The 56,155-nt window shown below is 65.5% G+C and carries 52 protein-coding genes, 4 tRNA genes and 1 pseudogene; 28 read left to right on the top strand and 29 right to left on the bottom strand.

Features of this window, described 5'->3' with window-relative positions:
* Positions 1 to 21 precede the first annotated feature (21 nt).
* Both E2K76_RS13615 and E2K76_RS13610 read left to right on the top strand, forming a co-directional pair.
* Positions 22 to 1,665, top strand: a complete 1,644-nt coding sequence (locus tag E2K76_RS13615) for a CTP synthase (protein ID WP_136684902.1) — start codon at positions 22 to 24, stop codon at positions 1,663 to 1,665.
* Between the two features lie 47 nt (positions 1,666 to 1,712).
* Positions 1,713 to 2,519, top strand: coding sequence for a glycosyl transferase (locus tag E2K76_RS13610; protein WP_136684901.1), 807 nt, complete (start codon positions 1,713 to 1,715; stop codon positions 2,517 to 2,519).
* 31 nt (positions 2,520 to 2,550) lie between these two features.
* Here E2K76_RS13610 and E2K76_RS13605 read toward each other — a convergent pair whose 3' ends face one another.
* Entirely contained in the window at positions 2,551 to 3,855 is a 1,305-nt protein-coding gene (locus E2K76_RS13605; RefSeq protein ID WP_136684900.1) for an MFS transporter, read from the bottom strand.
* Between the two features lie 117 nt (positions 3,856 to 3,972).
* On the opposite strand from E2K76_RS13605, the gene rlmJ reads away from it, so the two are divergent.
* The 11 genes from rlmJ to E2K76_RS13550 all read left to right on the top strand — a co-directional run bounded on the left by rlmJ (position 3,973) and on the right by E2K76_RS13550 (position 14,674).
* Positions 3,973 to 4,743 (top strand): 23S rRNA (adenine(2030)-N(6))-methyltransferase RlmJ, encoded by a 771-nt coding sequence (gene rlmJ / locus E2K76_RS13600; protein ID WP_136684899.1) that lies wholly within the window; start codon positions 3,973 to 3,975, stop codon positions 4,741 to 4,743.
* A 33-nt stretch (positions 4,744 to 4,776) separates the two neighbouring features.
* The gene (locus tag E2K76_RS13595) at positions 4,777 to 5,211 is read left to right on the top strand and encodes a tellurite resistance TerB family protein (protein ID WP_136684898.1); all 435 of its coding nucleotides are present in this window, start codon (positions 4,777 to 4,779) and stop codon (positions 5,209 to 5,211) included.
* 107 nt (positions 5,212 to 5,318) lie between these two features.
* Complete coding sequence (locus E2K76_RS13590) at positions 5,319 to 6,095, top strand: ABC transporter ATP-binding protein (RefSeq protein ID WP_169053311.1); 777 nt, start codon at positions 5,319 to 5,321, stop codon at positions 6,093 to 6,095.
* Between the two features lie 19 nt (positions 6,096 to 6,114).
* Positions 6,115 to 6,837, top strand: coding sequence for a transporter substrate-binding domain-containing protein (locus tag E2K76_RS13585; RefSeq protein ID WP_136684896.1), 723 nt, complete (start codon positions 6,115 to 6,117; stop codon positions 6,835 to 6,837).
* Between the two features lie 13 nt (positions 6,838 to 6,850).
* Positions 6,851 to 7,735: an ABC transporter permease gene (locus E2K76_RS13580; protein WP_136684895.1), complete on the top strand. Its 885-nt coding sequence runs from the start codon at positions 6,851 to 6,853 to the stop codon at positions 7,733 to 7,735.
* Positions 7,732 to 8,574, top strand: a complete 843-nt coding sequence (locus E2K76_RS13575; protein WP_136684894.1) for an ABC transporter permease — start codon at positions 7,732 to 7,734, stop codon at positions 8,572 to 8,574. The genes E2K76_RS13580 and E2K76_RS13575 overlap by 4 nt, the downstream gene beginning before the upstream one ends.
* 3 nt (positions 8,575 to 8,577) lie before the next feature.
* Positions 8,578 to 9,915: a glutamine synthetase family protein gene (locus E2K76_RS13570; protein WP_136684893.1), complete on the top strand. Its 1,338-nt coding sequence runs from the start codon at positions 8,578 to 8,580 to the stop codon at positions 9,913 to 9,915.
* Between the two features lie 42 nt (positions 9,916 to 9,957).
* Complete coding sequence (locus tag E2K76_RS13565; protein WP_136684892.1) at positions 9,958 to 10,635, top strand: type 1 glutamine amidotransferase; 678 nt, start codon at positions 9,958 to 9,960, stop codon at positions 10,633 to 10,635.
* Between the two features lie 3 nt (positions 10,636 to 10,638).
* The gene (locus E2K76_RS13560) at positions 10,639 to 11,994 is read left to right on the top strand and encodes a glutamine synthetase family protein (protein ID WP_136684891.1); all 1,356 of its coding nucleotides are present in this window, start codon (positions 10,639 to 10,641) and stop codon (positions 11,992 to 11,994) included.
* Complete coding sequence (locus tag E2K76_RS13555) at positions 11,991 to 13,268, top strand: NAD(P)/FAD-dependent oxidoreductase (RefSeq protein ID WP_136684890.1); 1,278 nt, start codon at positions 11,991 to 11,993, stop codon at positions 13,266 to 13,268. The genes E2K76_RS13560 and E2K76_RS13555 overlap by 4 nt, the downstream gene beginning before the upstream one ends.
* A 53-nt stretch (positions 13,269 to 13,321) precedes the next feature.
* Entirely contained in the window at positions 13,322 to 14,674 is a 1,353-nt protein-coding gene (locus E2K76_RS13550) for an aminotransferase (RefSeq protein WP_136684889.1), read from the top strand.
* On the opposite strand, the gene recN is transcribed toward E2K76_RS13550, so the two are convergent.
* The 13 genes from recN to murD form a co-directional block, all read right to left on the bottom strand.
* Positions 14,671 to 16,305, bottom strand: a complete 1,635-nt coding sequence (recN, locus tag E2K76_RS13545) for a DNA repair protein RecN (protein ID WP_136684888.1) — start codon at positions 16,303 to 16,305, stop codon at positions 14,671 to 14,673. The genes E2K76_RS13550 and recN overlap by 4 nt on opposite strands.
* Positions 16,306 to 17,145, bottom strand: a complete 840-nt coding sequence (locus tag E2K76_RS13540; protein ID WP_136684887.1) for an outer membrane protein assembly factor BamD — start codon at positions 17,143 to 17,145, stop codon at positions 16,306 to 16,308. It abuts the gene before it with no gap.
* Between the two features lie 95 nt (positions 17,146 to 17,240).
* Entirely contained in the window at positions 17,241 to 18,161 is a 921-nt protein-coding gene (lpxC, locus tag E2K76_RS13535; RefSeq protein WP_136684886.1) for a UDP-3-O-acyl-N-acetylglucosamine deacetylase, read from the bottom strand.
* Positions 18,162 to 18,351: 190 nt separating this feature from the next.
* Positions 18,352 to 19,935 (bottom strand): cell division protein FtsZ, encoded by a 1,584-nt coding sequence (gene ftsZ / locus E2K76_RS13530; RefSeq protein WP_136684885.1) that lies wholly within the window; start codon positions 19,933 to 19,935, stop codon positions 18,352 to 18,354.
* A gap of 181 nt (positions 19,936 to 20,116) precedes the next feature.
* Positions 20,117 to 21,448: a cell division protein FtsA gene (gene ftsA, locus E2K76_RS13525; RefSeq protein WP_136684884.1), complete on the bottom strand. Its 1,332-nt coding sequence runs from the start codon at positions 21,446 to 21,448 to the stop codon at positions 20,117 to 20,119.
* Complete coding sequence (locus tag E2K76_RS13520) at positions 21,445 to 22,320, bottom strand: cell division protein FtsQ/DivIB (protein WP_136684883.1); 876 nt, start codon at positions 22,318 to 22,320, stop codon at positions 21,445 to 21,447. The genes ftsA and E2K76_RS13520 overlap by 4 nt, the downstream gene beginning before the upstream one ends.
* Positions 22,308 to 23,231, bottom strand: coding sequence for a D-alanine--D-alanine ligase (locus tag E2K76_RS13515; RefSeq protein WP_136684882.1), 924 nt, complete (start codon positions 23,229 to 23,231; stop codon positions 22,308 to 22,310). Before E2K76_RS13515 ends, E2K76_RS13520 begins: the two co-directional genes overlap by 13 nt.
* A 40-nt stretch (positions 23,232 to 23,271) precedes the next feature.
* Positions 23,272 to 24,192, bottom strand: coding sequence for a UDP-N-acetylmuramate dehydrogenase (gene murB, locus E2K76_RS13510; protein WP_136684881.1), 921 nt, complete (start codon positions 24,190 to 24,192; stop codon positions 23,272 to 23,274).
* On the bottom strand, positions 24,189 to 24,413 hold the full coding sequence (locus E2K76_RS13505; RefSeq protein WP_136684880.1) for a DUF2484 family protein: 225 nt from the start codon (positions 24,411 to 24,413) through the stop codon (positions 24,189 to 24,191). The genes murB and E2K76_RS13505 overlap by 4 nt, the downstream gene beginning before the upstream one ends.
* Entirely contained in the window at positions 24,410 to 25,807 is a 1,398-nt protein-coding gene (gene murC, locus E2K76_RS13500; RefSeq protein ID WP_136684879.1) for a UDP-N-acetylmuramate--L-alanine ligase, read from the bottom strand. The genes E2K76_RS13505 and murC overlap by 4 nt, the downstream gene beginning before the upstream one ends.
* Complete coding sequence (locus tag E2K76_RS13495) at positions 25,804 to 26,874, bottom strand: UDP-N-acetylglucosamine--N-acetylmuramyl-(pentapeptide) pyrophosphoryl-undecaprenol N-acetylglucosamine transferase (protein WP_136684878.1); 1,071 nt, start codon at positions 26,872 to 26,874, stop codon at positions 25,804 to 25,806. The genes murC and E2K76_RS13495 overlap by 4 nt, the downstream gene beginning before the upstream one ends.
* On the bottom strand, positions 26,871 to 28,037 hold the full coding sequence (locus tag E2K76_RS13490; RefSeq protein ID WP_136684877.1) for a peptidoglycan glycosyltransferase FtsW: 1,167 nt from the start codon (positions 28,035 to 28,037) through the stop codon (positions 26,871 to 26,873). The genes E2K76_RS13495 and E2K76_RS13490 overlap by 4 nt, the downstream gene beginning before the upstream one ends.
* 100 nt (positions 28,038 to 28,137) lie before the next feature.
* On the bottom strand, positions 28,138 to 29,541 hold the full coding sequence (murD, locus tag E2K76_RS13485) for a UDP-N-acetylmuramoyl-L-alanine--D-glutamate ligase (RefSeq protein ID WP_136684876.1): 1,404 nt from the start codon (positions 29,539 to 29,541) through the stop codon (positions 28,138 to 28,140).
* A gap of 359 nt (positions 29,542 to 29,900) precedes the next feature.
* On the opposite strand from murD, the gene E2K76_RS13480 reads away from it, so the two are divergent.
* Positions 29,901 to 30,398 (top strand): hypothetical protein, encoded by a 498-nt coding sequence (locus E2K76_RS13480; protein ID WP_136684875.1) that lies wholly within the window; start codon positions 29,901 to 29,903, stop codon positions 30,396 to 30,398.
* A gap of 48 nt (positions 30,399 to 30,446) precedes the next feature.
* Here the strand turns inward: E2K76_RS13480 and mraY are convergent, their stop codons facing one another.
* From mraY to E2K76_RS13440, 8 genes are all read right to left on the bottom strand, one after another.
* Entirely contained in the window at positions 30,447 to 31,529 is a 1,083-nt protein-coding gene (mraY, locus tag E2K76_RS13475) for a phospho-N-acetylmuramoyl-pentapeptide-transferase (RefSeq protein ID WP_136684874.1), read from the bottom strand.
* Positions 31,530 to 32,966 (bottom strand): UDP-N-acetylmuramoyl-tripeptide--D-alanyl-D-alanine ligase, encoded by a 1,437-nt coding sequence (locus E2K76_RS13470; RefSeq protein WP_136684873.1) that lies wholly within the window; start codon positions 32,964 to 32,966, stop codon positions 31,530 to 31,532.
* Positions 32,963 to 34,423, bottom strand: coding sequence for a UDP-N-acetylmuramoyl-L-alanyl-D-glutamate--2,6-diaminopimelate ligase (locus E2K76_RS13465; RefSeq protein ID WP_136684872.1), 1,461 nt, complete (start codon positions 34,421 to 34,423; stop codon positions 32,963 to 32,965). Before E2K76_RS13465 ends, E2K76_RS13470 begins: the two co-directional genes overlap by 4 nt.
* 10 nt (positions 34,424 to 34,433) lie before the next feature.
* Entirely contained in the window at positions 34,434 to 36,215 is a 1,782-nt protein-coding gene (locus tag E2K76_RS13460) for a peptidoglycan D,D-transpeptidase FtsI family protein (protein ID WP_136684871.1), read from the bottom strand.
* Positions 36,212 to 36,556, bottom strand: coding sequence for a cell division protein FtsL (gene ftsL / locus E2K76_RS13455; protein ID WP_136684870.1), 345 nt, complete (start codon positions 36,554 to 36,556; stop codon positions 36,212 to 36,214). Before ftsL ends, E2K76_RS13460 begins: the two co-directional genes overlap by 4 nt.
* Positions 36,557 to 37,528, bottom strand: coding sequence for a 16S rRNA (cytosine(1402)-N(4))-methyltransferase RsmH (gene rsmH / locus E2K76_RS13450; RefSeq protein ID WP_136684869.1), 972 nt, complete (start codon positions 37,526 to 37,528; stop codon positions 36,557 to 36,559). It lies immediately after the preceding gene.
* A gap of 2 nt (positions 37,529 to 37,530) precedes the next feature.
* The gene (gene mraZ / locus E2K76_RS13445; protein WP_136684957.1) at positions 37,531 to 38,037 is read right to left on the bottom strand and encodes a division/cell wall cluster transcriptional repressor MraZ; all 507 of its coding nucleotides are present in this window, start codon (positions 38,035 to 38,037) and stop codon (positions 37,531 to 37,533) included.
* 597 nt (positions 38,038 to 38,634) lie between these two features.
* Complete coding sequence (locus E2K76_RS13440) at positions 38,635 to 39,696, bottom strand: Mrp/NBP35 family ATP-binding protein (RefSeq protein WP_136684868.1); 1,062 nt, start codon at positions 39,694 to 39,696, stop codon at positions 38,635 to 38,637.
* 260 nt (positions 39,697 to 39,956) lie between these two features.
* Between E2K76_RS13440 and E2K76_RS13435 the strand changes: the two genes are divergently transcribed.
* Positions 39,957 to 40,166 (top strand): DUF1127 domain-containing protein, encoded by a 210-nt coding sequence (locus tag E2K76_RS13435; protein WP_136684867.1) that lies wholly within the window; start codon positions 39,957 to 39,959, stop codon positions 40,164 to 40,166.
* A 627-nt stretch (positions 40,167 to 40,793) separates the two neighbouring features.
* Here E2K76_RS13435 and E2K76_RS13430 read toward each other — a convergent pair.
* Positions 40,794 to 43,136 (bottom strand): ATP-dependent helicase, encoded by a 2,343-nt coding sequence (locus E2K76_RS13430; RefSeq protein ID WP_136684866.1) that lies wholly within the window; start codon positions 43,134 to 43,136, stop codon positions 40,794 to 40,796.
* A 148-nt stretch (positions 43,137 to 43,284) separates the two neighbouring features.
* Between E2K76_RS13430 and E2K76_RS13425 the strand changes: the two genes are divergently transcribed.
* The 7 genes from E2K76_RS13425 (at position 43,285) to hisH (ending at position 48,810) form a co-directional block, all read left to right on the top strand.
* A complete protein-coding gene (locus tag E2K76_RS13425) occupies positions 43,285 to 46,734 on the top strand; it encodes a pyruvate carboxylase (RefSeq protein WP_136684865.1) in 3,450 nt (1,149 codons plus the stop codon).
* A gap of 179 nt (positions 46,735 to 46,913) precedes the next feature.
* Positions 46,914 to 47,114, top strand: coding sequence for a hypothetical protein (locus tag E2K76_RS13420; protein ID WP_136684864.1), 201 nt, complete (start codon positions 46,914 to 46,916; stop codon positions 47,112 to 47,114).
* Between the two features lie 163 nt (positions 47,115 to 47,277).
* A tRNA-Gly gene (locus E2K76_RS13415) sits at positions 47,278 to 47,352 on the top strand.
* Between the two features lie 14 nt (positions 47,353 to 47,366).
* Positions 47,367 to 47,441, top strand: a tRNA-Gly gene (locus tag E2K76_RS13410).
* Positions 47,442 to 47,455: 14 nt separating this feature from the next.
* Positions 47,456 to 47,530 (top strand) — tRNA-Gly (locus E2K76_RS13405).
* 66 nt (positions 47,531 to 47,596) lie between these two features.
* Entirely contained in the window at positions 47,597 to 48,181 is a 585-nt protein-coding gene (hisB, locus tag E2K76_RS13400; protein WP_136684863.1) for an imidazoleglycerol-phosphate dehydratase HisB, read from the top strand.
* A complete protein-coding gene (gene hisH, locus E2K76_RS13395) occupies positions 48,181 to 48,810 on the top strand; it encodes an imidazole glycerol phosphate synthase subunit HisH (RefSeq protein WP_136684862.1) in 630 nt (209 codons plus the stop codon). The genes hisB and hisH overlap by 1 nt, the downstream gene beginning before the upstream one ends.
* Here the strand turns inward: hisH and E2K76_RS13390 are convergent.
* Positions 48,807 to 49,187, bottom strand: coding sequence for a DUF2147 domain-containing protein (locus E2K76_RS13390; protein WP_246032964.1), 381 nt, complete (start codon positions 49,185 to 49,187; stop codon positions 48,807 to 48,809). The two genes, hisH and E2K76_RS13390, sit on opposite strands and share 4 nt — an antisense overlap.
* Positions 49,188 to 49,297: 110 nt before the next feature.
* Between E2K76_RS13390 and hisA the strand changes: the two genes are divergently transcribed.
* From hisA to E2K76_RS13375, 3 genes are read left to right on the top strand one after another with little or no spacing between them, the layout of a single operon-like run.
* Positions 49,298 to 50,017: a 1-(5-phosphoribosyl)-5-[(5-phosphoribosylamino)methylideneamino]imidazole-4-carboxamide isomerase gene (hisA, locus tag E2K76_RS13385; RefSeq protein WP_136684860.1), complete on the top strand. Its 720-nt coding sequence runs from the start codon at positions 49,298 to 49,300 to the stop codon at positions 50,015 to 50,017.
* Positions 50,011 to 50,769, top strand: coding sequence for an imidazole glycerol phosphate synthase subunit HisF (gene hisF, locus E2K76_RS13380; RefSeq protein WP_136684859.1), 759 nt, complete (start codon positions 50,011 to 50,013; stop codon positions 50,767 to 50,769). Before hisA ends, hisF begins: the two co-directional genes overlap by 7 nt.
* On the top strand, positions 50,766 to 51,074 hold the full coding sequence (locus E2K76_RS13375) for a phosphoribosyl-ATP diphosphatase (protein ID WP_136684858.1): 309 nt from the start codon (positions 50,766 to 50,768) through the stop codon (positions 51,072 to 51,074). Before hisF ends, E2K76_RS13375 begins: the two co-directional genes overlap by 4 nt.
* Here the strand turns inward: E2K76_RS13375 and E2K76_RS13370 are convergent.
* Together E2K76_RS13370 and rlmB are read right to left on the bottom strand one after the other, a co-directional pair.
* Entirely contained in the window at positions 51,064 to 51,477 is a 414-nt protein-coding gene (locus E2K76_RS13370) for a CoA-binding protein (RefSeq protein ID WP_136684857.1), read from the bottom strand. The two genes, E2K76_RS13375 and E2K76_RS13370, sit on opposite strands and share 11 nt — an antisense overlap.
* A gap of 237 nt (positions 51,478 to 51,714) precedes the next feature.
* Positions 51,715 to 52,497 carry a 23S rRNA (guanosine(2251)-2'-O)-methyltransferase RlmB gene (gene rlmB / locus E2K76_RS13365; protein WP_136684856.1) on the bottom strand — a complete coding sequence of 261 codons (783 nt, stop codon included), beginning with the start codon at positions 52,495 to 52,497 and terminating at the stop codon, positions 51,715 to 51,717.
* A gap of 109 nt (positions 52,498 to 52,606) precedes the next feature.
* Here rlmB and E2K76_RS13360 point away from each other — a divergent pair.
* A tRNA-Tyr gene (locus E2K76_RS13360) sits at positions 52,607 to 52,690 on the top strand.
* Between the two features lie 63 nt (positions 52,691 to 52,753).
* On the opposite strand, the gene E2K76_RS13355 is transcribed toward E2K76_RS13360, so the two are convergent.
* Positions 52,754 to 53,203: an Hsp20 family protein gene (locus E2K76_RS13355; protein WP_136684956.1), complete on the bottom strand. Its 450-nt coding sequence runs from the start codon at positions 53,201 to 53,203 to the stop codon at positions 52,754 to 52,756.
* Positions 53,204 to 53,597: 394 nt separating this feature from the next.
* Here E2K76_RS13355 and E2K76_RS13350 point away from each other — a divergent pair.
* Positions 53,598 to 54,380, top strand: a pseudogene (locus E2K76_RS13350) (IS5 family transposase).
* A gap of 194 nt (positions 54,381 to 54,574) precedes the next feature.
* Positions 54,575 to 54,871, top strand: a complete 297-nt coding sequence (locus E2K76_RS13345) for a hypothetical protein (RefSeq protein WP_136684855.1) — start codon at positions 54,575 to 54,577, stop codon at positions 54,869 to 54,871.
* Positions 54,872 to 54,897: 26 nt separating this feature from the next.
* Here the strand turns inward: E2K76_RS13345 and E2K76_RS13340 are convergent, their stop codons facing one another.
* Positions 54,898 to 55,083, bottom strand: a complete 186-nt coding sequence (locus E2K76_RS13340; protein WP_136684955.1) for a tautomerase family protein — start codon at positions 55,081 to 55,083, stop codon at positions 54,898 to 54,900.
* A complete protein-coding gene (locus E2K76_RS13335) occupies positions 55,083 to 56,120 on the bottom strand; it encodes a trans-3-hydroxy-L-proline dehydratase (RefSeq protein WP_136684854.1) in 1,038 nt (345 codons plus the stop codon). Before E2K76_RS13335 ends, E2K76_RS13340 begins: the two co-directional genes overlap by 1 nt.
* Between the last annotated feature and the right edge of the window lie 35 nt (positions 56,121 to 56,155).

The following is a 56,155-nucleotide window of genomic DNA, read 5'->3' as shown; positions in this document are numbered from 1 at the left end:
TTCTCACGGGAGCAACCACGCATGGCGCGATACGTATTCATCACCGGCGGCGTGGTGTCCTCTTTGGGCAAGGGCCTTGCCTCGGCTGCCTTGGGCGCGCTTTTGCAGGCCCGCGGCTATACCGTCCGTCTGCGCAAGCTGGACCCCTACCTCAACGTCGATCCCGGCACGATGAGCCCGTTCGAACATGGCGAGGTTTTCGTGACCGATGACGGGGCGGAGACCGACCTCGACCTTGGCCATTACGAACGCTTTACCGGCGTTGCCGCGCGCAAGACCGACAGCGTGTCCTCGGGCCGCATCTATTCCACGGTGCTGGAGAAGGAACGCCGCGGCGATTACCTTGGCAAGACGATTCAGGTGATTCCCCACGTCACGAACGAGATCAAGGACTTCCTTGCCGTGGGCGAGGATGAGGTCGATTTCATGCTGTGCGAGATCGGCGGCACTGTCGGCGACATCGAAGGGCTGCCCTTCTTCGAGGCGATCCGCCAGTTCGCGCAGGACAAGCCGCGCGGCCAGTGCATCTTCGCCCACCTGACGCTGCTGCCTTATGTCACCGCCTCGGGCGAGTTGAAGACGAAACCGACCCAGCACTCGGTCAAGGAACTGCGGTCGATCGGCATCGCGCCCGACGTGCTGCTGCTGCGGTCCGAACATCCGATCCCGGAGAAGGAGCGCGAGAAGATCGCGCTGTTCTGCAACGTCCGCAAGGAAGCCGTGATCGCCGCGCCGGATCTGAAGACGATCTATGAGGCCCCACTCGCCTATCACCGCGAAGGCTTCGATCAGGCTGTGCTGGACGCGTTCGGGATTTCCCCCGCGCCGAAACCCAACCTCGACCGCTGGACCGACGTGATGGACCGGCTGGAGAATGCCGAGGGCGAGGTCCGCGTCGCCATCGTCGGCAAATACACCCAGCTTGAGGATGCGTATAAGTCGATCGCCGAGGCGCTGACTCATGGCGGCATGGCCAACCGCACCCGCGTGAAGGCCGAATGGATCGACGCCGAACTGTTCGAGAATGACGATCCCACGCCGTTCCTGTCCAATTTCAACGCGATCCTCGTCCCCGGCGGCTTTGGCGAGCGTGGGACTGAGGGCAAGATCAAGGCGGCGCAATTCGCCCGCGAAAAGAACATCCCCTATCTTGGCATCTGTCTGGGCATGCAGATGGCCGTGATCGAAGCGGCGCGCAACCTTGCCAAGGTGACGGATGCAGGGTCGGAGGAGTTCGACCATGAACACGGCAAGAAGCGTTTCACCCCGGTCGTCTATCACCTGAAGGAATGGGTGCAGGGCAACCACGTCGTTGCACGCAAGGTCGGCGATGACAAGGGCGGCACCATGCGTCTGGGCGCCTATACCGCCGCGCTGAAGGAAGGCTCGCTGGTGTCCAAGGTCTATGGCGCGACCGAGATCGAGGAGCGTCATCGCCACCGCTACGAGGTGGACATCGCCTATCGCGACCAGCTCGAGGCTTGCGGTCTGACCTTCTCGGGGATGTCGCCTGATGGCCGCCTGCCCGAGATCGTGGAACTGAAGGACCACCCGTGGTTCATCGGCGTGCAATTCCATCCGGAGCTGAAATCCAAGCCCTTCGCGCCGCACCCGCTGTTCTCGGGCTTCGTGCGCGCTGCGATGGACGCAAGCCGCCTTGTTTGACTTCCGCGCTCCTTGCCGTCATTTCGGGTGATGGCAAGGAGACCACGATGAAGAAACAGATCATCTGCATCAACTGGGGCACCAAATACGGCCCCCCCTTCATCAACCGCCTTTATGCGATGGTGGCGCGCAACATCACGCCGCCCTTCAGCTTCACCTGTTTCTGCGATGATCCGACCGGCATCCGCCCCGAGGTCGATTGCCAGCCTTTGCCGGAAATCGACTATAAACTGCCGGTCACGAAAAAGGGCATCTGGCCGAAGTCGCGGCTGTGGGGGGAACGCCTCGGCACGCTGGAAGGTCCGGTCCTGTTCATGGATCTGGATCTGGTCATCACCGGCAGCCTTGACGATTTCTTCACCTATGGCGATCCCGATCAGGTGATCCTGTCGCGCAACCCCGCCAAACCGTTCGAGCGGCTGGGCCAGACATCCGTCTTCCGCTTTCCTGTCGGCAAGCTGGCCCCGATGCAGGCGAAATTCGCCGCGAACGCCCAAGCCATCGCCGAGGAATATGTCTGGGAGCAGCGCTTCGTCACCCGCAACGCGCCGGGCGGGGTGGACCTGTTCCCCAAGGCATGGGTGCGGCACTTCCGGTATCAGTGCATCCCGCCCTTCCCGCTGAACTTCGCCCTGACGCCGCGGCTGCCGAAGGATGCGCGGATCGTGATCTTTCCCGGCGGCGTCTTTCCCGAACAGGCGATCAAGGGCGGCTGGCTGGAGCGCGAGGGGTGGAGCCTTGGCAAGCACCTGTCGCATACGTTCAAAGGGCCGCATCACGACGGGTCCACGTGGCGCTATCTGCGGCACTGGATGAAGCCGACACCATGGGTCGGCGACGCCTGGCGCGAATGAAAAAGGCCGCCCCGAGGGGCGGCCTTCGTTTTCAGACTTCGCCCTTCCGGGACCCCCAGATGCACAGCAGCGTGATCAACGCCGCGGCACAGAGGTAATACCCGACCGCGTGCAACCCATAATTCGCGTTCAGATAGGTCGCGGCATAGGGCGCCAGCGACGCGCCGAAGATGCCCGCGAAGTTGAAGGTCAGAGACGACCCGGTATAGCGGACCCGCGTGGGGAAGGGAGCCGCCAGCGCAGCGCCGATCACGCCATAGGTCATCCCCATCAGCGCCAGACCGATCACCACGAAGACCAGCGTTCCGCCCAGACCCGCCTGCAACAGCGGCGCAAGCGCGAACGAGAACACGGCGATCAGGATCGTCGTCACCGTCAGAACCTCGCGCCGACCATAGCGGTCGGCCAGCAGCGCCGAAACCGGGATGGTCAGACCGAACACGACCGAACCCAGCACCTGGATCTCCAGCGCGCGAACCAGCGGCATCCCGACGATGCGCGTGTTGTAGGACAGAAGATAAGCCGAGCCGATGTAGAACAGCACGAAGGTCGCCAGCGCGACGAAGGTGCCGAGGATCAGACTGCGCTTGTGGCTCTTGAACACCTCGGCCACCGGAACGGCGACGCGTTCGTCCCGCTCGATCGCCTTCTGGAAGTCCGGCGTTTCGGTGATCGACAGACGCACCCAAAGCCCGATGAAGATCAACAGCGACGAGGCGAGGAACGGCGCACGCCACACGCCGCTTTGGGCGATCCATTCGTTCGCACCCTCGTTCGGCGCGAAATACAGGATGAACAGGAACACCAACGAGGCCAGGAACAGCCCGACCGGCGCACCCAGTTGCGGGAACATGCCATACCAGCTTTTCTTGCCCGGAGGTGCGTTCTCCGTCGCCATCAGCACCGCCCCGCCCCATTCACCGCCAAGGCCGAAGCCCTGACCGAACCGGCACAGCGCCAGGAACAGCGGTGCCCAGACGCCGATGGTGGCGTGGGTCGGCAGCAGCCCGATGATGACGGTGGAAATACCCATCGTCAGAAGCGCCGCCACCAGCGTCGCCTTGCGTCCGATCCGGTCGCCGAAATGGCCGAACACGATCGCGCCGAAGGGCCGCGCAAAGAACGCGATGGAGAAGGTGGCAAAGGATGCCAGCAGCGCCGTCATGTCATCCGTGCCGGGGAAGAACAGCGCCGGGAACACCAGCACCGCCGCAATGGCATAGATGTAGAAGTCATAGAATTCGATGGTCGTGCCGATCAGGCTTGCCGCCAGCACGCGCGAAGGCTTGTTCAGCGGCTGCGTGGCCGTCGGCCCCGGCGAGGTGATATCGGTCATAGGATTGATCCGGTGTTGTTAGACAGGCCGCGTTAGCGCAATCTTGCACCGATTCCAACCCCAATCGCATTACGATTGTTACTTTCCTTTGCGCGCGCCAGCCGGTAGGCACGGCTCATGCTGTCCTATCAACACATCTATCACGCCGGAAATCTTGCAGACGTGCAGAAACATGCACTGCTTTGCTTCATGCTGGATTACATGGCGCAGAAGGACAAGCCGATCAGCTATATCGAGACGCATTCTGGCCGCGCGCTCTATCACCTCGACGCTGCCGAGGCCGTGAAGACCGGCGAGGCTGAAAAGGGGATCGCGGCGCTGGCCAAGGCATTCCCCAAGGATCACCCCTATATCCGGCATCTTGCAACGGTGCGCGAGCTGCATGGCAAGACCGCCTATCCCGGATCGCCGCTGCTGGCCGCGCTGTGCCTGCGCGACGGCGACGCGCTGCATCTGGCGGAACTGCACCCGCAGGAACATGCCGCGCTGACCGATGTGATGGGACGTTGGGGCGCGAATATCCACAAGCGCGACGGCTATGAATTCGCCATCGCGGCGACGCCCCCGACCCCGCGCCGGGGGTTCATGCTGATCGACCCCTCGTATGAGGTGAAGGCCGATTACGACGCAATCCCGAAGCACATCGCCGCCGTGGCAAGGAAATGGAACGTGGGCACCATCGCTCTTTGGTATCCGCTGCTGGCCAATGCCGCCCATATCGGAATGCTGGCGGAACTGTCCGAACGCTTCCCCGACGCCCTGCGGCACGAGGTCCGTTTCCCCCCCGTGCGCGAGGGACACAAGATGATCGGATCGGGCATGTTCGTCATCAATCCGCCCTATGGCACGGCGGATGAGGCAAAACGCCTCTCACGCCTTTTTGCCTAGATTTCCGGGGCGGTTTGCGCCACATACGCTGCCATGTTCGAAGCCCTGATCCGCAGCCTTACCGCCCCGTCGCCGCGCCGTCTGCCGGAACCTGACAGCCGCCTTGCGCTGGCTGCCCTTCTGGTGCGCATCGCCCGTGCCGACGGAAACTACTCGCAGGCCGAAGTTGCGCGGATCGACAGGGTGCTGGCCCACCGCCACGGGCTGACGCCCACGGACGCGCAGGCCCTGCGCAGCCAGGCCGAGGCGCTGGAGGCCGAGGCCCCCGACACCGTCCGCTTCACCCGCGCGCTGAAGGATGCCGTCGCGGTCGAGGATCGCGACAGCCTGATGCAGGCGCTGTGGGCGGTCGCGCTGGCCGATGGGCGCGACGACAACGAGGATCAGTTGCTGCGCCTCGTCTCGTCGCTTCTGGGGATCAGCGATCAGGACAGCGCCATCGCCAGACGCCGCGCCGAAGGGCAATAAACGCAGCCCTTCGCGGATTTGACCCGACGGCAATGCCTTACGCGTTGCATTGTGGCCAATTCTGCGCCCTACTTTCCCCATAAGCCCAGCGCGACGAGCGAGTGAACGTGACCAACGCCCCTGCCCCGGTTATCGAAATCCGGAACCTGCACAAATCCTACGGCAATCTGGAGGTGCTGAAGGGCGTCGATCTGACGGCCCCGCGCGGGCATGTCATCTCGCTCATCGGATCGTCCGGGTCGGGGAAATCGACGCTTCTGCGCTGCTGCAACCTCTTGGAAGACAGCCAGCAGGGCGAGATCCGGTTCGAGGGCGAGCCAGTCCGCTGGCGCGGAGACGGCGCTTTGCGCCAGCCCGCCGACCGGGCGCAGGTCATGCGCATCCGCACGAACCTGTCGATGGTGTTCCAGCAATTCAACCTGTGGTCCCATATGACCATCCTTCAGAACGTGATGGAAGCGCCCGTCACCGTCCTTGGCCGCCCGAAGGCGGAGGTGGAGGAAAAGGCGCGCATGTATCTGGCGAAGGTGGGCATTGGCGATAAGGCCGATGCATGGCCCGCCCAGCTTTCGGGCGGCCAGCAACAGCGCGCCGCCATCGCCCGCGCCCTGTGCATGGAACCCCGTGCGCTTCTGTTCGATGAACCGACCTCCGCACTGGACCCGGAATTGGAGCAGGAGGTGATCCGCGTCATCAAGGCGCTGGCCGACGAAGGGCGCACGATGGTCATCGTCACCCATGACATGAAACTTGCCGCCGACGTGTCCGACCATACGATCTTCCTTCACCAAGGCCGGATCGAGGAGGAGGGCGCCCCCGAGGCCGTCTTCGGCAATCCGCAATCCACCCGCCTGCGCGGTTTCCTCTCCGCCGGCGGCCACTGATCTCTACAGGGAGCTAAAAATGAAGAAACTGATCCTTTCCGCCGCCTTTGCCGCTCTGGCTGCCGGCGGTGCCCTTGCACAGGACACCGTGCGCATCGCGACCGAGGGGGCCTACCCTCCCTTCAACTTCATCAACGACGCGGGCAAGCCCGACGGGTTCGAGGTGGAGCTGTTCACCTCGCTGTGCGAAGCGGCCGAGCTGACCTGTGAATGGGTCACGACCGATTGGGACAGCATTATCCCCAACCTGCAATCGGGCAACTATGACGCCATCGCCGCGGGCATGAGCATCACCGAAGAGCGCAAGGCCGTCATCGACTTCACGCAGGCCTATTACCCGGCGACCTTCTCGGCCTATGCCGCGCCGTCGGCGGATGCGGACCTGTCGGGCGTCGTCGCCGCGCAGGTGAACACGATCCAGGCCGCCCATGTGGCCGAGACCGACGCGACGCTGCTGGAATTCGCGACCCCGGACGAAGCCGTCGCCGCCGTCCGCAACGGCGAGGCGGATGCCGTCTTTGCCGACAACGACTTCCTGAAGCCGGTGGTGGACGAATCGAACGGCGAATTCGTCTGGGCGGGCGAACAGATCCAGCTTGGCGAGGGCATCGGCCTCGGCATCCGCAAATCCGACACCGAACTGAAGGCCAAGTTCGATGCCGCCATCCAGACGGTCAAGGATGACGGCACGCTGAACGAGCTGCTGAAGAAGTGGTTCGGCGCCGACAGCGTGACCTTCTGATCCAAGGAACACGATGTTCGCCTATTGCGCCGATCCAAAGACCCTCGAAGGGTTTCAGTGGCTGTCATGCTATCTGACGACGGGAACGCATTTCTCGTTCTATGGATCGTTCCTGGTCGTGCTGGTGCTGCTGTTCGTCACGGCACCCGTGGCGCTGGCCTTCGGGTTCGGCGGGGCGATGGCGGCACGTTCGCCCGCCGCCCCGCTGCGCTGGCTGGGCAAGGGCTATATGGCCATGGTCCGGGGCGTGCCGGACATCGTGTTCTTTCTTTTCTTCATCATCGCGCTGGATCAGGGGTTCGAATGGCTGATGCATCAGGTGCGCTGCCCCGACTGGACCGATCCGATCCGTCAGGGGCTTGAGTTCCGCGTCTGCCCGCAGGCCAAGATCCCGCCCAACGCCGCGCCGCAGATGATCCACCAGATCTACAACTTCGGACTGGCGGTTGTGACCTTCGCCATCGTCTTCGGCGCATTCGCCGCGAATGTGCTGGCGGGTGCGATGTCCGCCGTTCCCCGCGCGCAGTTGGAGACCGGCGAGGCCTACGGCATGACCCAAGGCCAGGTCTTCCGCCGCATCATGGTGCCGCAGATGTGGATCTATGCGCTGCCGGGCCTGTCGAACCTGTGGCTGATCCTGATCAAGGCGACGCCGCTCTTGTTCATCCTTGGGATTCAGGACGCCGTCTATTGGGCGCGCGAGCTGGGCGGGTTCAAGTCGCAGACCTACAGCTATCCCCATCCCGACTGGCGGCTTTGGTATTTCCTTGGGCTGCTGATCTTCTATCTGCTGATGACCCGCGTTTCGGAAATCGTGCTGGGCCGCATCACGCGCCGCCTGACCCACGGTCAGGCCACGGCGGCGGGCGAGGCGCAGCGCAAGGGGGCGCTGGCATGACCTGCTGGGAAACCGTTCAGGCTTACGGCCTCCGCTCGCTCGGCTATGGCGAAAGGCTTCTCCCGCGCGAGGGGTATGACCTGTGCCAGCAATTCACGCTGATCGGCTCGGGCCTGATCTGGAACATCTATTTCGGGGTGCTGGCGCTGGCGGCGGGGTTCTTTCTTGCCATCGGGCTGGCGCTGGCGAAGGGTTCGTCCCGGCTCTGGCTGCGCAAACCGGCGGACTGGTTCGTCTTCGTCTTCCGCGGATCGCCCCTGTTCATTCAGTTCTTCCTTGCCTACCAGCTTCTGGTGCTGCTGCCGCGCGATGGCATCCAGCTTCCCTTGGGCCTGTTCACGCTGACCATCGGCACCGACTGGGTGACGAAGGCATGGGCCGGGGCGCTGCTGGTGCTGTTCCTGAACACCGCCGCCTATAGTGCGGAAATCTTCCTCGGCGCGCTGCGGTCGATCCCCAAGGGAGATCTGGAGGCCGCGGATGCCTATGGCCTGACCGGGTGGAAGAAGTTCCGCCGCATCCAGTGGCCGACCATGCTGCGCCTCGCCTGGCCCGCCTATACCAACGAGGCGATCTTTCTGTTCCATGCCACGACGCTGGTGTTCTTCTCGGGCTTCCCGGCGTTCCAGCAGCGGGGGGACGCGCTTTATTACGCCAGCTTCTTCGCGGGCAAGACGTTCAACCCGTTCGTCTCCTATCCCATCGTCGCCTTCTATTTCATCTGCCTGACGCTGATCCTGATCTGGCTGTTCGGGCGGGTAAATGCGCGGCTGAACCGGCATGTGCCGTCCAACGCGCGGGTCCGCCGCGCAAGGCTTCTGCCCCAGATCGTAAGGTGAGTGATGAAAGACTGGCTGCGCAAACACCCCGAAGTTCGGACCATCCGCGTGGCAGCAGTCGATCTGAACGGACAGGCGCGGGGCAAGCGCGTTCCCGCCCGCTTTGCCGACAAGGTGGTGAAGGACGGCACGCGCTTTCCCTATTCCGCGCTGAACCTCGATATCTGGGGCGAGGATATCGACGACAGCCCGCTGGTATTCGAACAGGGCGATGCCGACGGCATCCTGCGCCCTACCGAACGCGGCTTCATGCCGATGCCGTGGCTGGAGGCGCCGACCGCCCTGCTGCCCATCTGGATGTTCCGAGAGGATGGCCGCCCCTATGACGGCGATCCGCGCCACGCCCTGCGCGCCGTGCTGGACCGTTACAAGGCGCGCGGCCTGACCCCGGTCTGCGCGGTGGAGCTGGAATTTTTCCTGATCGACGATTCCGGCAAGACGCTTCAGGTGCCGCCCTCCCCGCGTTCGGGCAAGCGGCGCAAGGCGGCGGAAACGCTGTCGATCCGCGCGCTGGATGCGTTCGACACCTTCTTCACCGACCTTTACGACGCGTGCGAGGCGATGGACATTCCCGCCGACACCGCCACCTCCGAAACGGGCCTCGGCCAGTTCGAGGTGAACCTGATGCATTGCGACGACGCCCTGCGCGCCGCCGACGATGCGTGGCTGTTCAAGCAACTGGTCAAGGGGCTGGCCCGCCGCCACGGCTTTGCCGCCAGCTTCATGGCGAAACCCTATCCCGAATATTCCGGGTCCGGGCTGCATGTGCATTTTTCCGTGCTGGACGCGCAGGGGCGCAACATCTTCGATGATGGCGGGGCGAAGGGCACGGATACGCTGCGCCACGCCGTTGCGGGCTGCCTGAACGCGATGCACGATTCTGCGCTGATCTTCGCGCCGCATTCCAACAGCTATGACCGGCTGGTGCCGGGCGCACATGCACCGACCGCGATCGCATGGGGATACGAGAACCGCACCGTCGCCATTCGCATCCCCTCGGGCAGCCCCGCCGCGCGGCGGATCGAACACCGGGTCGCGGGGGGCGACGTGAACCCCTATCTGCTGCTGGCCGCGATCCTCGGTGCCGCGCTGACGGGGATCGAGGATGCCGAGGAACCGCCCGCCCCCGTGACCGGCAACGCCTATGCGCTGGAGGATCTGGCCCAGATCCCGACCACATGGGAAGGCGCGATGCAGGCGTTCGAAACCAGCGCCGTCATGCCCCGCATCCTGCCGCGCGAATTGATCCGCAACTATACCCTGACCAAGCGGCAAGAGCTTCACTACATCGCCGAACTCTCGCCCGAGGAGCGGGTGGAGCTTTACCTCGACACGGTCTGAGCTTGCCAATAGGTTGGCGGCGAACAACCTTTGGACAATCACATGCTTATCGGCATCCTCCAGACCGGCTACGCCCCCGAAGACCTCCAGACCGCAAGCGGCGACTATCCCGACATGTTCGCGCGGATGCTGGCGGGTTACGGCTTCACCTTCCGCACATGGAAGGTGGTGGACATGGAGTTTCCCGCCTCGGTTCAGGACGCGGAGGGCTGGCTGATCACCGGCTCGCGCCACGGTGCCTACGAGGATCACGCCTTCATCCCGCCGCTGGAGGCGTTCATCCGCGACATCTATGCCGCGCATGTGCCGCTGGTCGGCATCTGCTTCGGCCACCAGATCATCGCGCAGGCGCTGGGCGGGCGGGTCGAGAAATTCGCGGGCGGCTGGTCGGTCGGCCCGTCCGATTATGATTTCGGCGGCGACACCGTTACGTTGAACGCATGGCATCAGGATCAGGTGGTCCAGCGTCCCGAAGGGGCCGAGGTTCTGGGAAGCTCCGGCTTTTGCGAGAACGCGGCGCTGGTCTATGATGACCGCGCGCTGACGGTGCAGGCCCATCCGGAATTCGACGACCGTTTCCTGCACGGGCTGATCGAAAAACGCGGACGCGGCACGGTGCCGGATGCGCTGATCGACCGCGCCGAAGGGCGGCTGGGCCAGCCGAATGGTGCGGGCACCATCGCGGCCCGCATCGCAGATTTCTTCAAACAGCCGAGGTGAGCCATGGCCGACTGGACCGAACAGCTTCCGCAGGCGGCGCGCAACTTCATCTCGGGCCGCCGATTGGACGAGGTCGAATGCATCGTGTCGGACATCGCCGGGGTCGCGCGCGGCAAGGCGATGCCCGCGTCCAAATTCGCGCGGCAGGCCAGTTTCTTCCTGCCGAACTCGATCTTTCTGCAAACCATCACCGGCGAATGGGCGGACAATCCCTCGGGCGCCTTCACTGAACCCGACATGATCCTGACGCCGGATTTTTCGACCGCCACCGCCGCGCCCTGGACCGCGGACGTGACAATTCAGGTCATCCACGATGCGCATGACCAATCCGGCAACCCCGTCCCCACCGCCCCGCGCAACGTGCTGAAACGGGTGGTGGAGCTTTACAACGCCGAAGGCTGGACCCCCATCGTCGCGCCCGAGATGGAATTCTTCCTTGTCGCGCGCAACATCGACCCGAACATGCCGATCATCCCGCCCATGGGCCGTTCGGGCCGCCGTGCCGCGGGCAAGCAGGCCTATTCCATGTCGGCGGTGGACGAATACGGCAAGGTCATCGACGACATCTACGATTTCGCCGAACTGCAAGGGTTCGAGATCGACGGCATCCTTCAGGAAGGCGGCGCGGGCCAGATCGAGATCAATCTTGCCCATGGCGACCCGGTGAAGCTGGCGGACGAGATCTTCTTCTTCAAACGCCTGATCCGCGAGGCCGCCCTGCGCCACGACTGTTTCGCCACCTTCATGGCCAAACCGATCGAGGGCGAGCCGGGGTCGGCCATGCATATCCACCATTCGGTCGTGGACAGCGCCACCGGGCAGAACATCTTTTCCGACGCCAAGGGGGCCGAGACCGAGGCCTTCCTGCATTTCATCGCCGGGATGCAGACCCACCTGCCCGCCGCCGTCGCGCTGCTGGCCCCTTACGTCAACAGCTACCGCCGCTACGTTCCCGACTTCGCCGCGCCGATCAACCTGGAATGGGGGCGCGACAACCGCACGACCGGGCTGCGCATCCCGATTTCCGGCCCCGACGCGCGGCGGCTGGAAAACCGTCTGGCGGGGATGGATTGCAACCCCTATCTCGGGATCGCGGCCTCGCTGGCCTGCGGCTATCTGGGGCTGAAGAACGGGCTGCTGCCGCGCCCCGAATGTATCGGCGACGCGTATAACGTGGAAACCGACCTGCCCTACAACCTTGGCGACGCGCTGGACCTTCTGGAGGAGAACGAGGCCCTGCGCGAGGTGCTGGGGCCAGAGTTCTGCGCCTATTACGACAGCGTCAAACGCAACGAATACAAAGAGTTCCTTCAGGTCATCAGCCCGTGGGAACGCGAACACCTGCTGCTGAACGTATGAACCTGCTGACCGCCAACGACCGTCCGGGGCAATACCCGCCGTCCTATTATGCGGCGACGGCCACGCCCCTTGCCCCGTTCGAGCGGGCAGAGGGTGATATGCGCGCCGATGTCTGCGTGATCGGCGGCGGCTATACCGGCCTGTCGGCGGCGCTGCATCTGGCGCAGCGCGGCTACGACGTGGTGTTGCTGGAGGCGCATCGCGTCGGCTTCGGCGCATCGGGGCGAAATGGCGGTCAGGTCGGTTCGGGCCAGCGTCTGGAACAGGACGCGCTGGAAAAGATGGTGGGCCTCGACGATGCCCGCAAGCTGTGGACGATGGGAGAGGATGCCAAGGCGCTGGTCCGCCGCCTGATCGCCGATCACGCGATGCCGGTCACCTTCCGCCCCGGCATCGCCCATGCCTGCCGCCATGACAGCGAAGTCGCCCATGCGCGCGCCTATGCCGAAAAGCTGTCGCGCGATTATGGCTACGATCAGGTGCAGCCGCTGGACCAGGTCGAACTGGCCGCGATGATCGGCACCGGCATCTACAAGGGCGGCGATATCGACCGGGGGGCGGGGCATATCCACCCGCTGAACTTCGCGCTGGGCCTTGCCCGGGCGGCAGCGGATGCAGGCGTCCGCATCCACGAGCGCAGCACCGTGACCGCGCGGACGGGGACGACCGTCGCCACCGACCGGGCGACCATCCGCGCCGATCACGTCATCCTCGCCTGCAACGCCTATCTTGGCGATCTTGAGCGACAGGTCGCGGCCAAGGTCATGCCGATCAACAATTTCATCATCGCGACCGAGCCGCTGCCGGGGCTGATGCAGCCGGTGGCGGTTGCCGATACCAAGTTCGTGGTGAATTACTGGCGCATGTCGGATGACGGGCGGCTGCTGTTCGGGGGCGGCGAGAGCTATGGCTACCGTTTCCCCGACATCGCCAAGACGGTCCGCAAACCGCTGCTGGAGGTCTACCCGCAGCTGAAGGACGCCCGGATCGACTACGCATGGGGCGGCACGCTGGGGATCACGATGAACCGGATGCCCTGCTTCACCCGGCCGGATGCGAACGTCTTCTCCGCCTCCGGCTATTCCGGGCATGGGGTGGCGATGGCGACGATGGCGGGCCGCGTGATCGCCGAAGCCGTGGCAGGCAATGCCGAACGGTTCGATCTGATGGCCCGCCTGCCGCAGCACCGTTTCCCCGGCGGCGCGGCGCTGCGCTGGCCGCTGCTGGTGCTGGCGATGACGTGGTATTCGATGCGCGACCGTCTGGGTCTGTGATTGCCCCCGCAAGGCCGCGCGGATAGCCTGTTGGAAACAGCAGAGGATATGCCATGAATTCCTGGGAATCGCGGGCTGACGAATATTCGTTCTATGGCTTCACCGACCTGCCCTCGGTCGCACAACGGGGCGCCGTGGTTCTGACGCATGGCGAGGGGCCGTATATCTTCGACACCCACGGGCGGCAGTATCTGGATGGCAATTCCGGCCTTTGGAACATGGTCGCGGGCTTCGATCACCCCGGTCTGACCGAGGCGGCCAAGGCGCAATACGACCGCTTTCCCGGCTATCACGCCTTTTTCGGGCGCATGTCCGACCAGACCGTGATGCTGTCGGAAAAGCTGATCGAGGTTTCGCCTTTCGAACGCGGCAAAGTCTTCTACACCAATTCGGGGTCCGAGGCGAACGACACGCTGGTCAAGATGCTGTGGTTCCTTGCGGGTTCCGAAGGCCAGCCGCAGCGCCGCAAGATCATCACGCGGTGGAACAGCTATCACGGCGTCACGGCCGTCTCGGCGTCCATGACGGGCAAGCCCTACAACTCCGTCTTCGGCCTGCCGCTGCCCGGGTTCATCCAAGTCGGCAGCCCGCATTACTGGCGCATGGGCCACGAGGGCGAGAGCGAGGAACAGTTCGTCCAGCGCCTTGCCCGCGAGTTGGAGGCGACCATCATCAAGGAGGGCCCGGACACCATCGCCGGGTTCTTCGCCGAACCCGTCATCGGTGCGGGCGGCGTGATCCCGGCCCCCAAAGGGTATTTTCAGGCCGTTCAGGCGGTGCTGCAACGCTATGGCATCCCACTGGTCGCGGACGAGGTCATCACCGGTTTTGGCCGCACCGGCAACCTCTGGGGCTGCCAGACCTATGAATTCGTGCCGGATGCGATCATCTCGTCCAAGGCGCTGACGGCGGGCTATTTCCCGATGGGGGCGGTGATCCTTGGCCCTGACCTGACCGACCGTCTGCAAGCCGCCGCCGAAGCGATCGAGGAGTTTCCGCACGGCTTCACCGCCTCGGGCCATCCGGTCGGCTGCGCCATCGCGCTGAAGGCGATCGATCTGGTGGTGAACGAAGGGCTGCTGGAAAACGTCCGCCGCCTGACCCCGAAATTCGAGGCGGGGCTGGAATACCTGTCGCAGAACCCGAACATCGGCGAATGGCGCGGCAAGGGCCTGATGGGGGCGTTGGAGGCTGTGCAGGACAAGGCGACGAAGACCCCCTTCCCCGGCAATCTCTCGGTGTCCGAACGCATCGCCAATACCTGCACCGATCACGGGCTGATCTGCCGCCCGCTGGGGCAAAGCATCGTCCTCTGCCCGCCCTTCATCTGCACCGAGGCGCATCTGGACGAGATGTTCGGCAAGCTTGAAGAGGCGCTGAAGAAGGTCTTCGCCGAAGTCGCCTAACCCGCCAGCAGGTCGCGCGCAGCCTCGCGCGCGGCCTCGGTGATCGTATCGCCGGCCAGCATCCGGCCGACTTCCTCGACCCGTTGATCGGGGTTCAGCGGCACGACGGTCGATGTGGTCATCCCGTCCTTCACCTGTTTTTGCACGCGCCAGTGATGTGCGCCCAAGGCCGCGACCTGCGGCGAGTGCGTCACGACCAGCACCTGACCGCCCTCGGCCAGCGCGCGCAGACGCCGCCCGACGGCATTGGCGGTGGACCCGCCAACGCCGCGGTCGATCTCGTCGAAGATCATCGTCGCTTCGGGATTGTCGCCGGTCAGGCAGACCTTCAGCGCCAGCAAAAACCGCGACAACTCCCCGCCCGAGGCGATCTTGTTCAGCGGCCCCGCAGGCGCGCCGGGGTTGGTCGCAACGGTGAAGGCCACGGCATCGCGCCCCTCCGGCCCCGGATCGGCGGGTTCCATCACGGTGCTGAACACCGCCCGCTCCATCTTCAGCGGCGCAAGTTCCGCCGCCATCGCCGCATCCAGCCGCCCAGCCGCGTCGGCCCGCTGCGCCGTCAGCGCCTTGGCGGCGGCGTCATAACCGGCCTCCGCCTCGGTCACTGCGCGGTGCAGATCGGCCACGTTCTTTGCGCCGCCATCCAGCGCCGCCAGCCGGGCGCGAAGGTCTTCGGCAAAGCCGCCCAATTCGTCGGGCAGCACGCCATGCTTGCGGGCCAAGGCGCGGATCGCGAACAGCCGCTCCTCCAGCGCCTCAAGCTCTGCCGGGTTGAAGTCCAGCGCGCTCAGGCACTCCTCGACCCCGGCCTGCGCGTCGGACAGTTCCGCCATCGCCCGGCCCAAAGCCGCCAGCGCGCCTTCCAGCCGCCCCTCGGCTTTCTCGGACGCGCCCTCCAGCCAGCGGTTCGCGTCGATCAGCATGCCCTCGGCCCCTTCGGACAGGGCCTGATGCGCGCGGACGATGTCGGCGCGGATACGCTCCGCCCCCTGCATCGCGCGGCGGCGGGTATCGAGCGTGGCTTCCTCGCCGGGTTGCGGGTCCAGCTTGTCCATCTCCGCGACGGCGTGGCGCAGAAATTCCTCCTCGGCCCGGATCGCGGCCAGCGCGGCCTCCGCCTCGGCCAGCGCGCGGCGCGCGGAGGACACGCCCGACCACGCGCGACGCACCGGGCCAAGATCGGCACCCGCGAAGCTGTCCAGCATCTGCCGATGCCCGCGCGGGTTCAGAAGGCCGCGGTCGTCATGCTGGCCATGCAGTTCCACCAACAGATCCGACAGCGATCGCAGCACCTCGCCCGAGACGCGGCGGTCGTTCACCCAAGCGGTCTTGCGCCCGTCGGCATGGTTCACGCGGCGCAGGATCAGATCATCCTCGGCCTCGATCCCCGCATCTTCCAGCACGGCGCGGGCGGCGGGCGTCAGATCGAAAACCGCCGTCACCTCGCCCTTTTCCGCCCCGGCCCGGACCAGTTCCGCCCGTCCCCGCCAGCCCAGCACGAAGCCGAGCGAATCCAGCAGGATCGACTTCCCCGCCCCGGTTTCCCCGGTCAGGACGTTCAAACCGGGCTGGAACGACAGCGACAGCCGGTCGATGATAAGCATGTCGCGGATGTCGAGCGTGCGAAGCACTTACAGCCACTCACCCCGGATCATCTGGCGATAGACCTGACCCAGCCAGCCCGTCTCCTGCGCCTCGGGTGCCAGCCCCTTGCCTTTGAGCAGGCGGAAGCTGTCGTCATAGAAGGGCGAGGACTGGTAGTTGTATCCAAGGATCGCCGCCGCAGTCTGCGCTTCGGCATTCAGGCCCAGCGCAAGATAGCTTTCGACCAGCCGGTGCAGCGCCTCGGGCGTGTGGGACGTGGTCTGGAACTGTTCGACCACCACGCGGAAACGGTTCGCCGCCGCCGCGTAATTGCCGCGTTTCAGATAGAAACGTCCGATCTCCATTTCCTTGGCGGCCAGATGGTCGAAGGCGAGGTCGAATTCAAGCATCGCGGGGCGGGCATATTCGCTGTCCGGATATTGCTCGATCACCGTGCGCAGCGATTGCAGCGCCTGGAAGGTCAGGCCCTGGTCGCGGCCAACCTCGTCGATCTGGTCGTAATAGGACAGCGCCAGAAGATACTGCGCATAGGCCGCATCCTTGTCGCCGGGATAGAAGTCGAGGAAACGCTGCGCCGCACCGCGCGCGCTCTCATATTCCCGCGCCTTGTGATAGGAAAACGCCTGCATGATCAGCGACCGCTTGGCGTATTCCGTATAGGGATAAAGCCGCTCGACCTCCGAGAAGTAGCGAATCGCGGCGTCGGGCTTGTTGTCGGTTTCCAGCGAATACTCGCCCTTGCGGTAGATCTGTTCGGCGGTCATGCCTTCCAGATTCTCGACCTCGCTCTCTCTGGCACCGCAACCTGCGAGCAGCGCCGCCAGCAGAGCAGCACAGAGAATCCGCCCCGACTTACCGCCTGTCATATTCCGCCTACCTTCGTGCTTTGCCCTGCGCACGGGGTCCGCGCGCGGGGTGTTCGGGCTGTCGTAGCACAGAAAAATCCGAGGCGCAAAACGCCTTATGCGACCGCAGGAAGGTCGGCGCGAACCACGCCGACACCGGGCAGCTTCAGCCCTTGCGACAGGCCGCATTCCACCATCCGCCAAGCATCGCGGCGGGCGAACAGTGCGCGCAGCAGGCGGTTGGTCATCGCATGGCCAGCGCGGATGCCGGTATAGCGCCCGAGGATCGGCCCTCCCGCCAGCGAAAGGTCGCCGAGCGCATCCAGCATCTTGTGGCGCACAGGCTCGTCCCGGTGGCGCAGACCGCCGGGGGTCAGCACACGGTCGCCATCGAAGACCACCGCGTTTTCCACCGTGCCGCCCAGCGCCAGACCGTTCGCGCGCATCGCATCGACGTCGGACTGGCGGCAGAAGGTGCGGCTGTCGCTCAGCTCGCGCACGAAGGCGCCGTTGGACATGTTCAGGCGCTTTTCCTGACGCCCGATGGCCCCTTCGGCGAAATCGATTCGAAAATCGATTTCCAGCATCTCGGACGGCTCCAGACGGGCGATCGCCTCGCCGTCCTGAACCTCGATCGTTTCCAGCACGCGGATCGCACGAACCGGGGCGGCCTGTTCGCGCTGCCCCACGGCGATGAAACGCGCAACGAACGGCGCGGCCGAGCCGTCGAGGATCGGAACCTCTGGCCCGTCGATCTCGACCAGTGCGTTGTGGATGCCGCAGCCGGCCAGCGCCGCCATGATATGTTCGACGGTCGACACCGTGACGCCCGACGGGTTGGCCAGCAGCGTGCAAAGCTTCGACGGCACCACGGCATCCCAGCGGGCGGGGATCATCACATCGCCCGATGTCAGATCGGTGCGACGGAACCAAATGCCGTAATCGGCCGAGGCGGGACGCACGATCATACGCACGGGCTGCCCGGAATGGAGACCCAGTCCGGTAAAGCTGACAGCGGATTTCAGAGTGCTCTGCACGGGTATCGACCTTGATCTTATTTCCTGCGTCCCGATGGGAAGGGCGCAAGGATTAATTAGGAAAGGGCGGAGAGCATCTCAATTCACTCTTTATGTCGCCATGTGACAGAGGTGACACAAACCCGCAACCCATTGCAGACACGTAAAAAGCCCGGCACGAAGCCGGGCTTTCGCAAATGTGGATTTTCGCTCAGTTCGCCTGACGACGCAGGAAGGCCGGGATCTCGATCCGCTCTTGATCCGGGTTCTGGTCCTGTTCGTCGTCATAGGACGACGCCTGCGGTTGCGGCTGCTGCTGCGACCGCATCGGCTGCGGGCGTTCCGGCGCGGGTTCGGCGTGACCTGCCATCCGGTTGATCAGCGAGCCGATGCCGAAGCGCGGCTTTTCCGCCTGCGGCTGCTGGCGCTGCTGCACCGGAGCCTGTGCGGGCGACGGGCGCGGCGGGGCTTTGCTGACGGCGGCGGCCAGACGGGCCATCGCCTCGGGCGACGGGGTGCCAGCCTGACGCGGACGCGGTGCGACGAAGGCTCCGGCATCCTGGTTCATCGGCGCGGTCGGGCGTGCCTGCATCGCGGGGCGCGGCGCGGGGGCGGCCGGTTGCGGTGCGGCCTGCGGACGATAGGCGGGCGGCGGGATGTCCGACGCTTCCTCCTCGAACACCTCGCGCTGCGGCTCGAAGCTGGGCTGCGGTGCCGGCTGCGGACGCGGTGCGGGCGCGGCGGCAACCGGTGCCTGACGCTCGGGGGCCGGGGTCGGCAGGGGCGCAGCCATCGGGCGGCGCTGGACCGGGGCTTCCGCTGCGGATTTCGACGCGTCGATGCCGGTCGCGACGACCGACACGCGGATGCGCCCTTCCATCGTAGTGTCCAGCGTCGAGCCGACGATGATGTTCGCGTCCGGATCGACCTTGTCGCGGATGATGTTTGCAGCCTCGTCCAGTTCGAACAGGGTCAGATCGTAGCCGCCGGTGATGTTGATCAGAACGCCCTTGGCGCCGTTCAGGCTGATCTCGTCCAGCAGCGGGTTGGCAATGGCTTTCTCGGCGGCATGGACGGCGCGATCCTCGCCCTCGGCCTCGCCCGTGCCCATCATGGCCTTGCCCATCTCATCCATCACCGCGCGGACGTCGGCGAAGTCGAGGTTGATGAGGCCCGGACGCACCATCAGGTCGGTCACGCCCTTGACGCCCTGATACAGAACGTCGTCGGCCATCGAGAACGCCTCGGTGAAGGTCGTGCGTTCGTTGGCCAGACGGAACAGGTTCTGGTTCGGAATGATGATCAGCGTGTCCACGACCTTCTGGAGGGCTTCGATCCCGTCCTCGGCCTGTTTCATGCGCTTGTTGCCCTCGAACTGGAAGGGCTTGGTCACGACGCCGACGGTCAGAACGCCCAGCTCGCGCGCGGCTTGTGCGATGATCGGGGCCGCGCCGGTGCCGGTGCCGCCGCCCATGCCGGCGGTGATGAAGCACATATGCGCGCCGGCAAGGTGATCCACGATCTCCTCGATCGTCTCCTCGGCAGCTGCGGCACCCACGGACGGACGCGCGCCAGCACCCAGACCTTCGGTGACCTTCAGGCCCATCTGAATCTTGGCGACGGCGTTGCTTTGCTGAAGCGCCTGCGCGTCGGTGTTCGCGACGACGAACTCCACACCCTCAAGCTGCTGCTCGATCATGTTGTTGACGGCGTTGCCGCCGGCACCGCCGACACCGAAGACCGTGATCCGGGGCTTCAATTCCTCACGGTTCGCATTCATCAGATTTAGGGCCATCAGCTATCCGCCTGTGTTCGTGTATGCGGCACCGTTCAAGGGCACCTTTTTCCCGCGTTGATTTCCGATTTTAGACGCAAGCGCGCCACAGGTCACGCGCAAAAGCGAAATCGCCCACAAAATATGGTTGGATCGCCGCCATTTTCGGCGGCATTTCGCTTGGACTTACCGGATATGGTTGTCACCAGTTGTCTTTGAACCAGCGGAAGGCTTTCTTGAGCGACCGCGCGGGATAGCGTTCGGCGGGAATCTCGAAATCCCACCATTCGTCCTGCGGATGTGCGGCGAAAAGACACAAGCCGACGGCAGAGGAAAATGCCGGACCCGTCGTCTGTTTCGGCAACCCCTGCACCCGCAACGGACGGCCCAGACGCACGCGCTGGCCAAGGATGCGCGCGGCCAACCCATCGAGGCCGGGGATCTGGCTCGCCCCGCCCGTCAGCACGATCTGGCGGCTGGGCAGGTGATCGAATCCCGCCGCATCCAGACGGGCGCGGGCCTCCTCCAGAATCTCCTCCACGCGCGGGCGCATGATGCCGATCAGCTCGGCCCGGCTGACGGTGCGGGTGTCCTTGTCCCAGTCACCGGAATCGCCGCCGATCTGGATCATCTCGCGGTCGTCCATGCCGGTCGCGTGAACGCCGCCAAACTTGGTCTTGATCTTTTCCGCCGTCGCCAGCGGCACCTGCAGACCCTTGGAGATGTCGGAGGTGACGTGATCGCCGCCCATCCGGACCGTGTCGGCATAGATCATGTGTTTCTTGATGAAGATCGACAGGCCCGTCGATCCGCCGCCCATGTCGATGCAGGCGGCGCCCAACTCCTGCTCGTCCTCCACCAGCGAGGAAACGCCCGAGACGTAGGATGACGACGCGATCCCAGCCAGTTCCAGATCGCAGCGCTTGATGCAGTAAAGCAGGTTCTGGATGGTCGAAGCATCGACCGACAGCATGTGCATGTCGCAGGCCAGGCGGTTGCCGATCTGTCCGCGCGGATCGCCCAGACCCGAACGGTGGTCCAGCGCGAAGTTCACCGGCTGGGCGTGCATCACCTCGCGCCCGAACCCGATGTCGGGCACGTCGCAGGCCGACAGCACCCGCGCCACGTCCTGTTCGGTCACGACCGAATCCTGAAGCTCCCACGATCCGGCAAGGCCATAGCTGCGCGGCTCCCCACCCGAGAAGGTGGCGATGACGTGATCGACGCGCACGTTCGCTTCCTTCTGCGCGGCCTGCACCGCGGTGCGGATCGCGCGTTCGGTCTCGTTCATCACGCTGATCTCGCCAAAGCGGACCCCGCGCGACCGGGTCAGCGCCGCGCCGATGATGCGGAACTGGCTTTGGCCGGCCATTGAGCCGATGCCCTCGTCCTCCAACCGCTCCGGCCCGTCGAACCGCAGCACGAGGCAGGCGATCTTGGACGTGCCCACGTCCAGAACCGCGACGACACCGCGCTGGATCGCCGCGCGGCGCATGTTCCGCATCGCCCGCTGCGACTGATAGAGGTCGGTCATAATGCGCTCCCGCTCAATTTCATCCCGCGTGCACGGCGAAGTTCGGCCTGCGCATATGGCGCAAGTCGCAGCACGGGTCGGTCCTTCAATCTCAGGTCGATGGCGATCACGTCGCGGGCCAGCAGATCCTGCGCCTGATCCAGCGCGATGATCCGCTCCAGCGCGGCGACGGGGTTCTCCACCGGCAAAAGGATGCGCTGGTTGCGGTCCAGCACGATGTCCCACCGCCGCTCGCCCATCCGGATCAGGCCGCGCACGCGGGGCATAATCGGCTCGGCCGCGGCGATGATGGCCAGCGCCTCGGGGGCGGCGACGTTCGCGCCCTTGCCCGCCACCAGCGGCAGATCGTTCCGGTCGGCGCGGTCATGCACCAGCGTCACGCGGTGGCCGGTCGCATCCAGCAGTTCGACATTCGCCGCCGACCGCCAGACCAGCGCAGGCACCCGTTCGGTCACGACGGCCTGAAGCACCCCGCCCGGCTGCACGCGCACATCGACGCGGGCAACGGCGTCCAGCGTCTCGATCTTCTGGCGCACGGCTTCCAGATCTATCGCGAACGAACTTTGCGGCAGCGGCAGCGCCAGATAGCGCTCGATCGTCTCGGTCAGTTGCGGCGACGCGCCTTTCACGGCCAACGTTCCGACCATGAATTCCGGGCGCTGTTCCAGCTTTTCCCGCATCGCGGCAAAGCCACCGGTCAGCGCATTCCGCCGATCCTCGGAAGACAGGTAAAGCCCGACCGCCATGGTCATCAGGAAAACCGGAAGGCCCACGCGGATCAGCTTGCGATAGATCGGCGTCAGCAGCAGCCGCTGCAACCGGTATTGCGCCCGCGTCGGCGCGGGATCGCGGCGCGGCCCTACCTGTCGCATGAGGCGTCCCTCACGATCCAGTCGCACAGGTCCGGAAACGAAATGCCGCACTGCGCGGCCTGTTCGGGCGAAAGCGAGGTCGGCGTCATGCCCGGCTGGGTGTTCACCTCCAGCAGCACGACCCCGTCCAGCCCCCGCGCCTCGTCCCAGCGGAAGTCGCTGCGGCTGACACCACGGCAGCCCAGCGCGGCATGGGCGCGGATGGCATAGTCCATCAAGGTCTGCGTGATGGCTTCCGGCAGGTCGGCGGGCACGACATGGCGCGATCCGCCGGGGCGGTATTTCGCGTCATAGTCATACCAGCCCTCGGTCACGATATCGGTCACGCACAGGGCACGGTCGCCCATGACCGTCACGGTCAGCTCCCGCCCCGGCGCATAGGTTTCGACCATCACGCTCGCCGGCATCTGCGCCGACAGCTTCGGCGGCGCATTCGCGGCCTCGTGGACGATATAGACGCCGACCGAGGAGCCTTCGTTGTTCGGCTTGACCACATAGGGCGGCGGCAGGACATGCCCCGCCTCCACCGCGTCACGATCCGCGATCACGCTCTGCGCGACCGGCAGGCCCGCGACGGCGAAAACGTCCTTGGCCCGCGCCTTGTCCATCGCCAGCGCCGAGGCCAACACCCCGGAATGCGTATAGGGAATCCGCAGCCATTCGAGGATGCCCTGCACGCAGCCATCCTCGCCCCAGCGGCCATGCAGGGCATTGAAACAGCCATCGGGGGCAATTTCGGCCAGACGCAATGCCAGATCGGGGCCGGCATCGACCTCGACCACATCGTATCCTGCGATCCGCAGGGCTGCCGCGCATTCGCGCCCACTGGACAGCGACACCTCGCGCTCTGCCGAGGGGCCGCCCATCAGAACTGCAACCTTGCGGAACGTCCTGCCAGACAATCCCGCCATCTACTGCCTCAAAGCGCCCGGTTTTCCGGGTCACATCTTGTTATTTGTCAGCAGGTTCGCCGACCCGCATGATTTCCCATTCTAGCCTGATCCCCGCCGTCTCGAAAACCCTCTTTCTGACGGCCTCGCCCAGATTTTCCAGGTCGGCGGCGGTTGCGCCCCCGGCATTGATCATAAAATTCGAATGTTTCTCGCTCATCTGCGCGCCGCCAATGGTCGCACCGCGCATTCCGGCGTCGTCGATGACCTTCCACGCCTTCATCTCGTGCGTGTCGTCGTCGCGGCCGGTGGACGAATGCCCGACCGGATTGCGGAAGGTCGATCCGGCGCTGCGGTCCTTGACCGGCTGCGTCGCGTCGCGCTTGGCCAGCTGCCCCTCCATCTGCAGGGCGAGGTCCTGCGGAACGCCGCCCTCGGCGCGGAACACCGCTTCGGTGATGATGGCGCCTTCGGGCAGGTCGGACTGGCGATAGGCAAGGTTCAGATCCGCCGCAGAAATCACCCGCGCGCCATCTCGGGTGACGATCCGCACCTCGACCAGATGGTCCGCGACATAGCTGCCATAGCAGCCCGCATTCATCCGAACCGCACCGCCGATGCTGCCGGGAATCGTCCGCAGGAAGGTCAGATTGCGCCCCGCCTCGGCCGCCCGTCGCGCCACATGCGCGTCCAGCGCCGCCGCCCCGGCGATCACACGATCCCCTTCGATGCGGATGCCATTGAAGCCGCGCCCCAGACGGATCACCACGGCCCGAATCCCCCCATCGCGCACGATCAGGTTCGACCCGACGCCCATCGGGAACACCGGCACCGCAGGGTCCAGCGCGGCAAGGAACTGCACCAGATCCTCCTCGTCCGCGGGCTGGAAGAACCAATCGGCAGGCCCGCCCACGCGCAGCCATGTCAGATCGGCCAGCGCCCGCCCTTCGGTCAGGGTGCCGCGCACCGCAGGCATCGTCATGGCATCACCCCGCGCCCACGCCGCAGCACCGTTCGCAGCGGCAGAACGCCGACCGCCAGCGCCAGAAGACCCCAATACGGCCCGTGATGCAGGGTGATCAGCCCGAGGATCGGAATGCCCGCCCCCGCCAGCGCCCAGCCCGCCACCGCATGACCGCGCCGCCGCAGCACCAGCAGCGCCGCCGCCAGCCAGCCAAGGCCAAGGATCAGCCCGACGCTCATCCCAGCCGTCCCGGCAGCGCATTCGCCCAGGCCGAGATCGTGCCCGCCCCGAGGCAGACCACCATGTCGCCCGGACGCGCCTGTTCGCGCACCAACCGCTCCAGATCCTCCTCGGACAAGATCGCGCGGGCGTGGCGGTGGCCGTGGGCGATCAGCCCTGCCACCAGATCGTCGCGCCCCGCGCCGGGGATCGGCTCCTCGCCCGCCGCATAGATGTCAGAAATCGCGACGACGTCCGCCTCGTTGAAGCAGGTGCAGAAATCCTCGAACAGGCTGGCAAGGCGGGTGAAGCGGTGCGGCTGGTGAACGGCGATGACGCGGCCCTTGGTCGCCTGACGCGCGGCCTTCAGGACGGCCGCGATTTCAACCGGATGGTGGCCGTAGTCGTCGATGATGGTGACGCCGCCCAAGACCTCGCCCACCTTGGTAAAGCGGCGGTTCACGCCGCCGAACGCCGCCAGCGCCTCGCGGATCTGGGCGCGTTTCATGCCAAGGTGCCGCGCCACGGCCACCGCGGCCAGCGCGTTCGACACGTTGTGATCGCCCGGCATCGGCAGGGTGCAGCCCTCGATCACGGTGCCCTCTTGTTGCAAGGCCACATCGAAATGCGCGATGCCGTTCTCGTATCGCAGGTTCACCGCCCGCACGTCCGCCTGCGCGTTGAAGCCGAAGGTCGCGATGCGGCGGTCGGTCACGCGGCCCACCAGCGCCTGAACCTCGGCATGGTCGGTGCAGCAGACGGCCAGCCCATAGAACGGGATGTTGGTGACGAAATCCTGGAACCCCTTGCGCAGCGCGTCGAAGCTGCCCCAGTGCTCCATATGCTCGGGATCGATGTTGGTCACGATGGCGATGGTCGCGGGCAGACGGTTGAAAGAACCGTCGCTTTCGTCCGCTTCGACCACCATCCACTCCCCTGCCCCGGCCCGCGCGTTCGAGCCGTAAGCGTGGATCACCCCGCCATTGATGACCGTGGGATCGAAACCGCCCTTGTCCAGCAGCGTCGCAACCATCGTGGTCGTGGTCGTCTTGCCATGCGTTCCGGCCACCGCGATGTTCGACCGCAGGCGCATCAACTCGGCCAGCATCTCGGCTCGCCGCACCACGGGAAGCTGGCGGCGGCGCGCCTCCTCCAGCTCCGGATTGCCCTTCTTGATCGCGCTGGAGATCACCACCACCGCCGCATCGCCGATATTCTCGGCCCGCTGCCCTTCGAAGAAACTCGCCCCAAGTCCAACCAGCCGTTCGGTGATCTTCGATGCCTTGGCGTCCGATCCCTGCACGCTGTAACCCAAGGTCATCAGCACCTCGGCGATGCCGGACATGCCGATCCCCCCGATGCCGACGAAATGGATCGGGCCGAGTTCGCCCGGCAGTTTGGTTGCGGCGTTCATGTCTTCCTCAATTCTTCGACCACGGCGACCAGACGGTCGGTGGCGTCGGGCCGGCCAAGGGCCAGCGCGTTGCGAGCCATCTGCGTGGCGGCATCAGGCTGCGTCAGGATGGCGGTCATCTGGCCCACAAGCGCCGGAACGTCAAGCTGGGCCTCGGGGATCAGAACCGCCGCATTGCCCGCGACCAGCCCGCGCGCATTGGCGGTCTGGTGATCGCCCGCGGCGGCGGCAAAGGGGATCAGGATGGACGGACGCCCGATGATCGAGATGTCGGCCACCGAAGACGCGCCCGACCGCGAGATCACAAGCTGCGCCTCCGCCAGCCGCGCAGGCACGTCGGCAAAGAAGGGCTGCACCTCGGCCACGATGCCGGCATTGGCATAGGCTTCGGTCACGCGCGCGCCGTCCTCGGCCCGTGCCTGATGCGCCACGCGGACGTTCCGGCGCAGGTCGCCCGGCAGCGCCGCGATGGCAGCGGGCACCACATCCGACAGGATGCGCGCCCCTTGGCTGCCGCCGATCACCAGCACGTTCATCGGATGATCCCCCGGCGGGATATAGGGCGCCCCCGCGCGTTCCAGCACCGACGCGCGCACCGGGTTGCCGGTATGCAGCGCGCCGTCGAGCGGCACGCCACAGGCAACGACATCGACGCGAGGGGCGAAGATCCTGTTCACCTTGCCCAGCACGCCGTTCTGTTCATGGATCGCGCGCGGCAATCGCAGGATCGTCGCCGCCGCCAGCGCCGGGATCGAGGGGTATCCTCCGAAGCCCACCACCACCGCTGGCCGGTCACGCCGCATCGCAGCCATGGCCGACAGAACGCCCCCCCCGATCCGAAGCGGCACCAGCGCCTTCGCGGCCAACCCGCCACGGGCAAAGGTGGCCGAAGCCACCTCCTCGATCTTCACCGCATCCGGGAAGCCACCCGCGTATCGCGCACCCCGCGCGTCGGTCGAAAGCTTCACCCGCCAGCCGCGCGCCACCATCGCCTCGGCCAAGGCCTGCGCGGGGAACATGTGGCCCCCGGTTCCCCCGGCGGCGATCAGCAGCAGCGGTGCCATCAGCGGCCCCGCTTGAACAGGATGTCCCCGATCTGGCCCTGCGGCCGCGTGCGGGTCAGCGCCAGCAGCATCCCGACCGTGATGCCCGCCGCGATCACCGACGATCCGCCATAGCTGACGAAGGGCAGCGTCATCCCCTTGGCGGGCAGCAGACGCACGGCGACGCCCATGTTGATCATCGCCTGAACGCCGAAGATGCAGGCCAGACCCGTTCCCGCAAGCCGGATGAACGGATCACGTTCCCGCATCAGACGGAACAGGCTGCGCACCACGACCACGCCGTAAAGCGCGATGATGCACAGCACGAGGATCAGGCCGTATTCTTCCGCCGCCACCGCGATGATGAAGTCGGTATGCGCGTCGGGCAGCGACCATTTCACCTGCCCCTCGCCCACGCCGACACCGAAGAACCCACCCTCCATGATGGCGTTGGTGGCGTATCCAAGCTGGGTGCGCGGGTCGAGGTCGGGGTTCAGGAACCCGTCGATCCGCCGCGCAAAGTGTTCGGACGATTCGTAGAACAGCGTTCCCGCAAAGACGACCGCGCCCATGAACCCGCCGATCAGCACCATCGGCGCCCCGGCGACGAAATAGACCACGCTCCACCCGAACAGGATCAGCGCGGCCTGACCGAAGTCGGGCTGCATCGACAGGAAGGCCACGATCACCATGGTCACGGCAAACGAGATGCGCTTGCCCGGCGGGCCGTTCAGCTCCTGGCTCGCCGCCATCAGCCAGCCGGTCAGGATGACGAAACCGGGCTTCAGGAATTCCGACGGCTGGAACGACGCGAAACCAAGCGAGAACCAGCGCACCGCGCCCTTGCCGAAGTCGGTGCCCGCGAAGGGCAACACCGCCAGCGCGGCAAAGGCCGCCAGAAAGCCCAGCACGCCCAGACGCCGCACCCCGTTGGGCGTCAGCATCGAACAGCCGACCATCGCCAGCATCGCCATGACGCCGAAGAACGCCTGCCGCTGGACGTAATAGAACGGGTCCAGCCCGTTGCGCGTCGCCAGCGGAACCGAGGCTGCAAGCCCCAGCAGAAGGCCGATCCCGAACAGCACGAGGATCGAGGTCATCGACCACTTGTCGATCGTGCGCCACCAGCGGGGAAGAACCGGATCGGACGCGCGAACGGGAATCGCGCCATGGACCATTTCAGTCATGGGAATGTGCCTGTCTGCTGCTCATGCCCGGTTATCCGGGTCTGCCGCAAAGCCTAGCGCAAGGCCCCTTGTCTGACCAGTGCAAATGCTTGTTTCGGCATCACCCCGCCAGAATCGCGGCGACCTTGGCGGCGAAATCCTCGCCCCGTTTTTCGAAGTTCGGATACTGGTCGAAACTGGCCGCGGCGGGGGCCAGAAGCACGACCTCTCCGGCTTCGGCTTCCTCGGCGGCGCGGGCCACGGCGCGGTCCATCGTCTCGCAGATCTCATGCGGGGTGGTGCCGACCTGAAGCGCGAAATCGCGGGCGGAATGGCCGATGAAATAGGCCTTCGCCACCGATCCCAGATGCGGAGCCAGCGCGGCGATGCCGCCATCCTTGCCCAGCCCCCCTGCGATCCAGCGGATGCGCGGGAACGCCTGAAGCGCCTTGGCCGCGCTGTCCACATTCGTCGCCTTGGAATCGTTCACGAAGCGCACCCCGCCTCGTTCGCCCACCAGCTGGCTGCGATGCGGAAGCCCGGCGAAGGAGGACAGCGCCCCCTCGATCTGCTTCGGCGACAGGCCCAGCGTGCGGCAGGCGGCATAGGCGGCGCAGGCGTTCTGGTGGTTATGCGCCCCCGGCAGGCCCGAAATCGCGCGCAGGTCGATCGACGCCACCTGTTTCCCGCGCCGCCATTCCGACAGGAACCCCTTGCGCGCGAATACCGCCCAGCCGAACCCCTCCAGCTTCTGCCCCGACGAGATGCGGATAACCCGGTCATCCGCCGCGCCCATGCCAAGCTGGTTGGCCAGATAGCGCCCCTCGGCCTCGTCCACGCCGATCACGGCACGGTCGGGGCCGCCTTCGGTGAACAGCCGCCGCTTGGCCGCGAAATAGCCGCCCATGCCGCCGTGACGATCCAGATGATCGGGCGACAGGTTGGTGAACACCGCAACATCCGGCGTCAGCGCCCGCGCAAGGTCGGTCTGATAGCTGGACAGCTCCAGCACCACCACCTCGCCATCCTGCGCAGGGTCGATGTCCAGAACGCCGCGGCCGATGTTCCCGGCCATCTGGGTGGGGCGGCCAGAGTCTTCGATGATGTGATGGATCAGCGCGGTCGTCGTGGACTTCCCGTTCGATCCAGTCACGCAGATCACGCGCGGCATCTGGTCGAACGCATCCCAATCCTTTGTGGCAAAGGACCGGAAGAACAGGCCGATGTCGTTGTCCACCGGAACGCCCAGTTCCATCGCGCGGGCAATCACCGGATTGGGGCTGGGATAGAGATGCGGGATGCCGGGGCTGACGACCAGCAGCGCCACATCGTCGAAAGCATTCTGGCGCGTCAGATCATGCGGCGCGAAACCCGCCGCCTCGGCCTTCTCGCGCGCTTCGGGGCTGTCGTCCCAAACCAGCGGCTCGGCCCCGCCTGCCCGCAGCGCCGCCGCGGTGGCCAGCCCCGAACGGCCCAGACCCAGCACCGCGACGCGGCGCCCTTCATACCCCTGCACCGGAATCATCGGCTGTCCCCTGCTTTGTTCGCGCGGAAGATGCGACGGCCTCCCGTTCGGCGCAAGGCGAACACGCGTGAGTCACCCCCGCGTGCGCCCGCGCGATCCGCCGCGATGACGCTGCACAAAATTTCATCCCTTCGACAAAGAACGTTCTACCCATTGTTGCATTATTCGCGCCTTGCATGTGCGCCGCACGATCCCTCGCGCATCGCGAGAGCGATATTGCTGCAGATGCGTGATTGTCTTTGGCCCTCGGTTAATCCCGCACTAACCATTGTGTCGTCCCCGCTATCGCGCCTGCATTATCGGTTGGGACGCCATCGCGTCGCGACCGGGGATTGTTTTTTTAGTAGGAGGTACCACCCATGTCCATGATGAAGGCCATCGTCGCCGCCGGCGCATTTGCGCTTGCCCCCTTTGCCGCTTCGGCAATCACCCTGGAGCCCGACAGCTACGGCGTCGAAACCTTCACGCTGGGTGCCAATCAAACCAAGACCCTCGACTTCACGCCGACGGCTCCGCTTTCGGTCGAATTCGTGATCGCCGCCACCGGTAAGACCACCGGCGATCTGGGCACCGTCAAATTCGGCACGTCCTACTCGGTCGAAAAGGACCTGTGGACCTGGACGACGCCGAGACTGGCCTATGGCGCTGGCGAGATCGACTTCGCTTCGGTCGAAGACATGTTCTCGTTCTTCGTCACCACCGGCGAAACGAAACAGCCGATCGGCTTCACCGTCAGCTGGACCACCGAGTCGCCCGCTCCGGTTCCGCTGCCGGCTGCCGGCCTGCTGCTGGGCGCTGCCCTGCTGGGCATGGGCGGCGTTGCCGCGAAACGCCGCCGCAAGGCTGCCGAAGCCTGATAGCTTCCGACCCAAACGAAAACCCCCGGCAGTGCCGGGGGTTTTTGTTTATCTGACCTTCAGCGTCGCCAGACCGATCAGCGCGAGGATCAAAGAGATGATCCAGAAGCGGATCACGATCTGCGGCTCGGCCCAGCCCTTCTTCTCGAAATGGTGGTGGATCGGGGCCATCAGGAAGACCCGCTTGCCGGTGCGCTTGAAATACAGCACCTGAATGATCACCGACAGCGCCTCGACCACGAACAGCCCGCCGACGATGGCCAGCACGATCTCGTGCTTGGTGCAGACGGCGATGGCACCCAGTGCGCCGCCCAGCGCGAGCGAGCCGGTGTCACCCATGAACACCGCCGCCGGCGGCGCGTTATACCACAGGAACCCGAGGCCCCCCCCCACCAGCGCGGCGACGAGGATCAGAAGCTCCCCCGTGCCCGGCACGTAATGGATGCCAAGATAGTTGGTGAAGTCCACCCGCCCCACGGCATAGGCGATGGCGCCCAGCGTCGCGGCGGCGATCATCACCGGCATGATCGCCAGCCCGTCCAGCCCGTCCGTCAGGTTCACGGCATTCGCCGCGCCCACGATCGTCAACATCCCGAAGGGCAGGAAGAACCAGCCAAGGTTGATCAGCGCGTCCTTGAAGAAGGGCAGCGCCAGCTGATGCGTCAGCGCCTCCGGGTGCATGGCCGATGCCGCCCCGGTCGCGACCAGCGCCGTCACCAGCCCCAGCCCCATCCGCACCCGGCCCGATACGCCCGCCGTGCTTTGCTTCGTGACCTTGGCGTAATCGTCGGCAAATCCGATCAGCCCGAAGGCCAGGGTGACCAGCAGCACGATCCAGACATAGGGGTTCGACAACTGCGCCCACATCAGGGTCGAGAACAGCATCGAGGTCAGGATCAGCAGCCCCCCCATCGTGGGTGTGCCAGCCTTGGCGAAATGGGTCTGCGGCCCGTCCGTGCGGATCGGCTGGCCCTTCTTCTGCTTCAGCCGAAGGAAGTTGATCAGCGGCCGTCCGAAGATGAACCCGAAGATCAGCGCGGTGAAGAACGCCGCCCCCGCCCGGACCGTGATATAGCGGAGCAGGTTGAACGCGTCGCCGCCGTCCGAAAAATGCGAGAGCAACTGAAACATTCACACCGTCCCCTGATTGAAGCCGCCCGCTTTACCAAGTTTGCGCAGCGCGTCAACCACGAGGCTGACCTTGATTCCCTTGGACCCCTTGACCAGCACGATGTCGCCGGCATCGGCCAGCGCGCGGGCGCGGTCCGCGAGTTCTTTGGCCGTCTCCACCCATTCGCCGCGCTGGCGGCGCGGCAGCGCCTCGTGCAGCGCGCGCATCCGGGGGCCGACGCAATGGATCAGGTCGAAGGCCGCGATGGTGGGGTGGCTGGCGATGGCGACGTGAAGCGCCTGTTCCTGCGGCCCAAGCTCCAGCATGTCGCCCAGAACGGCGATGCGGCGACCCGCGCCGACGCGGCCCATCCCGTCCACCGGCTTCATGCAGGCGACCAGATCGAGGCTGGCCGCCACGGATGCAGGGTTGGCGTTGAACGCATCGTCGATCAGGTCGAAGGACACATCCTCGATCGGGTCCAGCATGATCTTTTCCCGTGTGCCGCGCCCCGCGGGCGGGGTCCAGCGACCCAGATCGGCGGCGGAGATCGCCGGGTCCAGTTCCAGCGCCTCGGCCACGGCCAGCGCGCCAAGGGCGTTCATCGCGAAATGGCGGCCCGGCGTCAGCACCTTGTAGAGCAGCCGTTTGCCGGACCGCAGGGCGCGGACCACGGTGGCGTCGGGGGTCGGCTGAATATCCTCGATCCGGTAATCGGCGTTCGGGGCGGTGCCGAAGGTCAGCACATGCCGCGCGCCCGCCTTGGCCAGAAGGATCGGCGTCACGTCCAGGTCGGCGGGCAGAACCGCCACGCCGCCGGGGCGAAGCCCGTCGAGGATGCTGGCCTTCTCATGCGCGATGCCTTCGACATTCTCGAACGCCTCCAGATGGGCGGGGGCGACGGTGGTGATCATCGCGACGTCTGGCGCGGCCAGCTTGGCCAGCGGCGCGATCTCTCCGGGGTGGTTCATACCGATCTCGATCACAGCGAAATCGGTGTCCTCGGGCATCCGCGCCAGGGTCAGCGGCACGCCCCAGTGGTTGTTGTAGCTTGCCTCGGCGGCATGGACGCGACCCTGCCCGCCCAGCAAGGCGCGCAGCATCTCTTTGGTGGATGTCTTGCCGACCGATCCGGTGATCGCGACCACCTTGGCCCGCGTGCGCGCACGGGCGGCGGCGCCCAGTGCCTCCAGCGCGGCCAGCACGTCCGGCACCAGCAGCAGCGCACCTTCGGGCACGCCGGCAACCGGGCGCGAAACCAGCGCCGCCGCCGCGCCCTTTTCCAGCGCCTGCCGGACGAAGTCATGCCCGTCGCGTTCGGCCTTCAGCGCGACGAACAGATCGCCGGGTCGCAGGGTGCGGGTGTCGATCGACACGCCCGTCGCATCCCACGCCCCCGTCACGCCGCCCGTCGCGGCGGCAGCCTCGGCCGAGGTCCAAAGAGGCGTATCCGTCATCGTATCATCCCATCCAGAGCCGCCACCGCGACCGAGGCCTGTTCCACATCATCGAAGGGAAAGACATCGCCCTTGATGACCTGCCCGCTTTCATGCCCCTTGCCCGCGATCAACAGCGCATCGCCCGCCTGAAGCGCATCGACCCCGCGCAGGATCGCCTCGGCCCGGTCACCCACCTCGTTCGCGTCGGGGCAGGATGCCATGATCGCCGCGCGGATGCTGGCCGGATCTTCGGACCGGGGATTGTCGTCGGTCACATACAGCACGTCCGCATTCGCCGCCGCCGCGGCCCCCATCAACGGACGTTTGCTCGTATCCCGATCACCGCCAGCGCCAAAGACGATGACGATGCGCCCCATCACATGCGGGCGCAGCGCCCGCAGCGCCGTCGCGATGGCATCCGGCGTATGGGCGTAATCGACATAGACCGCAGCCCCGTTCCGCCGCGTCGCCGCAAGCTGCATCCGCCCGCGCACGCCTGACAGGTCCGGCAGCACGTCGAACACGTCGCGGGCACTCGCGCCGCAGCCGATGGCCAGTCCCGCCGCCAACGCGACGTTTTCCGCCTGAAAGCCACCGATCAGGTTCAATCGCACCTGATGCGCGACGCCCTTCCATTCCAGTCGCAGGTCCTGCCCGGTCGCGTCGAACCGCTGGCCGACGATGCGCAGATCGCCGGCCCGCCCGACGCCCATCGTCGCGATGCCGCGTCCCGCCGTCAGCCGGGCGATGTCGGCCCCGCGCGGATCGTTCGTGTTGACGACCGCCACGCCATCCTCGGGCAGAAGCCGCGTGAACAGCCCCGCCTTGGCGTCGAAATAGGCGTCGAAGGTCCGATGGTAGTCCAGATGGTCCTGCGTGAAGTTGGTGAACCCCGCCGCCTTCAGATGCACACCGTCCAGCCGCCGCTGGTCAAGGCCGTGGCTGGAAGCCTCCATCGCGGCATGGGTCACGCCCGCCTCGGCCGCAGCCGCCAGCAGGCGGTGCAGCGTGATCGGCTCCGGCGTCGTATGGGGGGATGGCGCGGTCCATGCCCCCTCGACCCCCGTCGTGCCGATATTGATCGCGGCATGGCCCAGAAGCTGCCAGATCTGGCGCAGGAATGTCGAAACCGAGGTCTTGCCGTTGGTGCCTGTCACCGCCGCCATCACGCGCGGCTGGGCGCCGAACCACAGCGCCGCCGCCCCGGCCAGCGCGGCACGGGGATCTTCGGAGACGACCAGGGGCACCTCCTTGGGCACATGCACGGCCCCCGCCGCATCGGTCAGGATCGCGCCCGCCCCCATCCGCAAGGCATATGGAATGAATTCCGAGCCATGGACGCTTGCCCCCGGCAGCGCGGCGAACAGGTATCCGTCCTTCACCTGCCGGCTGTCCACGGCCAGCCCGGTGACCTGCGCCTCGCGCCCGCCGCGGGCTGTCAGCCCAAGCGCCGCGAGTGTCCTTGTCCGTTCCATGCGGCCTCCATCAGTTCCTGACGGCCAGCAGATGATCCGGTTCCGGTTCGGGCGCAATGGGGCGCAGGCCCAGAAGCGGGGCGGTTCGGCGGATGATCTCCGCCGAGACGGGAACCGCCGTCCAGCCCGCCGTGCGGCGCGGGGTGGGCAGCGTCGTCTCCACCGGCTCGTCCAGCGTGACGATCAGCACATATTGCGGGTCCGACGCGGGGAAGACCGAGGCGAAGGTGTTCACCACCTTGTCGGGGTAATAGCCGCCCTGCGGGTTCGGCTTGTCGGCGGTGCCGGTCTTGCCCGCAACCTCGTATCCCGGAACCTCGGCCAGCGACGCGGTGCCCTTGGTCACGACCGACCGCAGCATGTCCACCGAATTGCGGGCGGTTTCCTCGGACATGACGCGTGGGCCGTTCACCGGCACGTCGCGACGCAGCAGCGTGGGTTCGACCTTCACCCCGCCATTGGCGATGGTGGCATAGGCGGCGGCAAGGTGCATCGGGCTGGCCGACATGCCGTGACCATAGGACGTGGTGATCGTCACGATTTCCGGCCATTTGGTCGGCACCAGCGGGCGCGCGCCCGGCGCTTCGACCAGTTCCACCGGCGTCGGGTCGAACAGGCCAAGCGAGCGCAGGAACGCCTGCTGCCGCAGCGCCCCGATTTGAAGCGCGATCCGCGCCGTGCCGACGTTTGACGAATGCTCGATCACCTCGGCCACGGTCTGCATGCCGTAGTTCTTGTTCTGGAATTCCTTGATGCGGAAGCGGCCCCAGACCAGCGGCGTCTTGCCATCGATGATCGTGTCGGGCGTCACCAGACCCAGATCCATCGCCGCCGCGACGGTGAAGATCTTGAAGGTCGAGCCAAGCTCGTAAACCCCCTGCACCGCGCGGTTGAACAATGGGCTGTCACCCGGATCGCCGGTCAGAAGCGGCTGCGGGCGGTCGTTCGGGTCGAAATCCGGCAAGGACGCCATCGACAGCACTTCGCCCGTCTTGACGTCCATCAGGACCGCGGCGGCCCCCTTGGCGTTCATCATCTGCATGCCCGTGGCCAGAACCTCGGTCACGGTGGATTGCAGCGTCATGTCGATGGACAGGGCCAGCGGCTCAGGGTGGCCGGGATCGCGCAGGCGGTCGTCCTGCGCCTTTTCGATGCCCGCCATGCCGATCACCTCGGCCGAATGGACGCCCTCGGCCCCGAAGGTGGACCCGCCAAGGATATGCGCCGCCAGATGGCCGTTGGGATAGAGCCGCATCTCGCGCGGGCCGAACAGCAGGCCCGGATCGCCGATGTCATGCACCGCCTGCATCTGCTCCGGTGACAGCTTGCGCCTGATCCACATGAAGCTGCGCCCGTCGGTGAAACGGCGTTCCAGCGTTTCGGCATCCAGTTCAGGGAACAGCTTTTCCAGCTCCACCGCGACGCGGGCCGGGTCGATCATGTCCTTGGGATGGGCATAAAGCGCATAGGTCCGCAGGTTGGTCGCAAGAATGCGCCCGTTGCGGTCTACGATGTCCGCCCGGTTTGCCGAAATCTCGGTCCCCGCCAGCGCCGAACGCGGCTCCATCGGCTGGCCGGACGCCAGCGTGCCCATCCGCGCGCCGATCACGGTGAAGGCGGTGAAGAACGCCAGCCCAAGGCACAGCAGACGCGTTTCTGCCCGCGCGCGGGATTTGTCACGCATCGCCTCGTGCCGCAGGCGCAGGTTCTCGCGCTCGATGCTGTCCGGGTTCTCGCCCCGGCGGCGGGCTTCGAGGATGCGGGCAAGGGGGCGAAGCGGCGTGCGGATCATGGAATCAGCTCATCCTGAGCGGCGTTGGGGTCGATCATCATGCCGAACAACGGGTCCGGCGGATAAGTCACTTGCTCGGGCGTGCCGAATTGTTCGGGTGTCATCGCCAAAAGGCCAAGACGGTCGAAGTTCACGTTCACCAGTTCCCGCAGCCGGTCCGGACGGTTCAGATAGGCCCATTCCGCCCGCTGGATCGCCAGCGATTCCCGCAGACCGCCGATCTGGCGGTTCAGGGCCGACACATCCTTCAAAAGCTGCTGCGTCGCGTAATTCTCGCGATATGCCCAGAAGGCCAGTGCCATGACGGCAAGGAAGCTTGCGACGTAAAGGACCGGGCGCATCTACTTCCTCCGCACGGGAAGCTGCGGGACCGCCATCGCCGCCGCATCGACGGAACCGGCGGGCGCATTGGTGCGGATCGCGACGCGCAGCTTGGCGGAACGGGCGCGCGGGTTCGCCTCCAGCTCGTCATCGTCGGGGCCGATGGCGCGTTTGGTCGCCAGCGTGAACTGCGGCGGCTCGCGTTCGGCCACGGCGGGAGCATAGCGGTTGGCCTGCGCCTCCTGCCCTGCCCGGTTCTGGAAGAACCGCTTCACGATCCGATCCTCCAGCGAATGGAAGGTGACGACCGCCAGCTTGCCGCCGGGCTGCAACGCGCGTTCCGCCGCCGACAGCCCTTCGATCAGCTGGTCGAACTCGGCATTCACCGCGATGCGGAGCGCCTGAAAGCTGCGGGTGGCGGGATGGCTCTGCCCCGGCTTCGGGCGCGGCAGGCATTTCGCCACGATCTCGGCCAGTTGCAGCGTGGTCGTGATCGGTGTCGTGCGCGCGCGGACGATGGCCCCGGCAATGCGGCGCGAGGCGCGTTCTTCGCCGTAGTGGTAAAGGATGTTGGCCAGCTGCTCCTCGGGTGCGGTATTGACCAGATCGGCGGCCGAGGGGCCGTCCTGGCTCATCCGCATGTCCAGCGGGCCGTCCTTCATGAAGGAAAAGCCGCGTTCGGCCAGATCCAGCTGCATGGACGACACACCAAGGTCCAGCACCACGCCGTCCAGCGGCACGTCGGCATGTTGGTCCAGTTCGGAAAACGTTCCCTGCACCAGATCGACGCGACCGCCCCATTCCTGTTTGGCCGCCATCTCCAGCGCCAGCGGGTCGCGGTCGATGCCGATCACGCGGTCAGCGCCAGCCTCCAGGAGCCCGCGGGTATAGCCGCCCGCACCAAAGGTGCCGTCCAGCCAAACGCCGCGCACGGGGGCGACAGCCTCCAGCAGCGGGCGCAGCAGGACGGGGATATGCGGGGCATCGCTCATGGTCACACCTGCGGCGGCAGAAGGGTCAGCATGTCGATGCCGCCCTCCAGCAACGCGGCCTCCTCGGCCTCCTTCTCGGCCAGATCAGCCTCGAAAGCGTCGCGCTTCCAGATCTGGAAGGTGTTCAGCGTTCCGGCAAAGATCGACTCCACCGCGCCGATGTCGCCCTGCGCCAATCCCAGCTTTTCCCGGACCTTGGGCGGCAGCACGATGCGGCCATCCTCATCCACCTCGATGGTGGTCGAAAGGGTGATGTAGTTCCGCTCCAGCAGGCGGCGCTGCGGCGTGCCAGCGGGAAGCTGGAGGATGCGGGCCTCAAGCGCCGTCATCTCCTCGACCGTATAGCATTCGACGAATTGGCGGCGCGGGTCGCCATAGACCATCACGATGCGGGGGCGCTGCGATCCGGGATCTCCGGCTTCCAGCACGCGGCGGAAAGTCACGGGGATAAGCACCCGCGCCTTCGCATCAACCCTCTGGTTGAACTCGCCTCTGAACGCCTCTGCCACCGTTCCGTTTCCCGACTGCCCGCCGCCCAAGGGGTATCCCTGAACGGAAAACGGCGGATCGAGCGGCTGCCACTGCTCGATCCGCCGGTCTGTCCCATCGCTGGGTGCGTCCTGCTGCGCAAAGCCATCTGGGGGATGTCTGCTCGCCTGCGCGCCGGATCTCTTGTGTGGACGAAAGCGGTTGCCTGTATGAAACCTAAAGGTTTTTTGCCGTTTCGGGGTCTTTGTCGCCCCTGTTCAACTGCCGCCCTCGTCGTCGTGAGGTAGGAATGACATGGGATTGACTGGGACGCAAAGGAAAAAGTTGGGATGGATTTGGAACATTCCGGGACCATGGCAGTCTATCGGCAGGAATCCCCCGTCGAGCTCCAAGGGGTGAAACAAGATGTGGTTGTATTTTGTGGTTCCACACCCAATTTGTGGTGCTGTGGCAAGTTTCCCACTTTCGCCCAATTTCGGCAGGATCAGGGCGAGAAACTATCGCTAAAATTGTATGCACCTCGGATCACGCCCCGTTTGGTCGTGATCCCGCCATCGTGATTCGAGCGTGTGGTGGTGGTTTCCCAGATTTTCCCGACCGTCCCACCCGATCCCGGATCAGGCCATACCGCCCTTCACCAGACGATCGGCAAGGCGGGCATAGGCGTCCGCGATCGGCCCCTCGCCCGCCGCGATGGGGGCACCGGAGTCACCCGCGATCCGCACGGAAAGGTCCAGTGGCAGCTCGCCAAGGAACGGGATGCCATGCGCCTGCGCCTCGGCCGCCACGCCACCATGACCGAAGATATGCGCCTCATGCCCGCAGTTGGGACAGACATAGGAGGACATGTTCTCGATCAGCCCCAGCACCGGCGTCTTCAGCCGGCTGAACATATCCAGCGCCTTGCGCGCATCCAGCAGCGCGACGTCCTGCGGCGTGGACACCACGATCGCCCCCGTCAGATGCGTGCGCTGGCACAGGGTCATCGCCACATCGCCCGTGCCCGGCGGCAGGTCCACGATCAGCACGTCCAACTCGCCCCAGGCCACCTGGCCCAGCATCTGTTGCAGGGCGCCCATTAGCATCGGACCGCGCCAGACGATGGCTTCCTCCTCCTTCACCATCAGGCCGATGGACATGATGGTCACGCCATGCGCCTGCAGCGGGATGATCGTCTTGCCATCGGGCGAGGCCGGACGCTTCGACACGCCCATCATGCGCGGTTGCGACGGACCATATATATCCGCATCCAGAAGCCCGACACGGCGCCCCTGCCGGGCCAGGGCCACGGCAAGGTTCGAAGCGACGGTGGACTTGCCCACCCCGCCCTTGCCCGAACCCACGGCGATGATGCGGTCCACCCCACTGACCTTCTGCGGTCCCTGCTGCGGCGTGGGATGCCCGCCGATCTTCAGACTGGGCGCCTTCTTCGCCGGACCATGCGCCGTCAGAACGACCGAGACGTCGGTGACGCCGGGCACCGCCCGCAGCGCCACCTCTGCCGCCTTGACCACCGGCTCCATCGCGCGCGCTTCCTCCGCCGATGACGTCTCGACCACGAAACGGACCTGCCCGCCATCGACCACCAGCGCGCGCACAAGATCGCGCGACGTCAGGGTTCCGCCGGGAACCGCGATTCCCGACAGGGCGGCAAGAACGGATTCGCGCGTCACGGACATGGCTGGCTCCCTTACTGTCTTGCGCTCAACTTGTGCAGAACTGCGCCAGACGCAAGGGGAGAGGGCCAGACCGTCCTCATACCGCCCAAGTTTCCGGCAAACCTGCCCGCCACGGATCACCGCCGTGGACAGCCATGCGGATGCTGCATGGCGGAATTGACCAAGCGCGGGATTGTGCAGACGCAGCAAAACACGCATCTTGGCTTCAACAGAGCGGGACCGGATGGACGGACCGCGATACGGATGAAAGAGGCGCCCAGATGGCACAGGCAATTACCCGCGGCAACGAACTGCAACTCGACGGCTTCGCAGCCATCGTTCGTTCGATCAAGGCCGCAATCGAACGCCGCCGGGTCTTCAACCAGACCGTCGCTGAACTGAACCTGCTGACGGTGCGCGAACTGGGCGATCTTGGCATCACCCGCTCGTCGATCCGCAGCGTGGCACGCGAAGCCGCCTACGGCAACTGATTTCCTGCAAGGCCCCTCCTCCTCCCTGGGCCTTTCAGAAAAAGCGACGATGTCCTCCTCCTCCCTGACGTCGTCGCACCCTATATGAGGCAAAAGCCTCGACCGATGTTTGGACGGCCCCTCCTCCTCCCTGGGCCGATCGGACCCGCGGCGACCCCCTCCTCCTACCTGGGGTCGCCGCAACAGATAGAACGCTGCGATGGCCCTCCTCCTCCCTGGCCATCATAGTCCAGGCGACGCTCCCTCCTCCTCCCTGGAGCGTCGCCGAAAAATACGGGAACTTCGGTTCCTGCACGGTCTGCGGTTCCCCTCCTCCTCCCTGGGAACCGTCGATGCGGCGGCCCCTCCTCCTCCCTGGGCTTGCCGCAACCCTCTTCGGTCTCCTACCTCCTCCCAGGGGACCGCGGACTGAAGCATCGCCCCTCCTCCTCCCTGGGCGGTGTTTCGTAGCAACGACGGCCCCTCCTCCTCCCTGGGCCGGACGTTCGGAACGGCGGCACCCCTCCTCCTCCCTGGGTGCCGCCGTTTTCCATTTCAGCGTCAATGCATGCAGCAAAACTCCCCATGGGGAGTTTTTCCGTTTGGCGGTTTTGGATAAGGGCGGCAGCTACGCGAAGAAGGCGACGATCAGAACGGCACGTCATCCGCAGCAGCTGCAGAGACAACGAAGCTCGCCACGATCTTCTTCGTCCCGGCCTTGTCGAAGGCGACGTCCAGCTTGTCGCCTTCGACCCCCTGCACAGTGCCATAGCCGAACTTCTGACTGAACACCCGGTCGCCTTCGCTGAAGGGCGATACCGCCTTCAGGTCGATCACGATGCCCCCGCCCTCGCGCGGTTGGTTCACCGACCGCGTCGCAGCCCGGTCCTGCATCCGCTTCCATCCCGGCGAGTTGTAGACGTCGGCGCCGGCCACCCGATGCTCCATCGCACCCGAAGCCGCACCGTATCCGCCGCCATACAGCCCCGGCGGGGTCAGCACTTCGACATGCGTTTCGGGCAATTCGTCGATGAACCGCGACGGCAGCGCCGATTGCCACTGGCCATAGACCCGCCGATTCGCCGCAAAGGAAATCGTGCAAAGCTCCTCGGCGCGGGTGATGCCGACATAGGCCAGCCGCCGCTCCTCCTCCAGCCCCTTCAATCCCGACTCGTCCATGGATCGCTGCGACGGGAACAGCCCGTCTTCCCATCCCGGCAGGAACACCGCCGGAAATTCCAGCCCCTTGGCCGCGTGCAGCGTCATGATGCTGACCTTCTCGCCCGCCTCGCCGCTTTCGTTTTCCATGATCAGCGCAACATGTTCGAGGAATCCTTGCAGGTTCTCGAACTGCTCCAGCGCCTTGATCAGTTCCTTCAGGTTCTCGAGCCGCCCCGGCGCTTCGGGCGTCTTGTCGTTCTGCCACATGGCGGTATAGCCGGATTCGTCCAGGATCGTCTCCGCCAGCCGGACGTGGTCATCCCCCGACAGCACCGCACCGTGCCAGCGCCCGACCCCTTCGACGAATTGCCGAAGCTGCCCCGTGCCCTTGCCACCGATTCCGCCCTGCGCCAGCAAAGCCTGCGCACCTTGCAAAAGCCCCACGCCGGCATCTCGCGCCGCGCGCTGGATCGATTGCTGCGCCTTGTCGCCAAGGCCGCGCTTGGGCGTGTTCACCACCCGCTCGAACGCCAGATCGTCGTCGGGCGACACGGCCAGCCGGAAATAGGCCATCGCGTCGCGGATCTCCAACCGCTCATAGAATCGCGGCCCGCCAATCACGCGATAGGGCAAGCCGATGGTCAGGAATCGATCCTCGAACGCGCGCATCTGGTGCGAGGCGCGGACCAGAATCGCCATTCGGTCCAGCCCGATCGGCTCCATCCCCCGTGCGCCGCGGGACAACGATTCGATCTCGTCGCCGATCCAGCGGGCCTCCTCCTCGCCGTCCCAATGGCCGATCAGGCGCACCTTCTCGCCGCCCGTCGCATCGGTCCAAAGCGTCTTGCCCAGCCGTCCCGCATTCGCCGCGATCACCCCCGATGCAGCGGCAAGGATATGTTCGGTCGAACGGTAGTTCTGTTCCAGCCGGATCACCTTCGCGCCCGGAAAGTCCTTTTCGAACCGCAGGATGTTGCCCACCTCGGCCCCGCGCCAGCCATAGATCGACTGGTCGTCGTCGCCCACGCAGCAGATGTTCTTTCTCGCCTGCGCCAGCAGCCGCAGCCACAGATATTGCGCCGCGTTGGTGTCCTGATATTCGTCCACGAGGATATAGGGCAGCCACCGCTGATACTGGTCCAGCACGTCCGGCCATGTCTGGAAAATCATCAGCACATGCAGCAGCAGATCGCCGAAATCGACGGCGTTCAACTCCTTCAGCCGGTCCTGATACTGCTCGTAAATCTCGGTCCCGCGGTGATTGAAGGCCGCGGCTTCGGATGACGGCACATGGCGCGGCGTCCATGCGCGGTTCTTCCAGCCGTCGATGATTCCCGCCATCATCCGCGCGGGCCAGCGTTTCTCGTCGATATTGGCGGCGACGATCAGTTGCTTCAAAAGCCGGATCTGGTCGTCCGTGTCCAGAATCGTGAAGTTCGATTTCAGCCCGACCAGTTCCGCATGACGGCGCAGGATCTTCACGCTGATCGAATGGAAGGTGCCCATCCACGGCAGCGCCTCGATGCCGCCCAGCATCCTACCCACGCGGTCCTTCATCTCTCGCGCGGCCTTGTTGGTGAAGGTCACGGCCAGAATCTCGTTCGGGCGCGCCTTGCCGGTCTGCAAAAGATGCACGATTCGCGCCGTCAGCGCCTTGGTCTTGCCCGTTCCCGCCCCGGCCAGCATCAGCACCGGGCCATCCAGCGTCTCTACTGCCGCGCGCTGCGCCGGGTTCAGATCGTCCATATAGGGCATCGGCCGCGCGGCCATGGCGCGCTGGCTCAGCGGAACTGCGGCCTCGAAGGCGTCATCTTCATCGAAACGGTTCATCCCGCCAATCTAGTCGCCTTCGGCGGCTTTGAAAAGCGTTCGCTTAATGTTCTGTCGCGATCCTGCGGCTGCAATGTCGCGATTTAATTTGCGCTGCAATGCGGCATCGCTAGTGTCAGAAATATGTCAGCACGGCGAGGAGGCCATGATGTCCGTTTTCCAGAAGATTCTTATTGCCAACCGTGGCGAGATCGCGATCCGCGTGTTGCGTGCGGCGAACGAGATGGGGAAGCGGACGGTCGCGGTCTATGCCGAGGAAGACAAGCTGAGCCTTCACCGTTTCAAGGCGGACGAGGCGTATCGCATCGGCGAGGGGCTTAGCCCGGTCGGCGCCTATCTGAGCATCCCCGAGATCATCCGTGTGGCGAAGATGTCGGGCGCGGATGCGATCCATCCGGGCTATGGCCTTCTGTCCGAGAACCCCGATTTCGTCGAGGCTTGCACGGCGGCGGGGATCGCCTTCATCGGCCCGAAGGCGGCGACGATGCGGGCCCTGGGCGACAAGGCCTCGGCGCGGAAGGTGGCGGTGGAGGCTGGCGTTCCGGTGATACCCGCGACGGGCGTACTGGATGACGACTGGGACGCGATCAAGCGCGAGGCGGCCGAGATCGGCTATCCGCTGATGCTGAAGGCCAGCTGGGGTGGCGGCGGGCGCGGGATGCGTCCGGTGAACTCGGAAGCCGAACTGGTGGAGAAGGTGCGCGAGGGGCGGCGCGAGGCCGAGGCCGCCTTCGGCAACGGCGAGGGGTATCTGGAAAAGATGATCCTGCGCGCCCGGCATGTGGAGGTGCAGATCCTTGGCGACAGCCACGGCGACATCTATCACCTGTATGAACGCGACTGCACCGTCCAGCGCCGCAACCAGAAGGTCGTCGAGCGTGCTCCTGCGCCCTATCTGACCGCCGAACAACGGGCCGAGGTTTGCGAGTTGGGCCGCCGCATCTGTGCCCATGTCGGCTATGAATGCGCCGGCACGGTCGAGTTCCTGATGGATATGGACAGCGGGGCCTTCTACTTCATCGAGGTGAACCCGCGCGTTCAGGTCGAACACACCGTCACCGAGGAAGTGACCGGCATCGACATCGTGCAGGCGCAGATCCTGATCGCCGAAGGCGCGACGCTGGCCGAGGCGACCGGCGCGGCCTCGCAGCAGGACATCACCCTGTCGGGCCATGCGGTGCAGTGCCGCGTCACGACCGAGGACCCGCAGAACAACTTCATCCCGGACTATGGCCGCATCACCGCCTATCGCAGCGCCACCGGCAACGGCATCCGGCTGGACGGCGGCACCGCCTATGCCGGGTCGGTCGTCACGCGCCACTACGATTCGCTGCTGGTCAAGGTCACCGCATGGGCCCAGACGCCCGAGGCCGCCATCGCCCGCATGGACCGCGCATTGCGCGAGTTCCGCATCCGCGGCGTGTCCACCAACATCGACTTCGTCATCAACCTGCTGAAGCACCCGACCTTCCTGTCGAACGAATACACGACCAAGTTCATCGACACGACGCCGGACCTGTTCCAGTTCGAACGGCGGCAGGACCGCGCGACCAAGATCCTGACCTATATCGCCGACATCACCGTGAACGGGCATCCGGAAACCGCGGGCCGCGCGCGCCCGGCGCAGGCGAAAGCCCCCCGCCCGCCCGCGCCGCATGGCAGCCCGCAACCCGGCACCCGCACCTTGCTGGAGGCCGAAGGGCCGAAGGCGGTGGCCGATTGGATGCTGGCACAAAAGCGGCTGCTGATCACCGACACCACCATGCGCGACGGGCACCAGTCGCTGCTGGCGACCCGGATGCGGTCGGTCGACATGATCGCCGCCGCCCCGGCCTATGCCGCGAACATGGGCGGGCTTTTGTCGGTCGAATGCTGGGGCGGCGCGACCTTCGACGTCGCCTACCGTTTCCTGCAGGAATGCCCGTGGCAACGCCTGCGCGACATCCGCGCGCGCCTGCCGAACGTGATGACGCAGATGCTGCTGCGCGCCTCGAACGGGGTGGGCTACACCAACTACCCGGACAACGTGGTGCAAAGCTTCGTGGCGCAGGCCGCAGGCTCGGGCGTCGATCTGTTCCGCGTGTTCGACAGCCTGAACTGGGTTCCGAACATGCGCGTCGCCATGGATGCGGTGATCGAGGCGGGCAAGGTCTGCGAGGGCACGCTGTGCTATACCGGCGACATTCTGGACCCGAAGCGGGCGAAATATGACCTGAACTATTACGTCGCGCTGGCCCGCGATCTGCAGGATGCGGGCGCGCATGTGCTGGGCGTGAAGGACATGGCGGGGGTGCTGAAGCCCGCCGCCGCCCGCGTGCTGATCCGTGCGCTGAAGGAGGAAGTGGGCCTGCCGATCCACTTCCACACCCATGACACCGGCGGGCTTGGCGGCGCGACAATCCTTGCCGCGGCCGAGGCCGGGGTGGACGCGGTCGATGCGGCGATGGACGCCTTTTCCGGCGGCACGTCCCAGCCCTGCCTCGGCTCCATCGTCGAGGCGCTGCGCGGCACCGAGCGCGACACCGGGCTGGACGGAACCGCGATCCGCGAGATCTCGGATTACTGGGGCGCGGTGCGCGGGCAATATGCGGCATTCGAAAGCGGCCTCGCCTCGCCCGCGTCCGAAGTCTGGCTGCACGAGATGCCGGGGGGCCAGTTCACCAACCTCAAGGCGCAGGCGCGGTCTTTGGGGCTGGAGGATCGCTGGCACGAGGTCGCCCAGACCTATGCCGACGTGAACCAGATGTTCGGCGATATCGTCAAGGTCACGCCCTCGTCCAAGGTCGTTGGTGACATGGCGCTGATGATGGTCGCGCAGAACCTGACCCGCGCGCAGGTCGAGGACCCGGGCGTCGATGTCAGCTTCCCCGACTCGGTGGTGGACATGCTGAAGGGCAACCTTGGCCAACCCCATGGCGGCTGGCCCGCGCCGATCCTGCAAAAGGTGCTGAAGGGCGAAACCCCACAGGCCGACCGCCCCGGCGCGCATCTGCCGCCGGTGGATCTGGAGGCGATGCGCGCGCAACTGGTCGCGGATCTGTCCACCGATGAAGACCCCGCCCAGATCGACGACGAGGATCTGAACGGCTACCTGATGTATCCCAAGGTCTTCACCGACTACTTCCAGCGCCACCGCACCTATGGCCCCGTCCGCACCCTGCCGACGCGCACCTTCTTCTATGGCATGGAACCGGGCGAGGAGATCGAGGCCGAGATCGACCCCGGCAAGACGCTGGAAATCCGCCTCGCCACCGTGGGTGAGACCAGCGACGAAGGCGAGGTCCGCGTCTTCTTCGAATTGAACGGCCAGCCCCGCACCATCCGCATCCCCAACCGTGCGGTGAAGGCCAAGACCGCCGCCCGCGCCAAGGCGGATGCGGGCAACGCGAACCATATCGGCGCGCCCATGCCCGGATCGGTCGCCTCGGTCGCAGTCACCCCCGGCGCGAAGGTCAACGCGGGCGATCTGCTGCTGACCATCGAAGCCATGAAGATGGAAACCGCGATCCACGCCGACCGGGCCGCAACCGTGAAAGCCGTCCACGTCACCCAGGGCGCACAGATCGACGCAAAGGACCTGCTGGTCGAGCTGGAGTAGTTTTTCCGACCGTTTTGCTTTCATTCCCGAGCGTTTCACTCTGCACCCAATAGCAAAGTGAAACACTCAACTATATGTAATCATTCACTTTTTTCTTGCGACGACGGAAATCTTGTTTTAGAAAGATTCCAAGGAAGGCGACTCGCCCTCTACCGCTCAACGCAAGAAGGAAGACAAAGATGACCAAGGGAAGCACCTGCTCCGCCTGCGCCTTCTATGAAGATCACGCAGCAAACTCCGCCGCCCAACTGGCCGATGCGGGTCTCTGCCGCTTCAACCCGCCCGTGACCCAGCCCGAAGCCGACGCGCGTGGCCTGTGGCCGGTCGTGACGTCGAAAGACTGGTGCGGCCACTTCTCGACCCAATTCGCGGCCGAGTGATATTTCCAAGCCAGGCAGCCACAAGCTACCCAGCCAGGAACCCGAAGGGCGGTGCAGCGATGCGCCGCCCTTTTCGCATCCCGCGTCACGAATTTTTCGTGATCCTGATTTTTGCCCTTGCGCCCCGCAGCGCCGCCCGATAAATCCGCCGCATCCAGACGGTGCGGGCGTAGCTCAGGGGTAGAGCATAACCTTGCCAAGGTTAGGGTCGGGCGTTCGAATCGCCTCGCCCGCTCCATCTGGATTTGGAGTGCGGGCGTAGCTCAGGGGTAGAGCATAACCTTGCCAAGGTTAGGGTCGGGCGTTCGAATCGCCTCGCCCGCTCCATCTGGATTTGGAGTGCGGGCGTAGCTCAGGGGTAGAGCATAACCTTGCCAAGGTTAGGGTCGGGCGTTCGCATCGCCTCGCCCGCTCCAACAAAAACAGGACATTGCAGGACCTTCGGACCACGCCTATAAGGCGCGGAACAGAAGGATTTTGCGATGCGCAAGGCTGACATCACCCGCAAGACGGCAGAGACCGACATCTCGCTGAACCTCGATCTGGACGGCACCGGCGTCTATGACGTGAAGACGGGCGTCGGCTTCTTCGACCACATGCTGGACCAGCTTTCGCGCCATTCGCTGATCGACCTGACGCTGCGGGCCTCGGGCGATACGCATATTGACGATCACCACACGGTCGAGGATTGCGGCATCGCCATCGGTCAGGCGCTGACCCGTGCGTTGGGCGACAAGAAGGGCATCCGCCGTTACGGCAGCTTCCACCTTGCGATGGATGACGCGCTGGTGCGGACCGCGCTGGACCTTTCGGCGCGGCCCTTCCTGATCTGGAACGTGCCCTTCCCGACGCAGAAGATCGGCAGCTTCGACACCGAACTGGTGCGCGAATTCTTTCAGGCGCTGTCCACGCATGGAGGGATCACCCTGCATGTGGACCTGATCCACGGCGTCAACAGCCACCACATCGCCGAAGCCGCGTTCAAATCCGTCGCCCGCGCGCTGCGCGAAGCGGTGGAGCCGGACCCGCGCAGCACGGGCCTGCCCTCGACCAAGGGGATGCTGTGATGCTGACGGTTCTGGTCGATTACGACAGCGGCAACCTGCATTCGGCGGAAAAGGCGTTCCAGAAGATGGCGGCGGAGGTCGGGGGCGAGGTGATCGTCACCGACAAGCCCGAGGATGTCGCCCGCGCCGACCGTATCGTGCTGCCGGGCGACGGGGCCTTTCCCGCCTGCCGCCGTGCACTGGGCGCCCATGGCGGGCTGTTCGAGGCGATCGAGGAGGCGGTGGTCCGCAACGCCCGCCCCTTCCTCGGCATCTGCGTCGGGATGCAGATGATGGCCACATGGGGCCGCGAATACGAAGATGTGCACGGCTTCGACTGGGTCGGCGGCGAGGTGGTGCGCATCGACGCGGGCGATCTGAAAGTGCCGCATATGGGCTGGAACGATCTGGTCATCGACAATCCGCATCCGGTGCTGGAGGGCGTCGCGACGGGCGATCACGCCTATTTCGTCCACAGCTATCACTTCCGCGTCGCCGACCCGGCGCAGCGTCTGGCCCATGTCGATTACGGGACCGAGATCACCGCGATCATCGGGCGGGACAACATGGTCGGTGCCCAGTTCCACCCCGAGAAAAGCCAGGCGACCGGGCTGCGCATCATCCGCAACTTCCTGACCTGGCGGCCCTAATCCACGCGCCGCCAGACGCCCCCGCTGCGGCAGACCATCAGGATGCAGCCCGACACGTCCAGACTGTCGCCCGAAAGCGTCAGCTTGCCGTTATAGGTCTTGTCGCGGTCGGGGGCCCAGACCTTGCCGCCCTCATAAAGCCCGCCGCCCGCGGGCTGCATGTCCCAGATGATCGCGCGCCCGGTATGCTGCGAGGAAATCTCGTTTCCCTGCGGATCGAAGGACCGCACCAGCGTGCCGCACAGCCCGCCGTCGCAGGGCGCGATCCGGACGTAGCCGGAATTGCCGTTGTCGTCCTTTTGCGTCTGCCACGTGCCCTCGATCGGGTCGGCCAGTGCGGGCGTCGCCGCCAGAAGCGCAATCATCAGGTATCGCATAGGGGCCTCCATTTTGCGCATCCAGCCATGCGGCGCGGGCCGGAGCAAGCGTGACGTTGCGCCCCTGCTCCTTGCGCGCTAGGAAACATCCAAACCACAGGAGCCGCGCAATGATCCTCTATCCCGCCATCGACCTGAAGGACGGCAAATGCGTGCGCCTCTTGCGCGGCGAGATGGAGGCGGCGACCGTCTTCGGCGACAATCCGGCGGCGCAGGCGGCCAAGTTCGTCGATGCGGGCTGCGAATGGGTGCATCTGGTGGACCTGAACGGTGCCTTCGCGGGTCAGCCCGTGAATGGCGACGCGGTCGAGGCGATCCTTGCCCGCGTAAACGTCCCCTGCCAGCTTGGCGGCGGCATCCGCGACATGGCGACCATCGCCCGCTGGATCGAAAAGGGTCTGGCCCGCGTGATCCTTGGCACGGTTGCTGTCGAAAACCCCGCGCTGGTGCGCGAGGCGGCGCTGAACTTCCCCGGCAAGATCGCGGTCGGCATCGACGCCCGCAAGGGCCGCGTCGCGACCAAGGGCTGGGCCGAGGAAACCGACGTGATGGTCACCGACCTTGCGCGTTCGTTCGAGGATGCGGGCGTCGCCGCGATCATCTATACCGACATCGACCGCGACGGCGCGATGGGCGGCCCGAACATCGAAGCGACCGAGGCGCTGGCCCGTGCCGTGTCGATCCCGGTCATCGCCTCGGGCGGCGTGTCGTCGATGGCCGATCTGACCGCGCTGCGCGATACCGGCGTCATCGCGGGCGCAATTTCGGGCCGCGCGCTTTACGATGGTGCGATCGATCTGGCCGAAGCCCTGAAGGCGCTGAAATGCTGAAGACCCGCATCATCCCCTGCCTCGATGTCGCCGATGGCCGCGTGGTCAAAGGCGTCAATTTCGTGGACCTGATCGACGCGGGCGACCCGGTGGAGGCTGCCCGCGCCTATGACGCGGCGGGTGCGGACGAGCTGTGCTTCCTCGACATCCATGCCACGCATGAAAACCGCGGCACGATGTTCGATCTGGTGACGCGGACGGCCGAACAGTGCTTCATGCCGCTGACGGTGGGTGGCGGGGTCCGCACGCCCGACGATGTGCGGGCGCTGCTGCTGGCGGGGGCGGACAAGGTCTCGTTCAACTCGGCCGCCGTGGCCGATCCGGACGTGGTCGCGCGGTCGGCGGACCGTTTCGGCAGTCAGTGCATCGTCGTCGCCATCGATGCAAAGACGGTCGAGCCGGGCCGGTGGGAGATCTTCACCCACGGGGGCCGCAAGCCCACCGGCATCGACGCGGTCGAATTTGCCCGCACCGTGGCGGCCAAGGGTGCGGGGGAAATCCTGCTGACCTCGATGGACCGCGACGGCACGCGGGCGGGGTTCAACATCCCCCTGACCCGCGCGATCTCGGACGCGGTCGGCATCCCGGTCATCGCCTCGGGCGGGGTCGGCACGCTGGACCATCTGGTCGAGGGCGTGACCGAGGGCGGCGCGTCGGCGGTGCTGGCTGCGTCGATCTTCCACTTCGGCACCTATACCATCGCCGAGGCGAAGGCCCATATGGCCGCCGCCGGAATCGCGGTGCGGCCATGAGCGCGCTGGAGCGGCTGGCCGCCACCATCGCGACCCGCAAAGGCGCGGACCCCGACACATCATGGACGGCAAAGCTGCTGGCCAAGGGCCCGGAAAAATGCGCCGAGAAGTTCGGCGAGGAAGCCGTCGAGGCGATCATCGAGGCGGTCAAGGGCGACCCCGCGCGCCTCACGTCCGAGGCTGCCGATGTGCTCTACCACCTCTTGGTGATGCTCGCCGCCCGCGACGTGACCCTGGCCGATGTGCTGGCCGAACTGGAACGGCGCGAGGGCACGTCCGGGATTGCCGAGAAAGCTAGCCGATAAGGCGCGGATATTCGATGGCGGGGCAGCGGTCCTCGATCACCGTGATCCCGTGGCTTTCGGCCAACGCCCGCGCTTCGGGGTTGCGGATGCCAAGCTGCATCCAGACCGTCTTCAGCCCCGGCAGCTTCACGGCCTGTTCCACCACGGGTGGCACGTCCTCGGACCGCCGGAAGATGTCCACCATATCCACCTGAACGGGCAACGAGGCCAGATCGGCCGCCACCGTCTCGCCCAAGGCCTGCGTTCCCGCATGGCCCGGATTGACCGGGATCACGCGGTAACCCTTCGACACCAGATAGGCCGCGACCTGATGGCTGGCGCGCGAGGGGTTCGGCGACCATCCGACAAGGGCGATGGTCCGGTTCGTCTGAAGGATGTCGCGGATGGTGCTGTCGACGGTCATGCTGGCTCCCAGAAAAAAGCGCCCGTCCTTGGGGAACGGGCGCTAAGTTACGGAACGAGGGACAGTGAAGTCAGGGAATGGGGGTTCCGTCCCCATCCTGATCATCAACATAATACGCCTATGGCGCATTGAAACCCCTGTTCGCGATTCTGTGAATTTTCGGGTGACGATTGAAACAAGAAGTCAACACAGGTCCCCGCGCCACACCAGGAACTGTGGCGAAAAGGACACGTAAATTCAACCCCGGGTCGCCGCCGCATAAAGCGCCACCGCTGCTGCGTTCGATACGTTCAGCGATCCGAACGCGCCACCGAACGGAATCCGCACCAGATGGTCGCAAGTCTCGCGCGTCTTTTCGCGCAGCCCCGGCCCTTCGGCGCCCAGCACCAGCGCCACCGGACGCCCCTCGGTTTTCGACAAGGCCGTGCCGATCTGCGTTTCCGCCTCGCCGTCCAGCCCCAGCAGAACGTAACCCATCGCGCGAAGTTCCTCCATCGCGTCGGACAGATTCGTGACCCGCAGATAGGGCTGACGTTCCAGCGCGCCCGAGGCGGTCTTCGCCAGCGCGCCAGTTTCCGGCGCGGAGTGGCGATGCGGCGCGATCACCGCCCGTGCGCCGAACACTTCGGCCGAACGCAGCACCGCGCCGACGTTGTGCGGGTCCGTCACCCGGTCCAGCAGAACGACCAGCGGCAGCCCCTCGCCCCCGGCGCAGACATCGGCAAGGCTGCCCCATTCCAGCGGCTTCACCTCCAGCGCGGCACCCTGATGCACCGATTCCGGGTCGATCGGCACGTCGAACTTGCGCGGATCGACGATTTCCGGCTGCAGCCCGCCCGCCGGGATCGCATCGGCCAGACGGTCGGCGGCGTTCTTCGTCAGCACCAGCCGCAACTTCTTGCGCGACGGATTCAGCAAGGCATCCCGCACCGCATGGATGCCGAACAGCCAGACCGTTTCCGCCGCCGAGGCGCGGCGCGCGCGTTCCTTGTCGATCACCCAGGAAGGCTTCTTGCTCATAACAGTCTCCATTCGCAGGGGGCGGACAATCGCGCGTCGCACATCTTTCCGCAAGCGGAACTTTCCTGCTTGACGCCCCCCGGCACCTTGGGTATTCCCCGCCCCCAGTGGGCGACGTGCTGCAAGGTGCGGCAGCGGACTGTAACTCCGCCGAGGCGACTCGTGCCTGGTTCGATTCCAGGGTCGCCCACCATCTTCCTGATAATGCAGGAACCTTCGTGAAAAGGGCGCGCCTTTACGGCGCGCCCTTTCCCGTTCAGGCCGTGGCTTCCAGCGCCTTGGGCGCGGATGCGATCTCGATCCGCCGCGGCTTCAGCGCCTCGGGCATCTCGCGCACCAGATCCAGATGCAGCATCCCATGTTCATGGGTGGCACCCGTTACGCGAACATGATCGGCCAGCGCGAAGCGGCGCTCGAACGCGCGGGTGGCGATTCCGCGGTGCAGATAGCGGCGTTCGGTCTTGTCCTCGGCCTTGCGGGCGGACACGTGCAAAGCGCCTTCCTTCACCTCGACGCTCAGTTCCTCGGGGGTGAACCCGGCAACGGCGATCGAGATGCGATAGGCATTCTCGTCGGTCTTTTCGATGTTGTAGGGGGGATAGCTGGGCTGAGCCACGTCTGCGGTCATAACCCGGTCCATCAGATCGGCAATCCGGTCGAAACCGACGGTTGCACGGTAAAGCGGTGCGAAGTCATAGCTGCGCATGTCATCCTCCGAAAGCGATGTCATTCGCCCTTCCCGCAAGGGGCAAGGGCCTGAGTTGTGCTTCGGCCCGTCATGGCACCGAAGCAAGTCCGATATGGGAAAAGCCCGATACCGTTTCAAGGCGCCGACGCGGTCACCCTGCCGCGCGAAGGGCCCCTTGGCACGCGGCGCGCCAGCCAATCGTGTATTACAGCGAAGCTTCGGCGCGCCTTCGGGATAGCTTGCACGGCTCGTGGTCGAGCGCTTGCGCCCGCAGAGTTCGTCATGCCGAAACATCAGGGCCAGCCTCAAAACAGACGTGCTCCATACGCGGCTGGTCTGCGGTGAAAAGAGAAGCGAGCGGCTAGGCTCAGGACCCATTCATCGGCGTGCGGCTTCACTGCCGGCGTGATACATGCGCTCCAACTATAGGAGGGTGTGGGTAAGCAATCTTCTCGGGTTGAGCGACGAGCGGATGGCGCGACTCGAGCCATTCTTTCCGAAGAGCCATGGCCGCCCACGGGTTGATGCCGTCGTGTTCTGAGCGGGATAGTCTCCATCAACCGTAATGGGTCACGCTGGCGCGATCCACCGAAGAAATACGGACCACCCAAAACACTTGACAACCGCTGGAAGCGTTTGGAGCGAAATGGGGGTATTCGCCCGAATAGTCGAGAGACTGGCAACCGATGCGGTGGAGCCGGCCACGATCATGATCGATGCGACCTACCTGAAAGCGCACCGCACGGCCTCAAGCCTGCGAAGTAGAAATGGGGATGCGGGCGCCTGATTGGTCGAAACAAGGGCGGGATGAAAACCCAAGCTGCATGCTGTGACCGACACATCCGGTCGCCGATCCGGTTCTTCATGTCTGCGGGTCAGGTCAGCGACTACACCGGCGCGGCGGCTCCTCTGGGTGACCTGCCCGCCGCAAAGTGGCTCCTCGCTGATCGGAGTTACGATGCCGACTTGTTCCGGGAACCCTGCAGGACGAGGGGATAAGAGCTTGCATCCCTGGTCGCAAGGCGCGAAAGGTCCCCGTCAAATACGACAAGCGTCATACAAACGACGTAACCGGATCGAGATCACGTTCGGGCACCTGAAGGACTGGTGACGCGTCGCGACCCGCTACGACAGATGCCCGACGGTCTTCCTATCCGCCGTCGCCTGGGCCGCCACCGTGCTCGTCTGGCTATGAGCCCTGAGCCTAGCGGCTTGGCGCATGTGAGCGAGTTCGACGACCCGGGCGAATGGCTCGGCGAAGTAAGCCGCCCCGGTCCGCGGGCGGCTGGTCGTCATCCCCGAGTCGGAAGCTTCATGTTCAGCCCCAGCGTCGAAGACATGCGAGAGTTGTGTCAGTTCCGCCGGGGGCTGGGGCCCTAGGCAGCAAAGTTGAGCTATCGCTATGCGAAAGAGCTTGCGCTCGTGGATATAGAACGTGCCCATGCCCGGCGCGACCAAGCCGGATTTGCCCGTGCCGACACGCTGTCCACGACAGCCGTGGTCAAAAATGCGGCAACCGTCAATCGCGCCCCCCCGATCACGATCAACCAGCACCGCACGCTGGCAATGCTGCTCCAGTCGGGCGATCTTGCGCAGGTCGAGGTGGTGTCGATGGAATACCTCGACGATGCCGAGGAGGCATTCCTAAACATTCTGATCCGCGATCCCTCGCTGCACTCGGCCTGATCTGCGCGGGAACGACCGACCCGCCGTCAGGTCTTTCGCATGCTCTTTCCCGCAACGAACCAGTTGGCCGGGCTGACATCCACGAAGACGACGGTCGTCGCGTCGGGCGGTGTGCCGGCGATTTCGGTGAACGCCTCCGTCACCGCCTGCGCGAGCCTGTCCTTCACCTCGTCGCTGCGACCTTCCAGCAGTTCGATCTTTACGATTGGCATCATCTTTCCTTCTTCATGGGCCATGTGTCCGCGATCCGGTATCCGCCGGGCCAGGGATCGCTGGGGTCGAGCATGTGCTGATGCGTGCCGGTAACCCAGGCGCGGCCGCTGATCTGCGGGATGATCGCGGGGCTTCCGCCCACGGTTGTCTCCTCCATGATCTCGCCGTGGAACTCCGACCCGATGATCGATATGCCGGTAAAGCGGTCGCCGACGCGCATCTGCCCCTTGGCATGAAGCAGCGCCATGCGGGCGGATACCGCCGTGCCGGTCGGCGAGCGATCCAATTTACCCGGCTGGATCGACACGACCGACTTTGCCGAAAACCCGTTCTCGATCCGGTTCAGCGCACCTGCGAACAGGCAGAAGGAATGGTGTTTCCAATCGGGGCGGTCGGGATGCAGGAAGGCCAGCTGCTCGTTCGCGGCGTCGGTGATCCGGACGCCCAGAACGGCAAGGTCGCGCGCCTCGTCCGTGCGAAGGGCAAGGTTCAGCGCGGGCGCATCGACGACCACGAAACTGTCGCCGCCATAGGCCGTATCGATGGTGATCGTCCCCAGCCCCTCCACCTCCAGCGGCACGCCAAGCTTGCTGGCGAAGGACGGCACGTTGCGCACCGTGATGCGCTGCGCCTTGCCGCCCGAGCAGTCGGCACGCACGCGCACCAGCCCGCCGGGCGCTTCAAGCACCATCTCCGTCACCGGCTCGGTCATCGGGATGATGCCGGTGTCCAGCAGAACGGTCGAGACGCAGATCGAGTTCGAGCCCGACATGGGCGGCGTATCCTCGGGCTCCATGATGATCCACGCGGCCTGCGCCTCGGGATGCTTGGGCGGAACCAGAAGGTTGACGTGCCGGAAGACGCCGCCGCGGGGTTCGTTCAACACGAAATTCCGCAGCGTCTCGTCCTGCTCGATCCAGCGGCGCTGGTCCCAGACCGTATCGCCAGGCGGTGGGGCAACGCCCCCGACGATGACATCCCCCACCTCGCCCTCGGCGTGGCAGGAGACGACGTGGATGACCTTTGTCGTTCGCATAGCGATCCCTCGATGTTGCGCGCCGTCAGTAAACC

It is taken from the genome of Falsirhodobacter xinxiangensis (assembly GCF_004959935.1).
GTDB lineage: Bacteria > Pseudomonadota > Alphaproteobacteria > Rhodobacterales > Rhodobacteraceae > Falsirhodobacter > Falsirhodobacter xinxiangensis.
Note: the sequence above shows the minus strand (reverse complement) of the source record. Positions and strands in the feature narration are given on the sequence as shown.

Bases quoted from the DNA above. Each gene is read 5' to 3' on its own strand.
- E2K76_RS13615 (WP_136684902.1), top strand. From the start codon at position 22: ATGGCGCGATACGTATTCATCACCGGCGGCGTGGTGTCCTCTTTGGGC.
- E2K76_RS13610 (WP_136684901.1), top strand. From the start codon at position 1,713: ATGAAGAAACAGATCATCTGCATCAACTGGGGCACCAAATACGGCCCC.
- E2K76_RS13605 (WP_136684900.1), bottom strand. From the start codon at position 3,855: ATGACCGATATCACCTCGCCGGGGCCGACGGCCACGCAGCCGCTGAAC.
- rlmJ (WP_136684899.1), top strand. From the start codon at position 3,973: ATGCTGTCCTATCAACACATCTATCACGCCGGAAATCTTGCAGACGTG.
- E2K76_RS13595 (WP_136684898.1), top strand. From the start codon at position 4,777: ATGTTCGAAGCCCTGATCCGCAGCCTTACCGCCCCGTCGCCGCGCCGT.
- E2K76_RS13585 (WP_136684896.1), top strand. From the start codon at position 6,115: ATGAAGAAACTGATCCTTTCCGCCGCCTTTGCCGCTCTGGCTGCCGGC.
- E2K76_RS13580 (WP_136684895.1), top strand. From the start codon at position 6,851: ATGTTCGCCTATTGCGCCGATCCAAAGACCCTCGAAGGGTTTCAGTGG.
- E2K76_RS13575 (WP_136684894.1), top strand. From the start codon at position 7,732: ATGACCTGCTGGGAAACCGTTCAGGCTTACGGCCTCCGCTCGCTCGGC.
- E2K76_RS13570 (WP_136684893.1), top strand. From the start codon at position 8,578: ATGAAAGACTGGCTGCGCAAACACCCCGAAGTTCGGACCATCCGCGTG.
- E2K76_RS13565 (WP_136684892.1), top strand. From the start codon at position 9,958: ATGCTTATCGGCATCCTCCAGACCGGCTACGCCCCCGAAGACCTCCAG.
- E2K76_RS13560 (WP_136684891.1), top strand. From the start codon at position 10,639: ATGGCCGACTGGACCGAACAGCTTCCGCAGGCGGCGCGCAACTTCATC.
- E2K76_RS13555 (WP_136684890.1), top strand. From the start codon at position 11,991: ATGAACCTGCTGACCGCCAACGACCGTCCGGGGCAATACCCGCCGTCC.
- E2K76_RS13550 (WP_136684889.1), top strand. From the start codon at position 13,322: ATGAATTCCTGGGAATCGCGGGCTGACGAATATTCGTTCTATGGCTTC.
- E2K76_RS13540 (WP_136684887.1), bottom strand. From the start codon at position 17,145: ATGACAGGCGGTAAGTCGGGGCGGATTCTCTGTGCTGCTCTGCTGGCG.
- ftsZ (WP_136684885.1), bottom strand. From the start codon at position 19,935: ATGGCCCTAAATCTGATGAATGCGAACCGTGAGGAATTGAAGCCCCGG.
- ftsA (WP_136684884.1), bottom strand. From the start codon at position 21,448: ATGACCGACCTCTATCAGTCGCAGCGGGCGATGCGGAACATGCGCCGC.
- E2K76_RS13520 (WP_136684883.1), bottom strand. From the start codon at position 22,320: ATGCGACAGGTAGGGCCGCGCCGCGATCCCGCGCCGACGCGGGCGCAA.
- E2K76_RS13515 (WP_136684882.1), bottom strand. From the start codon at position 23,231: ATGGCGGGATTGTCTGGCAGGACGTTCCGCAAGGTTGCAGTTCTGATG.
- murB (WP_136684881.1), bottom strand. From the start codon at position 24,192: ATGACGATGCCTGCGGTGCGCGGCACCCTGACCGAAGGGCGGGCGCTG.
- E2K76_RS13505 (WP_136684880.1), bottom strand. From the start codon at position 24,413: ATGAGCGTCGGGCTGATCCTTGGCCTTGGCTGGCTGGCGGCGGCGCTG.
- murC (WP_136684879.1), bottom strand. From the start codon at position 25,807: ATGAACGCCGCAACCAAACTGCCGGGCGAACTCGGCCCGATCCATTTC.
- E2K76_RS13490 (WP_136684877.1), bottom strand. From the start codon at position 28,037: ATGACTGAAATGGTCCATGGCGCGATTCCCGTTCGCGCGTCCGATCCG.
- murD (WP_136684876.1), bottom strand. From the start codon at position 29,541: ATGATTCCGGTGCAGGGGTATGAAGGGCGCCGCGTCGCGGTGCTGGGT.
- E2K76_RS13480 (WP_136684875.1), top strand. From the start codon at position 29,901: ATGTCCATGATGAAGGCCATCGTCGCCGCCGGCGCATTTGCGCTTGCC.
- mraY (WP_136684874.1), bottom strand. From the start codon at position 31,529: ATGTTTCAGTTGCTCTCGCATTTTTCGGACGGCGGCGACGCGTTCAAC.
- E2K76_RS13470 (WP_136684873.1), bottom strand. From the start codon at position 32,966: ATGACGGATACGCCTCTTTGGACCTCGGCCGAGGCTGCCGCCGCGACG.
- E2K76_RS13465 (WP_136684872.1), bottom strand. From the start codon at position 34,423: ATGGAACGGACAAGGACACTCGCGGCGCTTGGGCTGACAGCCCGCGGC.
- E2K76_RS13460 (WP_136684871.1), bottom strand. From the start codon at position 36,215: ATGATCCGCACGCCGCTTCGCCCCCTTGCCCGCATCCTCGAAGCCCGC.
- ftsL (WP_136684870.1), bottom strand. From the start codon at position 36,556: ATGCGCCCGGTCCTTTACGTCGCAAGCTTCCTTGCCGTCATGGCACTG.
- rsmH (WP_136684869.1), bottom strand. From the start codon at position 37,528: ATGAGCGATGCCCCGCATATCCCCGTCCTGCTGCGCCCGCTGCTGGAG.
- E2K76_RS13440 (WP_136684868.1), bottom strand. From the start codon at position 39,696: ATGTCCGTGACGCGCGAATCCGTTCTTGCCGCCCTGTCGGGAATCGCG.
- E2K76_RS13435 (WP_136684867.1), top strand. From the start codon at position 39,957: ATGGCACAGGCAATTACCCGCGGCAACGAACTGCAACTCGACGGCTTC.
- E2K76_RS13430 (WP_136684866.1), bottom strand. From the start codon at position 43,136: ATGAACCGTTTCGATGAAGATGACGCCTTCGAGGCCGCAGTTCCGCTG.
- E2K76_RS13425 (WP_136684865.1), top strand. From the start codon at position 43,285: ATGTCCGTTTTCCAGAAGATTCTTATTGCCAACCGTGGCGAGATCGCG.
- E2K76_RS13420 (WP_136684864.1), top strand. From the start codon at position 46,914: ATGACCAAGGGAAGCACCTGCTCCGCCTGCGCCTTCTATGAAGATCAC.
- hisB (WP_136684863.1), top strand. From the start codon at position 47,597: ATGCGCAAGGCTGACATCACCCGCAAGACGGCAGAGACCGACATCTCG.
- hisH (WP_136684862.1), top strand. From the start codon at position 48,181: ATGCTGACGGTTCTGGTCGATTACGACAGCGGCAACCTGCATTCGGCG.
- E2K76_RS13390 (WP_246032964.1), bottom strand. From the start codon at position 49,187: ATGCGATACCTGATGATTGCGCTTCTGGCGGCGACGCCCGCACTGGCC.
- hisA (WP_136684860.1), top strand. From the start codon at position 49,298: ATGATCCTCTATCCCGCCATCGACCTGAAGGACGGCAAATGCGTGCGC.
- hisF (WP_136684859.1), top strand. From the start codon at position 50,011: ATGCTGAAGACCCGCATCATCCCCTGCCTCGATGTCGCCGATGGCCGC.
- E2K76_RS13375 (WP_136684858.1), top strand. From the start codon at position 50,766: ATGAGCGCGCTGGAGCGGCTGGCCGCCACCATCGCGACCCGCAAAGGC.
- E2K76_RS13370 (WP_136684857.1), bottom strand. From the start codon at position 51,477: ATGACCGTCGACAGCACCATCCGCGACATCCTTCAGACGAACCGGACC.
- rlmB (WP_136684856.1), bottom strand. From the start codon at position 52,497: ATGAGCAAGAAGCCTTCCTGGGTGATCGACAAGGAACGCGCGCGCCGC.
- E2K76_RS13355 (WP_136684956.1), bottom strand. From the start codon at position 53,203: ATGCGCAGCTATGACTTCGCACCGCTTTACCGTGCAACCGTCGGTTTC.
- E2K76_RS13340 (WP_136684955.1), bottom strand. From the start codon at position 55,083: ATGCCAATCGTAAAGATCGAACTGCTGGAAGGTCGCAGCGACGAGGTG.
- E2K76_RS13335 (WP_136684854.1), bottom strand. From the start codon at position 56,120: ATGCGAACGACAAAGGTCATCCACGTCGTCTCCTGCCACGCCGAGGGC.